The sequence below is a fragment of the Streptomyces sp. NPDC006687 genome, from assembly GCF_040636215.1.
GTDB lineage: Bacteria > Actinomycetota > Actinomycetes > Streptomycetales > Streptomycetaceae > Streptomyces.
In genome coordinates, this window is record NZ_JBEYJJ010000012.1 from 113,150 (window position 1) to 168,860 (window position 55,711).

53 protein-coding genes and 1 pseudogene (2 of these 54 cut by a window edge) are annotated in these 55,711 nt (G+C 72.9%); 14 read left to right on the top strand and 40 right to left on the bottom strand.

What is annotated here, in order from left to right; all coding sequences use genetic code 11:
• A protein-coding gene (locus tag ABZ716_RS17360) for a family 10 glycosylhydrolase (protein WP_358959789.1) crosses the window boundary here: on the bottom strand, window positions 1–145 show its 5' portion. It extends 1,124 nt beyond the left edge of the window; 145 of the gene's 1,269 nt are visible here — the first part of the coding sequence; it begins with the start codon at window positions 143–145; the stop codon falls past the left edge of the window.
• A 155-nt stretch (window positions 146–300) separates the two neighbouring features.
• Here ABZ716_RS17360 and ABZ716_RS17365 point away from each other — a divergent pair, with 155 nt between their 5' ends.
• Window positions 301–1,203: a 3-hydroxybutyryl-CoA dehydrogenase gene (locus tag ABZ716_RS17365; RefSeq protein WP_351885702.1), complete on the top strand. Its 903-nt coding sequence runs from the start codon at window positions 301–303 to the stop codon at window positions 1,201–1,203.
• 88 nt (window positions 1,204–1,291) lie between these two features.
• Here the strand turns inward: ABZ716_RS17365 and ABZ716_RS17370 are convergent, their stop codons facing one another.
• The 9 genes from ABZ716_RS17370 to infC all read right to left on the bottom strand — a co-directional run bounded on the left by ABZ716_RS17370 (window position 1,292) and on the right by infC (window position 11,240).
• On the bottom strand, window positions 1,292–1,822 hold the full coding sequence (locus tag ABZ716_RS17370; protein ID WP_358959792.1) for an NUDIX domain-containing protein: 531 nt from the start codon (window positions 1,820–1,822) through the stop codon (window positions 1,292–1,294).
• Window positions 1,823–1,874: 52 nt separating this feature from the next.
• Entirely contained in the window at window positions 1,875–3,212 is a 1,338-nt protein-coding gene (locus ABZ716_RS17375; RefSeq protein WP_358959795.1) for a transcriptional regulator, read from the bottom strand.
• Between the two features lie 506 nt (window positions 3,213–3,718).
• Window positions 3,719–6,247 carry a phenylalanine--tRNA ligase subunit beta gene (pheT, locus tag ABZ716_RS17380; protein ID WP_351885713.1) on the bottom strand — a complete coding sequence of 843 codons (2,529 nt, stop codon included), beginning with the start codon at window positions 6,245–6,247 and terminating at the stop codon, window positions 3,719–3,721.
• Entirely contained in the window at window positions 6,247–7,374 is a 1,128-nt protein-coding gene (pheS, locus tag ABZ716_RS17385; RefSeq protein WP_351885716.1) for a phenylalanine--tRNA ligase subunit alpha, read from the bottom strand. Before pheS ends, pheT begins: the two co-directional genes overlap by 1 nt.
• 160 nt (window positions 7,375–7,534) lie before the next feature.
• Window positions 7,535–8,671: a HAMP domain-containing sensor histidine kinase gene (locus ABZ716_RS17390; protein ID WP_358959798.1), complete on the bottom strand. Its 1,137-nt coding sequence runs from the start codon at window positions 8,669–8,671 to the stop codon at window positions 7,535–7,537.
• A gap of 55 nt (window positions 8,672–8,726) precedes the next feature.
• On the bottom strand, window positions 8,727–9,584 hold the full coding sequence (locus ABZ716_RS17395) for an RNA methyltransferase (protein ID WP_351885722.1): 858 nt from the start codon (window positions 9,582–9,584) through the stop codon (window positions 8,727–8,729).
• A 140-nt stretch (window positions 9,585–9,724) separates the two neighbouring features.
• Window positions 9,725–10,111, bottom strand: coding sequence for a 50S ribosomal protein L20 (gene rplT, locus ABZ716_RS17400; protein WP_007263143.1), 387 nt, complete (start codon window positions 10,109–10,111; stop codon window positions 9,725–9,727).
• 103 nt (window positions 10,112–10,214) lie between these two features.
• Window positions 10,215–10,409, bottom strand: a complete 195-nt coding sequence (gene rpmI, locus ABZ716_RS17405; protein ID WP_030387121.1) for a 50S ribosomal protein L35 — start codon at window positions 10,407–10,409, stop codon at window positions 10,215–10,217.
• A gap of 102 nt (window positions 10,410–10,511) precedes the next feature.
• Entirely contained in the window at window positions 10,512–11,240 is a 729-nt protein-coding gene (gene infC / locus ABZ716_RS17410; protein WP_358812413.1) for a translation initiation factor IF-3, read from the bottom strand.
• 325 nt (window positions 11,241–11,565) lie between these two features.
• Between infC and ABZ716_RS17415 the strand changes: the two genes are divergently transcribed.
• Window positions 11,566–11,931: a DUF1844 domain-containing protein gene (locus ABZ716_RS17415; protein ID WP_351885728.1), complete on the top strand. Its 366-nt coding sequence runs from the start codon at window positions 11,566–11,568 to the stop codon at window positions 11,929–11,931.
• 97 nt (window positions 11,932–12,028) lie between these two features.
• Here ABZ716_RS17415 and ABZ716_RS17420 read toward each other — a convergent pair whose 3' ends face one another.
• The 3 genes from ABZ716_RS17420 to ABZ716_RS17430 are packed head-to-tail and all read right to left on the bottom strand — an operon-like array spanning window position 12,029 to window position 14,819.
• A complete protein-coding gene (locus ABZ716_RS17420; protein WP_358959800.1) occupies window positions 12,029–12,769 on the bottom strand; it encodes an SseB family protein in 741 nt (246 codons plus the stop codon).
• Window positions 12,770–12,771: 2 nt separating this feature from the next.
• Window positions 12,772–14,007, bottom strand: a complete 1,236-nt coding sequence (mycP, locus tag ABZ716_RS17425; protein WP_358812415.1) for a type VII secretion-associated serine protease mycosin — start codon at window positions 14,005–14,007, stop codon at window positions 12,772–12,774.
• The gene (locus ABZ716_RS17430; RefSeq protein WP_358959803.1) at window positions 14,004–14,819 is read right to left on the bottom strand and encodes a hypothetical protein; all 816 of its coding nucleotides are present in this window, start codon (window positions 14,817–14,819) and stop codon (window positions 14,004–14,006) included. Before ABZ716_RS17430 ends, mycP begins: the two co-directional genes overlap by 4 nt.
• Window positions 14,820–14,960: 141 nt before the next feature.
• On the opposite strand from ABZ716_RS17430, the gene ABZ716_RS17435 reads away from it, so the two are divergent.
• The gene (locus ABZ716_RS17435; protein ID WP_358959806.1) at window positions 14,961–16,154 is read left to right on the top strand and encodes an amino acid deaminase/aldolase; all 1,194 of its coding nucleotides are present in this window, start codon (window positions 14,961–14,963) and stop codon (window positions 16,152–16,154) included.
• A 21-nt stretch (window positions 16,155–16,175) separates the two neighbouring features.
• Here the strand turns inward: ABZ716_RS17435 and ABZ716_RS17440 are convergent, their stop codons facing one another.
• The 3 genes from ABZ716_RS17440 to ABZ716_RS17450 are packed head-to-tail and all read right to left on the bottom strand — an operon-like array spanning window position 16,176 to window position 19,749.
• Window positions 16,176–16,964, bottom strand: a complete 789-nt coding sequence (locus tag ABZ716_RS17440; protein WP_358812418.1) for a 3-oxoacyl-ACP reductase — start codon at window positions 16,962–16,964, stop codon at window positions 16,176–16,178.
• Between the two features lie 7 nt (window positions 16,965–16,971).
• Window positions 16,972–18,351 (bottom strand): aldehyde dehydrogenase family protein, encoded by a 1,380-nt coding sequence (locus ABZ716_RS17445; protein ID WP_358959808.1) that lies wholly within the window; start codon window positions 18,349–18,351, stop codon window positions 16,972–16,974.
• A 33-nt stretch (window positions 18,352–18,384) separates the two neighbouring features.
• On the bottom strand, window positions 18,385–19,749 hold the full coding sequence (locus ABZ716_RS17450) for a glutamine synthetase family protein (protein WP_358959810.1): 1,365 nt from the start codon (window positions 19,747–19,749) through the stop codon (window positions 18,385–18,387).
• A 77-nt stretch (window positions 19,750–19,826) separates the two neighbouring features.
• On the opposite strand from ABZ716_RS17450, the gene ABZ716_RS17455 reads away from it, so the two are divergent.
• From ABZ716_RS17455 to ABZ716_RS17470, 4 genes are all read left to right on the top strand, one after another.
• Window positions 19,827–20,573 (top strand): FCD domain-containing protein, encoded by a 747-nt coding sequence (locus ABZ716_RS17455; RefSeq protein ID WP_358959812.1) that lies wholly within the window; start codon window positions 19,827–19,829, stop codon window positions 20,571–20,573.
• A 143-nt stretch (window positions 20,574–20,716) separates the two neighbouring features.
• Window positions 20,717–22,183 (top strand): ethanolamine permease, encoded by a 1,467-nt coding sequence (eat, locus tag ABZ716_RS17460; protein ID WP_358959814.1) that lies wholly within the window; start codon window positions 20,717–20,719, stop codon window positions 22,181–22,183.
• Between the two features lie 52 nt (window positions 22,184–22,235).
• A complete protein-coding gene (locus tag ABZ716_RS17465) occupies window positions 22,236–22,943 on the top strand; it encodes a gamma-glutamyl-gamma-aminobutyrate hydrolase family protein (RefSeq protein WP_358812422.1) in 708 nt (235 codons plus the stop codon).
• A gap of 86 nt (window positions 22,944–23,029) precedes the next feature.
• Window positions 23,030–23,803, top strand: coding sequence for a hypothetical protein (locus ABZ716_RS17470; RefSeq protein WP_358959817.1), 774 nt, complete (start codon window positions 23,030–23,032; stop codon window positions 23,801–23,803).
• 16 nt (window positions 23,804–23,819) lie between these two features.
• On the opposite strand, the gene ABZ716_RS17475 is transcribed toward ABZ716_RS17470, so the two are convergent.
• Window positions 23,820–24,740 carry a LysR family transcriptional regulator gene (locus ABZ716_RS17475; protein WP_358959820.1) on the bottom strand — a complete coding sequence of 307 codons (921 nt, stop codon included), beginning with the start codon at window positions 24,738–24,740 and terminating at the stop codon, window positions 23,820–23,822.
• A gap of 70 nt (window positions 24,741–24,810) precedes the next feature.
• Between ABZ716_RS17475 and ABZ716_RS17480 the strand changes: the two genes are divergently transcribed.
• Entirely contained in the window at window positions 24,811–25,959 is a 1,149-nt protein-coding gene (locus ABZ716_RS17480) for a TDT family transporter (RefSeq protein WP_358959823.1), read from the top strand.
• Here the strand turns inward: ABZ716_RS17480 and ABZ716_RS17485 are convergent.
• From ABZ716_RS17485 to ABZ716_RS17495, 3 genes are all read right to left on the bottom strand, one after another.
• On the bottom strand, window positions 25,956–26,678 hold the full coding sequence (locus tag ABZ716_RS17485) for a helical backbone metal receptor (protein WP_358959825.1): 723 nt from the start codon (window positions 26,676–26,678) through the stop codon (window positions 25,956–25,958). The two genes, ABZ716_RS17480 and ABZ716_RS17485, sit on opposite strands and share 4 nt — an antisense overlap.
• Before the next feature lie 4 nt (window positions 26,679–26,682).
• Window positions 26,683–27,378, bottom strand: coding sequence for an XRE family transcriptional regulator (locus tag ABZ716_RS17490; RefSeq protein WP_358959828.1), 696 nt, complete (start codon window positions 27,376–27,378; stop codon window positions 26,683–26,685).
• A 130-nt stretch (window positions 27,379–27,508) separates the two neighbouring features.
• Entirely contained in the window at window positions 27,509–29,524 is a 2,016-nt protein-coding gene (locus tag ABZ716_RS17495) for a Dyp-type peroxidase (RefSeq protein WP_358959830.1), read from the bottom strand.
• Window positions 29,525–29,717: 193 nt separating this feature from the next.
• Between ABZ716_RS17495 and ABZ716_RS17500 the strand changes: the two genes are divergently transcribed.
• From ABZ716_RS17500 to ABZ716_RS17515, 4 genes are all read left to right on the top strand, one after another.
• Window positions 29,718–30,623 carry a 5'-3' exonuclease gene (locus ABZ716_RS17500; protein WP_358959854.1) on the top strand — a complete coding sequence of 302 codons (906 nt, stop codon included), beginning with the start codon at window positions 29,718–29,720 and terminating at the stop codon, window positions 30,621–30,623.
• A gap of 49 nt (window positions 30,624–30,672) precedes the next feature.
• A complete protein-coding gene (locus tag ABZ716_RS17505) occupies window positions 30,673–31,518 on the top strand; it encodes a siderophore-interacting protein (protein ID WP_358959832.1) in 846 nt (281 codons plus the stop codon).
• Window positions 31,519–31,713: 195 nt separating this feature from the next.
• The gene (locus ABZ716_RS17510; protein WP_358959834.1) at window positions 31,714–33,291 is read left to right on the top strand and encodes a serine hydrolase; all 1,578 of its coding nucleotides are present in this window, start codon (window positions 31,714–31,716) and stop codon (window positions 33,289–33,291) included.
• 18 nt (window positions 33,292–33,309) lie between these two features.
• A complete protein-coding gene (locus tag ABZ716_RS17515; protein WP_358959837.1) occupies window positions 33,310–34,290 on the top strand; it encodes a pseudouridine synthase in 981 nt (326 codons plus the stop codon).
• Here the strand turns inward: ABZ716_RS17515 and ABZ716_RS17520 are convergent.
• The 12 genes and pseudogenes from ABZ716_RS17520 to ABZ716_RS17575 all read right to left on the bottom strand — a co-directional run bounded on the left by ABZ716_RS17520 (window position 34,287) and on the right by ABZ716_RS17575 (window position 46,264).
• Window positions 34,287–34,943: a helix-turn-helix domain-containing protein gene (locus ABZ716_RS17520; RefSeq protein WP_358812432.1), complete on the bottom strand. Its 657-nt coding sequence runs from the start codon at window positions 34,941–34,943 to the stop codon at window positions 34,287–34,289. The genes ABZ716_RS17515 and ABZ716_RS17520 overlap by 4 nt on opposite strands.
• A gap of 90 nt (window positions 34,944–35,033) precedes the next feature.
• Entirely contained in the window at window positions 35,034–37,874 is a 2,841-nt protein-coding gene (locus ABZ716_RS17525; protein ID WP_358959839.1) for a DEAD/DEAH box helicase, read from the bottom strand.
• 64 nt (window positions 37,875–37,938) lie between these two features.
• Window positions 37,939–38,904, bottom strand: coding sequence for a twin-arginine translocase subunit TatC (gene tatC / locus ABZ716_RS17530; protein WP_351892186.1), 966 nt, complete (start codon window positions 38,902–38,904; stop codon window positions 37,939–37,941).
• Window positions 38,905–38,963: 59 nt separating this feature from the next.
• Window positions 38,964–39,257, bottom strand: a complete 294-nt coding sequence (gene tatA, locus ABZ716_RS17535) for a Sec-independent protein translocase subunit TatA (protein ID WP_351892183.1) — start codon at window positions 39,255–39,257, stop codon at window positions 38,964–38,966.
• Window positions 39,258–39,454: 197 nt separating this feature from the next.
• Window positions 39,455–39,661, bottom strand: a complete 207-nt coding sequence (locus ABZ716_RS17540) for a hypothetical protein (protein WP_351892180.1) — start codon at window positions 39,659–39,661, stop codon at window positions 39,455–39,457.
• Window positions 39,662–39,685: 24 nt separating this feature from the next.
• A complete protein-coding gene (locus ABZ716_RS17545; protein ID WP_358812434.1) occupies window positions 39,686–39,919 on the bottom strand; it encodes a hypothetical protein in 234 nt (77 codons plus the stop codon).
• A 15-nt stretch (window positions 39,920–39,934) separates the two neighbouring features.
• Window positions 39,935–40,903 (bottom strand): WYL domain-containing protein, encoded by a 969-nt coding sequence (locus tag ABZ716_RS17550; protein WP_351892175.1) that lies wholly within the window; start codon window positions 40,901–40,903, stop codon window positions 39,935–39,937.
• A 61-nt stretch (window positions 40,904–40,964) separates the two neighbouring features.
• Window positions 40,965–41,921: a WYL domain-containing protein gene (locus ABZ716_RS17555; RefSeq protein WP_351892173.1), complete on the bottom strand. Its 957-nt coding sequence runs from the start codon at window positions 41,919–41,921 to the stop codon at window positions 40,965–40,967.
• Window positions 41,922–42,048: 127 nt separating this feature from the next.
• Complete coding sequence (locus tag ABZ716_RS17560) at window positions 42,049–42,441, bottom strand: FKBP-type peptidyl-prolyl cis-trans isomerase (RefSeq protein ID WP_358812435.1); 393 nt, start codon at window positions 42,439–42,441, stop codon at window positions 42,049–42,051.
• Window positions 42,442–42,469: 28 nt separating this feature from the next.
• Window positions 42,470–43,477, bottom strand: coding sequence for an FKBP-type peptidyl-prolyl cis-trans isomerase (locus ABZ716_RS17565; RefSeq protein ID WP_358812436.1), 1,008 nt, complete (start codon window positions 43,475–43,477; stop codon window positions 42,470–42,472).
• Between the two features lie 128 nt (window positions 43,478–43,605).
• Window positions 43,606–44,967, bottom strand: a complete 1,362-nt coding sequence (pafA, locus tag ABZ716_RS17570; protein WP_351892165.1) for a Pup--protein ligase — start codon at window positions 44,965–44,967, stop codon at window positions 43,606–43,608.
• A 9-nt stretch (window positions 44,968–44,976) separates the two neighbouring features.
• Window positions 44,977–46,264 (bottom strand): annotated as a pseudogene (locus ABZ716_RS17575) (MFS transporter).
• A gap of 137 nt (window positions 46,265–46,401) precedes the next feature.
• On the opposite strand from ABZ716_RS17575, the gene ABZ716_RS17580 reads away from it, so the two are divergent.
• Window positions 46,402–47,400, top strand: coding sequence for a LacI family DNA-binding transcriptional regulator (locus ABZ716_RS17580; RefSeq protein WP_358812437.1), 999 nt, complete (start codon window positions 46,402–46,404; stop codon window positions 47,398–47,400).
• A gap of 57 nt (window positions 47,401–47,457) precedes the next feature.
• On the opposite strand, the gene prcA is transcribed toward ABZ716_RS17580, so the two are convergent.
• The 5 genes from prcA to arc form a co-directional block, all read right to left on the bottom strand.
• Window positions 47,458–48,222 (bottom strand): proteasome subunit alpha, encoded by a 765-nt coding sequence (prcA, locus tag ABZ716_RS17585; RefSeq protein WP_351892162.1) that lies wholly within the window; start codon window positions 48,220–48,222, stop codon window positions 47,458–47,460.
• A gap of 40 nt (window positions 48,223–48,262) precedes the next feature.
• Entirely contained in the window at window positions 48,263–49,102 is an 840-nt protein-coding gene (gene prcB / locus ABZ716_RS17590; RefSeq protein WP_358812438.1) for a proteasome subunit beta, read from the bottom strand.
• Between the two features lie 209 nt (window positions 49,103–49,311).
• Window positions 49,312–49,524, bottom strand: coding sequence for a ubiquitin-like protein Pup (locus tag ABZ716_RS17595; protein ID WP_358959842.1), 213 nt, complete (start codon window positions 49,522–49,524; stop codon window positions 49,312–49,314).
• 155 nt (window positions 49,525–49,679) lie between these two features.
• Window positions 49,680–51,191: a depupylase/deamidase Dop gene (gene dop / locus ABZ716_RS17600; RefSeq protein ID WP_358812439.1), complete on the bottom strand. Its 1,512-nt coding sequence runs from the start codon at window positions 51,189–51,191 to the stop codon at window positions 49,680–49,682.
• Window positions 51,192–51,438: 247 nt separating this feature from the next.
• Window positions 51,439–53,205, bottom strand: coding sequence for a proteasome ATPase (gene arc, locus ABZ716_RS17605; protein WP_358812440.1), 1,767 nt, complete (start codon window positions 53,203–53,205; stop codon window positions 51,439–51,441).
• Window positions 53,206–53,469: 264 nt separating this feature from the next.
• Here arc and ABZ716_RS17610 point away from each other — a divergent pair, with 264 nt between their 5' ends.
• A complete protein-coding gene (locus tag ABZ716_RS17610) occupies window positions 53,470–53,790 on the top strand; it encodes a ferredoxin (RefSeq protein ID WP_351892155.1) in 321 nt (106 codons plus the stop codon).
• A 4-nt stretch (window positions 53,791–53,794) separates the two neighbouring features.
• Here the strand turns inward: ABZ716_RS17610 and ABZ716_RS17615 are convergent, their stop codons facing one another.
• From ABZ716_RS17615 to ABZ716_RS17625, 3 genes are all read right to left on the bottom strand, one after another.
• Complete coding sequence (locus tag ABZ716_RS17615) at window positions 53,795–54,316, bottom strand: hypothetical protein (RefSeq protein ID WP_358959857.1); 522 nt, start codon at window positions 54,314–54,316, stop codon at window positions 53,795–53,797.
• A gap of 228 nt (window positions 54,317–54,544) precedes the next feature.
• Window positions 54,545–55,441 carry a tRNA (adenine-N1)-methyltransferase gene (locus ABZ716_RS17620; RefSeq protein WP_042814566.1) on the bottom strand — a complete coding sequence of 299 codons (897 nt, stop codon included), beginning with the start codon at window positions 55,439–55,441 and terminating at the stop codon, window positions 54,545–54,547.
• 18 nt (window positions 55,442–55,459) lie between these two features.
• A protein-coding gene (locus ABZ716_RS17625; RefSeq protein ID WP_358812441.1) for a site-2 protease family protein crosses the window boundary here: on the bottom strand, window positions 55,460–55,711 show its end. It continues 948 nt past the right edge of the window; the window shows 252 of its 1,200 coding nt (coding positions 949–1,200); its start codon lies beyond the right edge, outside the window — the gene reads right to left on this strand; its stop codon occupies window positions 55,460–55,462.

The window sequence follows — 55,711 nt, forward strand, 5'->3', positions numbered from 1 at the left end:
CCGCCGCCCCGCCCCCTCCTCCGCCCGCGGGGCGCGCCGGCCCGCGTCCGCCGGCCGGGACCGCATGGGCGCCACCCGCGCCCGCCGCCACGGCCACCGCTCCGGCCGCTCCCGCCAGCAGCTCCCGCCGTCCGATGTACGTCATGTGATGATTCCGTTCCTGTGCGTGACAACGCTTCGCGAAGGCCCAGCATGCCCGCCCCGCCCGGTCACCGGCGGGAAGGACGGGAGTAACGTCGGGGGGCGTGGCGGGCGCCGGGGTGCAGTTACCACTGCCGAACAACGGGGGACCCGCGATGGATGAGCAGCGAAAGGCACGATGTGACGGACCTCTCTACCCTCCCGACCGACATCACCCGGGTCGGCGTGGTGGGCTGTGGCCAGATGGGCGCGGGCATCGCCGAGGTGTGCGCCCGCAGCGGTCTTGAGGTGAAGGTCGCCGAGACCACCGGGGAGGCCCTGGAGATCGGGCGTACCCGGCTGCACAACTCGCTGACCAAGGCCGCCGAACGCGGCAAGATCAGCGAGGAGGAGCGGGACGCCACCCTGGCCCGCCTCACCTTCACCACCGATCTCGGCGAGTTCGCCGACCGTGACCTCGTCATCGAGGCCGTCGTGGAGAACGAGCAGGTCAAGACGGAGATCTTCCAGGTCCTCGACCAGGTGATCACCCGCCCGGACGCGATCCTCGCCTCCAACACCTCCTCGATCCCGCTGGTCAAGCTGGCCGTCGCGACCTCGCGGCCCGACCAGGTCATCGGCATCCACTTCTTCAACCCGGCGCCCGTGCAGCGGCTCGTGGAGCTGATCCCGGCCCTGACGACGAGCGAGGAGACCGTCAAGCGGTCCGAGGCCCTGGTGCGGGAGGTGCTGGGCAAGCACGCCGTCCGCGCCCAGGACCGGTCCGGCTTCGTCGTCAACGCCCTCCTCGTCCCGTACCTGCTGTCGGCGATCCGGATGTTCGAGTCCGGTATCGCCAGCCGTGAGGACATCGACAACGGCATGGAGCTGGGCTGCGCCCACCCCATGGGCCCGCTGAAGCTGTCCGACCTGATCGGCCTCGACACCATCGCCTCGATCGCCGACTCGATGTACACGGAGTACAAGGAGCCGCTGTACGCCGCTCCCCCGCTGCTCCAGCGCATGGTCGACGCCGGCCGCCTGGGCCGCAAGACGGGCTCGGGCTTCTACCCGTACGGCTGAGCCGCCGGCCGCGCGTGCGGGAAGGACCCCGGCCGCCCGCACGGCGGCCGGGGTGCGGCCGAGGGCCGGGGTGCCTCCGCGAGGGCGGCTAGCCCAGCCTGAGGTGGTGGAGCAGGAGGAGGCCGGCGGCCATGTTGGCGGCCGGGATCTCGCCGCGGGCGATCATGTCCGGGACCAGTTTGAGCGGGACCCACGCGCGGCGTGAGGACTCGAAGGCGTCCTGCGGTTCGCCGGTGCAGGTGGCCTCCTCCGTCCAGTAGAGGTGGTGGCGGGCGTCCGTCAGCCCGTTGGAGGGCTCGACGGTCATCAGGTGGCGCAGCGGGCCCGGCCGCCAGCCCGACTCCTCCTCCATCTCCCGCGCGGCGGCCGCCTCGACGGACTCCCCGTCCTCGACCACCCCGGCGGGCAGCTCCCAGCCCCAGCTGTCGGTGATGAACCGGTGCCGCCACAGGAGCAGCACCTCGTCGGCCTCGTTGACGGCCGTGGCCACGGCCACCGGCCGCAGCCGGATGACGAAGTGGTCCAGGTGTCGGCCGTCGGGGAGTTCCACGTCCGCCAGGTTCACGTCGAACCAGCGGTTCTTGTACACGGTCTGTTCGCTCCGGTTCGTCCACTGCACGGTATTGCCGCCTTCCGGTTCGTAGGTGGCAACATGGCAGCAGCTGGGGCCGTCACAGGGGAACGCGCAGCGCCCCGTCGATGAGGCCGGCGGTCTCCTCCGCCCCGGCGCAGCCGCTGCTCAGCAGCGCTTCGCGGACCGCCCGCAGCCGGTCGCGCAGCCGCAGCGACTCCATCCCCTGGGCGCGTTCGGCCATTTCGGCCGCCGAGGCCACCGCCCGGTCCGCCTCCCCCTGGCGCAGCTGGATCTCGCAGAGCATCGCCAGGCGGTGCACCCTGCCCCGGTCGTGCGCCGGGGTTCCCGCGGCCTCGGCCGCCTGCGCGTGCGCGGCGTCCAGGTCGCCCAGGCTCAGCAGCGCCTCCGCCACCTGTACGTTGACCAGCCCGGGCTGGACGTAGCCCGTCTCGGCGGGCTCGGCGCCCGGCCGGATCCGCTCGGCGGCGGCCTCGGCGCGCCGGATGCAGGCCAGCGCGGCCGCGGCGTCCCCGAGCTGGGCGTACGCCTTGGCCTGCATCGCGTGCAGGTCGGCGGCCAGCGCCGGGGTGATCCGGCCGCCGGCCGTCCGCAGCGCGGCCTCCGCGAAGGCCACGGCCTGGCGGAAGTCCCTCAGGTGCAGGGACTGGTTGACCAGCAGGGCGATCACGTACGCCCCCAGTCCCCGGTCCCCGCTGGCCTTGGCCAGGCGCAGCGCCTGGTGGAAGTAGCGCTGGGCCAGGCCGTGGGCGTCGGAGTCGTAGGCGCAGATGCCCGCGACCGCCACCAGGGAGCCGGTGGCGCGGTGCAGCCGCCGGCCGAGGTCGTCGGGGTAACTGCCGCGCAGCATGGGGGCGGTCTCGCTGCCGAGGAAGCGGACGATCCGGGCCCGGGTGGCCATGCCGCCGGCCCGGCGGTACATCAGTTCGTAGTGGGCGCGGGCGGCCCGGAGGATCTCGATGTGCTCGGGGCCGATGCGGTGCGGGCCCGTACGGGAGACGTCGGCGTCCTCGGGCGGGTTCTCCCACTCCCAGACGGGGATGACGGCGGGGGTGCCGGTGAGGGCCTCCGCGGTGAGCTGCGCGGGCCGGCCCAGCTCGTCGGAGCGCCACAGGGCGGTGGCCCGGTCCACGAAGCCGCTGAGCGGCGTGGTGTGCGCGGTCGCCCGGCCGGGGACGCCGAGCCCGATGTCGTCCAGGCCGACGGGGCGTCGCAGGCGTCCGCCCAGCACCTCGCAGATGAGGTCGGGCACCTGGCCGCGCGGGCGCTGCCCCTTCAACCAGCGGGAGACCGCGGTGTGTTCGTAGCGCAGCGCGAGTCCGCGGGAGCGTCCCGCCTGGTTGACGTGCGCGGCGAGTCCGGCGTGGGAGATGCCCGCCTCGGCGAGGAGGGCGTCGAGCAGGGCATTGGGCTGCATGGGCCCCTCCAAGGGCTCGTCCGCTTCAGGCTAGTGGCTGAGCGGTGCGCGCGGGGCGCGGTGCGGACAAATCACACGGGGTGTGAACCGAGAACGCGCATAAATGCGATGCGCACCCTGCCGCGGAGGGGCCGCGCCGCGCTTCACTTAAGGGCCTCACCAAGAGGCCGCCCGGTCGTCGGCTCCCCCTCGTACAGTGCGACGACCCGGCACCGCGCCGCCCGCCTTGCTGTCTGCCCGACACTCCATGGCAGGCGGGCGGCGCACCACGGCTCCGCGGGGGCCGCCCGGTTGGTCGCCGGGCCGCCCGCCCGGAGCCGGGCCGGTTCCGCACCGGGCTCTTCCACCGGCCCGGTGCGGCAGCGGCGCCGCCGGTCGCGCCGGACCGGCCCGGGTCGTTCCACTCCCCCCAGCCCGGGCCGGTCCGGCCGCACCGGCCCCGCCATGACCGAGGGGCCCGTCCGGTGATCCGGACGGGCCCCTCAACGCTGGGTGCTGACGACGGCTCAGGCGCCTCGCAGCACCGCCCCGGTGCGTTCGCCCGCGAGGGCCACCGCCGCGTCGCGCGCGGCCGTGGACTCCTCGGCGGTCAGGGTGCGGTCGGGCGCGCGGAAGCGCAGCGCGTAGGCGAGGGACTTCTTGCCCGCGCCGACCTGCTCACCGGTGAACACGTCGAACAGCCGCAGCGATTCGAGCAGTTCGCCGGCGCCCTCGCGCAGCGCGGCCTCCACGGCCGAGGCCGGGACGGAGGCGTCGACGATCAGCGCGACATCCTGGGTCGCCACCGGGAAGGTGGAGATCCGGGGCGCCTGGAGGGCCTCGCCGCCCGCCGCCGCGAGGCGGTCGAGGTCGAGCTCCATGGCGCTGGTGCGCGCCGGCAGGCCGAGGGCCTTGACCACGCGCGGGTGCAGCTCGCCGGCGTGGCCGATGACCGTCTCGGCGCCGTCGAGGGTGACGACCAGCTCGGCGCAGCGGCCGGGGTGCCACGGACCGTACTGGCCCTGGCGGACGGTCAGCTCGGCACCGGCCTCGACGGCCAGCGCGCGGGCGGCCTGGACCGCGTCGGCCCAGTCCGCCGGACGGCCCTTCCCCCACCAGCCGGCCTGCTCGCGGGCACCGGCCAGCACGACCGCGGCGTGGCGCGGCTGCGCGGGCAGGGCCGCGTCCAGGGTGGCGATCTCCTCGTCCGTGGGACGGCGGTCGACGGGCAGCCGTACGGCGGTGCCCGGCCGGTCGCCGCCCAGGAAGACCGAGCCGGTCTCGAAGAGCGCCAGGTCGTGGCTGCCGCGGCTGTCGTTGCGGCGCAGCGCGCCGAGGAGGCCCGGAAGCAGCGTGGTGCGCAGCGCCGGCTCCTCGTCGGAGAGCGGGTTGACCAGCTTGACGACCCGGCGGCACGCGTCGTCCGCGGGCAGCTGGAGCTGGTCGAGGACGCCCTCGCCGATGAACGGGTAGCTGAGCGCCTCGACGTAGCCGGCGCCGGCCAGGGCGCGGCCGACACGGCGGTGCAGCTGCTGGCGCGGGGTCAGACCGCGGCCGGAGGGCACCTGCGGGAGGGTGGAGGGGAGGTTCCCGTAGCCCTCCAGGCGGATGACCTCCTCGGCGAGGTCGTTGGGCGCGGCGAGGTCGGGCCGCCACGAGGGGACGGTGACGACGAGCTCGTCCTGGCCGTAGACGTCGCAGCCGATCTCCTGGAGGCGGCGTACGACGGTCTCGCGGCCGTACTCCATGCCCGCGACCCGGTCCGGGTGGTCGGCGCGCATCGCGATGGTGCGCGGGGCCCCCGGGGCGATGAGCTCGGTGACCCCGGCCTCGGCGGTGCCGCCGGCGAGCAGCACGAGGAGGTCGACGGTGCGCTGCGCGGCCGCGGCGGCGGCCATCGGGTCGACGCCCCGCTCGAAGCGCTTGGACGCCTCCGAGGACAGCTTCAGGCGGCGGGCGGTGCGCGAGATCGACACGGAGTCGAAGTGCGCGGCCTCGATGACCACGTCCGTGGTGCCGGTGACGGCGCCGGTCTCCGGGTCGGTGACGGAGTCGGCGATCTCGGTGTTGGCGCCGCCCATGACACCGGCGAGCCCGATGGGGCCGCTGTTGTCGGTGATCACCAGGTCCTCGGCGTCGAGGGTGCGCTTGACCCCGTCGAGGGTGGTGAACTTCTCGCCCTGCTCGGCACGGCGGACACCGAGGGCGCCGTCGAGGCGCGAGCGGTCGTACGCGTGGAGCGGCTGGCCGAGTTCGAGCATCACGTAGTTGGTGATGTCCACGGCGAGCGAGATCGGGCGCATGCCGGCCTTCTGGAGGCGGCGGGTGAGCCAGATCGGGGAGCGCGCCTCGGGGTCGAGGCCGGTCACCGTGCGGGCGGTGAAGCGGTCGCAGCCCTGCGGGTCGGAGATCGTCACCGCGTAGCCGTACGAGTTCGGCGCGGGCACGTCCAGCAGCGCCGGGTCGCGCAGCGGCAGGCCGTAGGCGGTGGCGGCCTCGCGGGCCACACCGCGCATCGACATGCAGTAGCCGCGGTCCGGGGTGATGTCGATGTCCAGGACCTCGTCGACGAGCTGGAGCAGCTCGATCGCGTCGGTGCCCGGTTCGTACTCCGGCGGCAGCACGATGATGCCGTGCGTGCCGTCGTCGCCCATGCCGAGCTCGTCGCCGGAGCAGATCATGCCGTGCGAGGTCCGGCCGTAGGTCTTGCGCGAGGCGATCGCGAAGTCGCCGGGCAGGACGGCGCCGGGCAGGACCACGACGACCTTGTCGCCGACGGAGAAGTTCCGGGCGCCGCAGACGATCTCCTGCGGCTCGCCGGTGCCGTTGGCCTGGCCGACGTCGACCGTGCAGAAGCGGATGGGCTTGCGGAAGCCCTCCAGCTCCTCGATGGTCAGCACCTGGCCGACGACGAGGGGGCCCTTGAGCCCGGCGCCGAGCTGCTCGACGGTCTCGACCTCGAGGCCGGCGTCGACGAGCCTGGCGGCGACGTCGCGGCCGGTTTCACCCGCGGGGAGGTCGACGTACTCCCGCAGCCAAGAAAGCGGGACCCGCATCAGATCTCCATCCCGAACGGCCGGGTGAAACGGACGTCACCCTCGACCATGTCTCGCATGTCTTCAACGTTGTGGCGGAACATCAGCATCCGCTCGATGCCGAACCCGAAGGCGAACCCGCTGTACTTCTCGGGGTCCACCCCGCAGGCGACGAGCACCTTGGGGTTGACCATGCCGCAGCCGCCGAGCTCGATCCAGCCCTCGCTGGAGCAGGTACGGCAGGGGCGGTCGGGGTTGCCCACCGAGGCGCCGCGGCAGACGTAGCACTGCATGTCCATCTCGGCGGACGGCTCGGTGAACGGGAAGAAGTGCGGGCGCAGGCGCGTGGTGGTCTGCTCGCCGAAGAGCTCCTTGACCATGTGGTCGATGGTGCCCTTGAGGTCGGCCATGGTCAGGCCCTCGTCGACGGCGAGGAGCTCGACCTGGTGGAAGACCGGGGTGTGCGTCGCGTCGAGCTCGTCGGTGCGGTACACCCGGCCCGGGCAGACGATGTAGACGGGGGGCTTGCGCTCCAGCAGCGAGCGCGCCTGCACCGGGGAGGTGTGGGTGCGCAGCACGACGCCGGACTCGTCGCCCTGGGTGCCCTCGGGCCCCTGGACGAAGAAGGTGTCCTGCATCTGGCGGGCGGGGTGGTCGGGCGTGAAGTTGAGGGCGTCGAAGTTGAACCACTCCGCTTCGGCCTCGGGGCCTTCCGCGACCTCGTAGCCCATGCCGACGAAGATGTCCGCGATGCGGTCCATCAGCGTGGTCAGGGGGTGGCGGGCGCCGGCGGGCACGCGGTCGTAGGGCAGCGTGACGTCCACCGCCTCCTCGACCAGCACCCGCTCGTCGCGCTCGGCCTCCAGGGCGGCCATCCGGGCGCCGAACGCCTTGTTCACGGCGCCGCGGGCCTGTCCGACGCGCTTGCCCGCCTCGGCCTTGGCCTGGGGCGGCAGGGCGCCGATCTCGCGGTTGGCGAGCGCGAGGGGCGAGCGGTCGCCCATGTGCGCGGTCTTCGCCTCGCGGAGCTCGTCGAGGTCGCCGGCGGACGCGAAGGCGGCGAGCGCCTCGTCCCGCATGCGCTCGATCTCTTCCGGTTTCAGTGCCTCGACCTCGACAGGGTCGTACGACTTGTTCGGTGCCGACATCTCTTCCCGTACTTCCGATGGCTGGCTGGTGGGTCCCCGCACGACGCGCGCGACTCGATTCGGCGTGATCGGCACAAGGACACAAAGGTGCCAAAGGACGAGTCTAAGGGCCGCCGGGGGTGAGGAAGCCCGTGGGCCGCCTGGCGAGACTCCCGCAGGGTTACTGGGTGAGGTAGGCCGGCGCGCTCACGGGCAGCATAAATCGGAACTCCGCGCCGCCGCCGGGCCCGCGCCCGACGGTGATCGTCCCGCCGTGGGCCTCCACGATGCCCTTGACGATGTACAGGCCCAGGCCGGTGCCGCCGCGCTTGCTCCCCCGCCAGAAGCGGGTGAAGACGCGGCCCATCGACTCCTCGGGGATCCCGGGGCCTTCGTCGGTCACGGTGACGGCTGTTCCCTTCTCGTACGGCGATACGTCGATGGTGACCGTTCCGTCGCCGTGCCGCACCGCATTTTCGAGGAGGTTGCCGAGAATCTGGTCGATCTTGTCCGGATCGGCCCACAGGTCGGGCAGCGGGTGGCTGACGCGGACGAGGAACCGTTCGGGGGCCTGGCCGTTCGCGGTGAGGGCCTGGACGTGCCGGCCGACGGCCGCGGCGATGTCCACGGGCTGCCGGCGCACCTCCAGGCGGCCGGAGTCGATCCGGGAGATGTCGAGGAGCTCGGCGATGAGGCGGGTGATGCGGTTGGCGTCGGCGTCGACGGTCTCCAGCATCAGCCGCTTCTGGTCGTCGGTGAACCGCTCCCATTTGGCGAGCAGGGTCGCCGTGAAGCCCTTGACGGAGGTCAGCGGAGAGCGCAGCTCGTGCGCGACGGTGGCGATCAGCTCGGCGTGGCTGCGCTCGGTGCGCCGGCGGGCCTCGGTACCGCGCAGGGTGACGACCAGGCGGCTGAGCGGGCCGGTGGGGTGGGTCCGTACGTACGCGGCGGAGACCAGCACCTCGCGGCCGCCGGGGAGCAGCAGGTTCCGCTCCGGCTGGCCGCGCCGGGTGGCGAGGCCGCCGTAGGGGTCGGTCAGCGTCCACCAGCGGCGGCCTTCGAGGTCCTCCAGCGGCAGCGCGCTCTCGATGCGCGCGCCGAGGGCCCGGCCGGCGGCGATGGCGGTGATCCGGGAGGCGGCCCGGTTGAAGCAGACGACCCGCCCGGTGTGGTCGGCGACGACGAGCCCGTCCGGGAGTTCGTCGGGGTCCAGGGCGAAACCGGGGGGACGCCGCGCCTCCGGGGGCGCGGGGACGTTCCCGGACCGCTGCTCTGCCGCGCCGGCGGCCCCCGGCGAGCTGTTCGTGCCGACGGTCATGTCCCCGTACCCCACATCTCCGGGCCGCGCAGTGGGCACCCGGACGGCCACATTACTAGCTGGGGGTCACGGAGCGGCACCCTCCGGGCGCCCGCTGTGCACGCGCCGACGCGTAGAGGCACACGGCGGCGGCGGTGGCCAGGTTCAGGCTCTCGGCCTTGCCGTGGATCGGCACCCGTACGACGGCGTCCGCCAGCGCCCGGGTCTCCTCGGGCAGGCCCCACGCCTCGTTGCCGAAGACCCAGGCCGAGGGGGAGCCCATGGTGCCGGCGTCCAGTTCGGCGTCGAGGTCGTCCTGCCCGGCCCCGTCCGCCGCGAGGATCCGTACCCCCGCCGCCCGCAGCCCCGCCACGGCCTGCTCGACGGGGACGCCGACGGCCACCGGGAGGTGGAAGAGGGAGCCCACGGAGGCGCGGACGGACTTGGGGTTGTAGAGGTCGACGGAGGCGTCGGTCAGCACCACCGCGTCGGCTCCGGCGGCGTCGGCGCAGCGCAGCACGGTGCCGGCGTTCCCGGGGTCGCGGACGTGGGCGAGGACGGCGACCAGCTTGGGCCCGGCCGCCAGGATCTCCTCGAAGGGGGAGTCCAGGAAGTGGCAGACGCCGACGAGCCCCTGCGGGGTGACGGTCTGCGAGACCTCCGCGAGCACCTCGTCGCAGGCGTAGTGCACCCGTGCCCCGCCCAGCAGGGCGGCCTCGACGATGTCGGCGTAGCGCTCGGCGGCCTCGACGGTGGCGAACAGCTCGATCAGGGTCGCGCCCTGGGGCCCGCGGTGGGCGACCGCCTCGCGGACGGCCTGGGGGCCCTCGGCGAGGAAGCGGCGCTCCTTGGTGCGGAAGTTGCGCCGCGCCAGCCGCCGGGCGGCGGCCACCCGCGGGGATCGGGGGGAGATCAGCTCGGCGGGGGTGGGCATCGTCTCGGGGTTCTCTCTCGGGGGGTCGCGGGGAGTGGGCGGCGCGGCCGCGCGGGGCGGGGCGAACGCACACGGACCCGCAGGCGATCGCCTGCGGGTCCGTGGGTGCCGGCCACTGTCCAACGGGGCCGGCGAATGCCTTACGCGGCGGCCTTGGGCGCGTTCACGTCGGCCGGGAGGGCCTTCTGCGCGACCTCGACCAGCGCGGCGAACGCGTTGGCGTCGTTGACGGCCAGCTCGGCCAGGATCTTGCGGTCCACCTCGATGTTGGCGGCCTTCAGACCCTGGATGAGGCGGTTGTACGTCATGCCGTTCTGGCGGGCAGCGGCGTTGATGCGCTGGATCCACAGCTGACGGAAGTCGCCCTTGCGCTTCTTGCGGTCGTTGAAGTTGTAGACCAGCGAGTGGGTGACCTGCTCCTTGGCCTTGCGGTACAGGCGCGAACGCTGACCGCGGTAGCCGGAGGCCGCCTCGAGGATCGCCCGGCGCTTCTTGTGGGCGTTTACTGCCCGCTTGACGCGTGCCACTTTTTACTCCTTGTAGCGGGGCCGTGGTTGTCTTCACACGGCCCGAATTCGATGGGGTCCCGGTCTTGACGTCCCGCTCCCGGTCGCCGGGAGCGGAGGGACGTCACTTGCCGAGAAGCTTCTTGATCTTCGCGGCGTCGCCGGGGGCCATCTCCGCGGTGCCGGTCAGGCGGCGGGTGACACGGGACGACTTGTGCTCGAGCAGGTGGCGCTTGCCGGCGCGCTCACGGAGCACCTTGCCGGAGCCGGTGATCTTGAAGCGCTTCTTGGAACCGCTGTGCGTCTTGTTCTTCGGCATAGCGCCGTTATCTCCTCGTCGGTGGCGCTCCCACCGGTCCGTACGGACCGGCTGGCGGGAGCGTCATGTTGTGTGGGTGATCCGAGACGGAGTGCCTCGGGATCAGTCCTCGGTGTTCGCCTCGGCAGAGCCGTCGGCGGCCACCTCGGTGGACTCGGCCTCGGTGGCCTCGACCTCGGCGGACTCCGCCTCGGTGGACTCCACGTCGGCCGGAGCGGCCTCGGCGGCGGCACCACCCTGGCGCTCGGCCTTGCGGGCGGCCTGCGCCTCGCGGGCTTCGGCCATCGCCTCGGTCTTCTTCTTGTGCGGACCGAGGACCATGATCATGTTTCGGCCGTCCTGCTTCGGATTCGACTCGATGAAGCCGAGGTCCTGGACGTCTTCCGCGAGACGCTGCAGCAGTCGGTAGCCGAGCTCCGGCCGGGACTGCTCGCGACCACGGAACATGATCGTGATCTTGACCTTGTCGCCCTGCTTGAGGAACCGAACGACGTGACCCTTCTTGGTGTCATAGTCGTGCGGGTCGATCTTCGGCCGGAGCTTCATCTCCTTGATGACCGTGTGCGCCTGGTTCTTGCGCGCCTCACGGGCCTTCATGGCCGACTCGTACTTGAACTTGCCGTAGTCCATGAGCTTGCAGACCGGCGGGCGAGCGGAGGCCGCGACCTCGACCAGGTCCAGGTCGTATTCCTGTGCGAGCTCAAGCGCCTTCGCAAGCGGGACGATGCCCACCTGTTCGCCGCTGGGACCGACGAGTCGCACCTCAGGGACTCGAATCCGATCGTTGATGCGGGGCTCGGTGCTGATGGATCCTCCTCGGTAGCACCACACGGCTGCCTGGCAGACAGCCGCTGACGTCTTTGTGTCGTCAGACCGACCGCGGCGGAGAAATGAAAAATGCCCCGCCGGGCACAGGCAGGGGCTCCAAAACAACCGGAGCACCGCCGCGTGCGAACCGCGGGGCGCAGATCGGCGGCTTTCCATCGTCCGTACGGAACGATGGATACCGCCTGACCGGATGACCCGCCGCCCCGGAGGGTGGTCGGGTGGGAGATCGGAGCCTCCACTTGTGGGCCGGGCACATACGTGTCCGGCCGGTCGCTGTCCATACTACCCCACGCGGGGCAGGGCCGCCGCACGACCTATCGTGGTGGGCATGACTGACGCGACGCCCTCCGATTCCACCGTTCCCGACTACGACGAGATGACCCGCGACATCGCGGACGTCCCGGCCGTCGAGGTCATCACCACGGTGGCCGTCCACCTGCTGAGCGCCGCGGCGGTCAACCTGGGCCTGGACAAGCCCGACTCCGAGCACAAGGACCTCGACGAGGCCCGCAAGCTCATCAACGCCCTGGCCGGCCTGGTCACGGCCAGCGCCACCGAGATCAGCTCCTTCCACGCCGCCCCGCTGCGCGACGGCCTCAAGTCGCTCCAGCTGGCCTTCCGCGAGGCGTCCCTCGTACCGGACGAGCCGGGCCAGGGCCCGGGCGAGAAGTTCACGGGCCCGGTCTACGCCTGACCTTCCACCGCAGGATTCCGCTTGTAGCCCGGAGGGCCGCCCGCCAGATGGCGCGGGCGGCCCTCCGGCGTACCCGGGGCCCGTACGGGCCCCCGCCTCAGCGCGTGAAGAGGGGTTCGCCCGGCGGGACCGGGGCGTCCGCCGGCAGCAGGGCCAGGTCCAGGCCGCGGACGAGGCGCCCGCGCAGGGTCTCGTCCGCCGCGAGGGCCTCGGCGACGCGGCGGACCGCCGGAGCGGCCGGCGCCCCTTCGGCCAGCACGACGGCGAGGATGCCGTCGGCGGAGTCCCCGCCGGGGCCGAGGTGGGCGCGGAGCACGGCCGACTCGGCGGCCACCGCGGCCCGTACCGCCGCGCGGACGGCCGGGTCGGCCAGCGGGCCGGCGTCGGTGCGGCCCTCGGCCAGCGCGAGCAGCGCCGGGCCGGTCAGCTGGTACGGGACGGGACCCGCCAGGTCGAGGACGAGCGTGTCGGCCTTCTCGTGCGCGGCGGCGGCCAGCGCCTGGTGCAGCGGGACCGCCACCGGGCGGGCCGCCGGGTCCCACAGGGCCAGCGAGGCCAGCGAGGTGAAGGCGGGCAGCGCCCGGCGGCTGCCGGCCGTCAGGGTGGGCACGGCCATGTCGCTGGTCTTCTCGCGCTTCAGCCCGGTCTCCGGGTCGGTCTCGACCTCGCCGAGCACCGCCACGACGGGCACCAGCAGCCGGGCGTCCTTCAGCGCCGCCAGCAGCTCGGGCTCGCGCGAGCGGTCCTCGGCCCAGGCGGCCAGGGCCGCGCTCAGCCGGGGATCGGCGGTGCCGTCGTCGTCGGAGAAACCGGGGTTCGGGATGTTCTTGGTGGCCACAATCAACCGACCCTATCCCGCCGTGCGGCGCGCGGGCGCCGGGCCAGCAGGGCCGCCAGCACCAGCAGCGCCGCTCCCCCGGCGACGGCCGCCGGGGCGGCCCCGCCGGAGCCCCGCCCGGCCGCGCGGACCGGGTCGGGGCCGGGGCCGAAGAAACGCCGCCCGGCCGGGACGGCGACGGGCAGCGGGCCCTCGGGCCGCAGCGCGCCGGCGGACTGGAGGGCCGCGACCGGGTCCACCGTGCCGTGGCCCCGGGCGTCGTCGCGGCCGCCGGCCGGGCGGGCGGTGGCGGTGTCCTCCAGCAGCTTCTTGACCTGCGCCGGTGACAGGCCCGGGTGGGCGGCCTTGACGAGGGCCACGGCGCCGGAGACGAAGGCGGCGGCGGCGCTGGTCCCCCAGCCCTCGTAGTAGGCCCGGTCCGGGTCGGCGATGACCACGTCCACACCCGGGGCGCTGACGGTGGCGTACCAGTGGCTGGTGGAGAAGGGGGCCTTGTGGCCCTGGCGGTCGACGGCGGCCACCGCGATGACACCGGGGTAGGCGGCCGGGTAGGAGGTGTGGTCGCCGCGTTCGCCGCCGTTGCCCGCGGAGGCGACGACGACCACGCCCTTGCCGAGGGCGTACTGGACGGCCTCGTCCTCGGCGGGCTCGTGGTGGGCGGAGTCGCTGTCGTCGCCGAGCGAGAGGTTGATCACGTCGGCGCCGTGGTCGGCGGCCCAGCGGATGCCCTCGGCGAGGGCGCCGGACTTGGAGTCGCGGGCCTTGGCGCGGCCCGGGTCGCCCTCCTCCAGGATCACCCGGACGGGGAGGATCTTCGCGTGGGGTGCGATCCCGAGGACGCCCTGCGAGCGGTCGGGGCCGTGTCCGTGGCCCGCGATGATGCCGGCCATCGCCGTGCCGTGGCGGGCCCAGGCGCGGTCGCCCCGGCCGGCGCCCATGCCGACCAGGTCGGTGCCGGCCAGGACCTGGCCGTCGAGGTCGGGGTGGGTGGCGTCCACGCCGGTGTCGAGGACGGCGACGGTGATCCCGTCGCCCTGGGTGATGCCCCAGGCTTCCTCGGCGCGCAGGGCCAGCAGGCCCCACTGGCGGTCGCGGATGGTGTCGGCGGCCGCGGGCGGGGCGACGGCGACGGCGAGGAGCGCGGCCAGCGCGGCGACGGCCCCGCCGGCCCGCAGGGCGGTCCTGCGCGGCGGCGCGGCCGGGTGTACGGCCGGGGCCGGCGGGGTGGTGCGGGTCATCGGAGGGTCTCCTGGCGGGGCTGCCGGGCCGCGGCGGCCTGCGCCGGGGGCGGGGGTGCGGCGAGGGCGCCGAGGGTGCGTTCGACGCGGACGGCGAGGGCCTTGGCCTCATGGCCCAGCCCCGCTTCGGCGACCGTTCCGGTGGCGCCCGGCCGGGCGGCCTCCTCGGCCGGGACGGGGGCGTCCATGGCGCGGCCGTCGGCGAAGGCGGAGACGGCGTAGACGACGGCGGGGGCCTCGGCGACGATCCCGGCCGTCCAGGCGGCCCGGCGGGAGTCGGCGTACTCGTAGGCGGGCGGGGCGGGGAGGCGGCCGCGCAGGCCGTCCATGGTGCGGGCGTCGGCCGGGGTGAAGACCAGGCCGACGGTGATCAGGCTGCTGCGGGTGGAGTCGGTGTAGGTGGCGCGGAGCACCCGGGTGCAGCCGGTGGCCGTCAGCGCCGCGCGCCAGTCGGCGGGCAGGGCGGCCGCGCAGTCCGCGTCGGGCGCGAGGGCGATCCGGGTCCAGGTGCGGCTCGCGCCGCCGGGGCCGGCCTCCCGGTCCTCCAGTACGGGCGGCAGGAGCCCGTCCGCGGGGGCGGTGTGCCAGAGCGAGGCGGCCGTGCGGTAGGCGGCGTCGGGGGGCAGCGGGCGGTGGCCGGCGCGGTACTGGCTCCACGTCGTGGCGGCGCCCCCGGCGAGGAGGGCGGAGCCGAGCAGGGCGCAGAGGGCGGCGGTGGTGACGCGGGCCGGGTGGCGGCGGGGCCCGGGGGGCGGGGGCGGCGGCTGGCCGGGGTCGTCCAGGACCTCGGTCCGCGGTGTCGTCGTGGTCATGCGGCGGCTCCGCCCCCCGTTCCGTACGGCTGCCTGCCCGTACTCTACGGGGCCCCGGAGGCGGCGGGTCCGGGGCGGTGGCCCCCTGGAGACCCCCTGGACCCCTACCCGGCGGTACGGCGGTCTGGCAAGCTGCCGCCCATGACTTCGGACCGGGCCCGGTACGACCGGGCGACCGCGCATCTCGACGCGCCCCTGGCCATCGTGGACCTGGACGCCTTCGACGCCAACGCCGATGACCTGGTGCGCAGGGCGGGCGGGAAGCCGGTCCGGGTGGCCAGCAAGTCCGTGCGGTGCCGGGCGCTCCTCGAACGGGTGCTGGCCCGGCCCGGGTTCGCGGGGGTCATGTCGTACACCCTCGCGGAGTCGCTGTGGCTGGCGCGGTCGGGGTTCGAGGACGTGCTGCTCGCGTATCCGTCCGCGGACCGGGCCGGGTTCGGGGAGCTGGCGGGGGACGCGAAGCTCGCCTCGGCCGTCACCGTGGTGGTCGACGACCCCGCGCAGCTGGACCTCATCGACCGTGCGCGCGCCGGAGGGGCCGAGGAGATACGGGTCTGCCTGGAGCTGGACACCTCGCTGCGGCTGCTCGGCGGGCGGGTACGGGTGGGGGCGCGGCGCTCGCCGCTGCGTGAGCCGGCCCAACTGGCGGAGCTGGCGCGCGCGGTGGCCTCCCGGCCGGGGTTCCGGGTGGTGGGGCTGATGGCGTACGAGGGGCACGTGGCCGGGGTCGGGGACGCGGTGGCGGGGCGGCCGGTGCGGTCGCGGATGATCCGGCTGATGCAGGGCGCGGCCCGCAGGGAGCTGGCCGCGCGGCGGGCCGAGGTGGTGCGGGCCGTGCGGTCGGTGGTGCCTGGGCTGGAGTTCGTCAACGGCGGTGGTACGGGGAGTGTGGCCGAGACGGCCGCCGAGGCCGCGGTGACGGAGATCGCGGCCGGTTCGGGGCTGTACGTGCCGCGGCTGTTCGACAACTACACCTCCTTCCGGGGGCGTCCGGCCGCGCTGTTCGCGCAGCCGGTGGTGCGCCGGCCGGGGGTGGGCGTGGTGACGGTGCTGGGCGGCGGGTATCCGGCGTCGGGGGCGGCGGGGCCGGACCGGCTTCCGGTGCCGTACCTGCCCGCGGGGCTGCGTTACGACCCGCAGGAGGGGGCGGGCGAGGTGCAGACCCCGCTGCTGGGCAGCCCGGCCGACGATCTGCTGATCGGCGACCGGGTCTGGTTCCGGCACGCGAAGGCCGGGGAGCTGTGCGAGCGGTTCGACACCCTCCATCTGGTGGCGGGTGACCGGGTCCGCGCGTCCGTCCCGACCTATCGCGGCGAGGGCCTGACGTTCCTTTAGGGGGTCCGCCGGCGGGTCCGCCTAGAGCGGGGTGACGTAGGCGCCGGAGATGCCGCCGTCGACCAGGAAGTCGGTGGCGTTGATGAAGGAGGAGTCGTCGCTGGCGAGGAAGGCCACGGCGGCGGCGATCTCGGTCGGCTCGGCGAAGCGGCCGAGCGGGATGTGCACCAGGCGGCGGGCGGCCCGCTCGGGGTCCTTGGCGAACAGCTCCTGGAGCAGCGGGGTGTTGACGGGACCGGGGCACAGGGCGTTGACGCGGATGCCCTCGCGGGCGAACTGGACGCCGAGTTCGCGGGACATGGCGAGGACGCCGCCCTTGGAGGCGGTGTAGGAGATCTGCGAGGTGGCGGCGCCCATGATCGCGACGAAGGAGGCGGTGTTGATGATGGAGCCGCGGCCCTGGCGCCGCATGTAGGGGAGGGCGGCCTTGCAGCAGAGGTAGACGGAGGTGAGGTTGACGTCCTGGACGCGGCGCCAGGCGTCGAGTTCGGTGGTGAGGATGGAGTCGTCGTCGGGGGGCGAGATGCCCGCGTTGTTGAAGGCGATGTCGACGGATCCGTAGGTGTCGAAGGCCGTCTGGAACAGGGCGTCGACCTGCTCCTTGTCGGTGACGTCGACCTGGACGAAGGTACCGCCCACCTCTTCGGCGGCGGCCTTGCCGGCGGCGGGGTCGATGTCGGCGCAGACGACGTTGGCGCCCTCGGAGGCCAGGCGGCGGGCGGTGGCGAGGCCGATGCCGCTGCCGGCTCCGGTGATGACGGCGGTACGGCCGACGAGGCGGCGGCAGACGATCTCGGTGTCAGTGGTCATGATGGGCTCAGTCCTCCGTGCTGATGAAGACGTTCTTGGTCTCGGTGAATGCGGTGAGGGCGTCGGGTCCGAGCTCGCGGCCGAGTCCGGACTGCTTGTATCCGCCGAAGGGGGTCCAGTAGCGGACGCTGCTGTGGGAGTTGACGGAGAGGTTGCCGGCCTGGACGGCGCGGGACACGCGCAGGGCGCGGCCGATGTCGCGGGTCCACAGGGAGCCGGAGAGGCCGTACTCGGTCGCGTTGGCCAGGCGTACGGCGTCCTCCTCGTCCTCGAAGGGGATCACGACGGCGACGGGTCCGAAGACCTCCTCGGTGGCCACCGGCGCGGCGGGGTCGACGTCGGTGACGAGCGTCGGCGGGTACCAGAAGCCGGGGCCCTCGGGGGCGGCGGCGCGGATGGTCTTCAGGTCGTCGGTGACGTAGCCGCGTACGCGCTCCCGCTGGGCGGCGGAGATGAGCGGGCCCACCTGTGTCCTCTCGTCGAGCGGGTCGCCGACGACCACCGAGGTGAGGGCGGGGGCGACCAGGTCGAGGAAGCGGTCGTACACGGAGCGCTGGACGAGGATGCGGGTGCGGGCGCAGCAGTCCTGGCCGGTGTTGTCGAGGTAGGCCATGGGGGCGGCGGCGGCCGCGGTGTCGAGGTCGGCGTCGGCGAAGACGATGTTGGGGCTCTTTCCGCCGAGTTCGAGGGTGACCCGCTTCACCCGGCCGGCGCACTTGGCCATGATCTGCTTGCCGACGCGGGTCGAGCCGGTGAAGACGATCTTCGCGACTCCGGGGTGTTCGACGAGGGCGTCGCCGGTGACGCCGCCGTGGCCGGGGAGCACCTGGAAGAGGTGTTCGGGGATCCCGGCTTCGAGGGCGAGTTCGGCGAGGCGCAGGGCGGTGAGCGGGGTGGTCTCGGCGGGCTTGAGGAGGACGGCGTTCCCGGCGGCGAGGGCGGGGGCCAGGGCCCAGGCGGCGATCGGCATCGGGAAGTTCCAGGGGGCGATCACCCCGATGACGCCGAGGGGTTCGAGGAAGGTGACGTCGATGCCCCCGGCGACGGGGATCTGGCGTCCGGAGAGGCGTTCCACTCCCCCGGCGGCGAAGTCCAGCAGGTCGCGGACGTTGCCGGCCTCCCAGCGGGCGTTGCCGAGGGTGTGGCCGGCTTCGCGGACCTCCAGGCGGGCCAGCTCCTCCAGGTGTCCGTCGACGACGGCGGCGAAGCGGCGCAGGATCCGGGCCCGGTCGGCGGGGGCGGCGGCGGCCCAGCCGCGCTGGGCGGCGGTGGCGCGTGCGACGGCGGCGTCGACGTCGTCCCGTGTGGCGGCCGGGACGGTGGCGACGAGTTCCTCGGTGGCCGGGTTGAGCACCCTCAGGTGGGAGGGGTCCAGCGCTTCGGACACGGGGTGCCTTTCTGAGGTGGGGGCGGGGGCCGGTTACAGGCGTTCGAAGGAGCGGCGGCGTTCCCAGTCGGTCACCGCGGAGTCGTAGGCGTCGAGTTCGACGCGGGCCATGTTGCGGTAGTGGGCGACGACCTCGGGGCCGAAGGCGGCCTTGGCGATCTCGCTGTTCTCCCACAGTTCGGCGGCCTCGCGCAGGGTGGCGGGGACGTGGGCGAAGTCGGCGGTGTAGGCGTTGCCGGTGCACGCCTCGGGCAGTTCGAGGCGGTTCTCGACGCCGTAGAGGCCGGCCGCGACCAGGCCGGCGACGGCGAGGTAGGGGTTGACGTCGCCGCCGGGGAGGCGGTTCTCGAAGCGCATGGAGCGCCCGTGCCCGACCACGCGCAGGGCACAGGTCCGGTTGTCCACGCCCCAGGCGACGGCGGTCGGGGCGAAGGATCCCGGGCGGAAACGCTTGTACGAGTTGATGTTCGGGGCGTAGAGAAGGGAGAAGTCGCGCAGCGCGGCCAGCTGGCCGGCCAGGAAGTGCCGCATCAGGGGGGACATACCGCCCGGGCCGTCGCCGGCCATGGCGTTGCGTCCGTCGGAGTCGTTGAGCGAGAGGTGGATGTGGCAGGAGTTGCCCTCGCGCTCGTCGAACTTGGCCATGAAGGTGAGCGAGACGCCTTCCTGGGAGGCGATCTCCTTGGCTCCGGTCTTGTAGACGGAGTGCTGGTCGCAGGTGGTGAGCGCCTCGTCGTAGCGGAAGGCGATCTCGTGCTGGCCGAGGTTGCACTCGCCCTTGGCGGACTCCACGACCAGGCCGGCGGTCTGCATCTCGGTGCGGATGCGGCGCAGCAGGGGTTCGATGCGGCCGGTGCCGAGGACGGAGTAGTCGATGTTGTACTGGTTGGCGGGGGTCAGGCCGCGGTAGTCGGCGTTCCACGCCTGTTCGTAGGTGTCCTGGAAGACCAGGAACTCCAGCTCGGTGCCGACCATGGCGGTGTAGCCGAGTCCGGCGAGGCGGTCGAGCTGGTGGCGCAGGATCTGGCGGGGCGCGGCGACGACGGGGGTGCCGTCGTGCCAGGCGAGGTCGGCGAGGACGAAGGCGCTGCCGGGGTTCCAGGGGATGCGGCGCAGGGTGGCGAGGTCGGGGTGCATGGCGAAGTCGCCGTAGCCGCGGTCCCAGGAGGACATCTCGTATCCGTCGACGGTGTTCATGTCGGTGTCGACGGCGAGGAGGTAGTTGCAGCCCTCGGTGCCGTGGTCGAGGACCTCGTCCAGGAAGAACGGGGCGGCGAACCGCTTGCCCTGGAGGCGTCCCTGCATGTCGGGGAAGGCCAGGACGACGGTGTCGATCTCACCGCTGGCGACGAGGGCGCGAAGCTCCTCGGGCGCGAGCGGCGGCTTGCGGTCTACCACGGGGATCTCTCCTTCGGTGAGCCGAGGGGGCCTAAGGTATTGAACAGAACCATTGCTTGGGAAGGGGAGGAGTCAAGATGACCGACACGGCGGACGACGGGGGCGCGGTCGCACGGCTGAATCCCGTGCTGCGGCAGGTGCGGGCGGGCAACGGTTTCGAGGAGGCGCTCGAACAGATCCTCCAGGTGGTCCGGCTGGGTCTGGTGCCGGGCGGCGAACGGCTCCCGCCCGAGCGGGAGCTGGCCGAGCGGATGGGAATCAGCCGGGTCACCCTGCGCGAGGTGCTGAAGGTGCTCCAGGACCAGGGCCTGGTCGAGGCGCGGCGCGGCCGGTACGGGGGGACGTTCGTGCGGGCCCGCCCCGGCACCCCGGCCGGCGCGGCCGAGGAGGAGCTGCGGCGGCGGGTGGCGGGGGTGGACATCGAGGACGTGCTGCGCTTCCGCGAGGTGCTGGAGGTGGGGGCGGCCGGGCTGTGCGCGGCGCAGGGGCTCTCCGAGGAGGGGGCCGAGCGGCTGCTGGGCGCGCTGGCCGCCACCCACGACGCCCCGCTGTCCGAGTACCGCCGCCAGGACACCCTGTTCCACCTGGCGCTGTGCGAACTGGCCGGCTCCGCGAGCCTGACGGCCCAGTACGCGGCCGTCCGGGCCCGGGTGAACGACCTGCTGGACTGCATCCCGCTGCTGGTGCGCAACCTGGAGCACTCCCAGCAGCAGCACAGCGCCCTGGTGGAGGCGGTGCTGGAGCGGGACGCGGAGGCGGCGCGGGCGGTGATGCGCGAGCACTGCTGCGGTACGGCGGCCCTGCTGCGCGGATTCCTGACCTGAGGGGCACGGGGGGCGGGAGAGGTTTTCGTAACCCCTGTTTAACGCAGGGGTCTTGCGCGCCCCCCGCTCTTGACGCAAAGGTACGCCTCACAACCATTGCACGCCTCACCCCCGTTGCCCCGAGGCCCCAGGCAGGAGCGCACATGGCCGAAGACACCGCATCCGCGCCGCCCGAACACCCGCCGGCCGCCGTATCCGGCGCCGACGCCGAGTACCTCGAACGCCGGACCCTGCGCCGCGGCAGCGCCGGCTGGCTGCTGCTGACCGGGCTCGGCGTGGCCTACGTGGTCTCCGGGGACTTCTCCGGCTGGAACGTGGGCCTGTCCAAGGGCGGCTTCGGCGGCCTGGCCCTGGCCACCGTGCTCATGGGCACGATGTACGCCTGCCTGGTCTTCTCCCTCGCCGAGCTGTCCACCGTCCTGCCCACGGCGGGCGGCGGCTACGGCTTCGCCCGCCGTGCGCTGGGCCCCTGGGGCGGCTTCCTCACCGGTACCGCGATCCTCATCGAGTACGTCCTGGCCCCGGCGGCGATCGTCATCTTCATCGGCGACTACGTCGAATCACTGGGCCTGTTCGGCCTGACCTCCAGCTGGCCGGTCTACCTCGGGTGCTTCGTCGTCTTCATCGGCGTCCACCTGTGGGGCGTGGGCGAGGCCCTGCGCTTCAGCCTGGTCGTCACCGCCGTCGCCGTCGCCGCCCTGCTCGTCTTCGCCGTCGGGGCGCTCACCGATTTCGACCCGGGCTCCCTCGACGACATCGCCGTCGACCCCGGCGCGTTCGGCTCCGGATCGTGGCTGCCCTTCGGCGTCCTCGGCATCTGGGCCGCGTTCCCCTTCGGCATGTGGTTCTTCCTCGGCGTCGAGGGCGTGCCGCTGGCCGCCGAGGAGGCCAAGGACCCGGTCCGTTCCATGCCGAAGGCCCTGGCCATCTCCCTGGGCATCCTGACCCTCCTGGCCCTGGTCACCTTCCTCGCCGCCACCGGCGCCCACGGCGCCGACGCCGTGAAGAGCGCCGGGAACCCGCTGGTCGTGGCCCTGGAGGGGGACGGCGGCCCCACCGCCCTGAGCCGTTTCGTCAACTACGCGGGCCTCGCCGGCCTGGTCGCCTCCTTCTTCTCCCTCATCTACGCCGGCTCGCGCCAGCTGTTCGCCCTCTCCAGGGCCGGGTACCTGCCGCGCTTCCTGTCGCTCACCTCCCGGCGCAAGGCCCCGTACCTCGGACTGGTGATCCCCGGTGCGATCGGTTTCGCCCTCGCGGCGGCCACCGGCAACGGGGCGCGGATGCTGAACGTCGCCGTGTTCGGGGCGACCATCTCCTACGCCCTGATGGCCCTCTCGCACATCGTGCTGCGCCGCCGCGAGCCCGGCCTGGAGCGCCCGTACCGCACGCCCGGAGGGGTCCTGACCTCGTCCGTCGCCTTCGTGCTCGCCCTTTCGGCGCTGGTCGCCACCTTCCTGGTGGACATCGACGCGGCCCTGATCGCCCTGGCCGTGTACGCCGTCGCCCTCCTGTACTTCGCCTGCTACAGCCGCCACCGCCTGGTGGCCTCGGCGCCCGAGGAGGAGTTCGCGGCGCTGGCGCGAGCCGAGGCGGAGTTGACCCGCGACTGAAATCCTGCTCCCGCACCCCGTTCCGCTGTCCGGCACCCCTGGAGGTAACACCGTGCCCAGGCCCCTCATCGGCATTACCACCTATGTGGAGCAATCCACCCGCTACGGGGTGTGGGACCTTCCCACCTCCCTCGTCCCGACCGGCTACTACGAGCTGGTCCAGGCGGCGGGCGGCTCGGCCGTCCTGCTGCCGCCGGACGAACCGGAGCGGGCGGCGGAGGTGCTGGCACGGGTGGACGGGCTCGTCGTCGCCGGCGGCCCGGACCTCGACCCGGTCCGGTACGGGGCCCCGCGCGACCCCCGTACGGGCGCCCCCGCGACGGTCCGGGACGAGTGGGAACTGGCCCTGCTGCGGGCCGCCCTGGAGGACGGCCTGCCGCTGCTGGGCATCTGCCGGGGGATGCAGGCGCTGAACGTGGCGCTGGGCGGCACGCTGGTCCAGCACATCGACGGCCACTTCGACACCCCCGGCGTCAGCTCCTGGCACCCCGTCACCCCGGTGGCGGGCACCCGGTACGCGGAGCTGGTGCCGGAGGTCGCGGAGGTCCCGACGTACCACCACCAGGCGGTGGAGCGGCTGGGCCGGGGGCTGGTGGTCTCGGCGTACGCGGAGGACGGCACGGTGGAGGCGGTCGAACTCCCCGAGCGGGACCGGTGGGTGCTGGGCGTGCAGTGGCACCCCGAACGGGACAAGGACACCCGGGTGATGGCCGCCCTCATCGAGGCGGCCGTCGCCCGTACGGCGGTACCGGTGGCCTGACGGCGCGGGCGGGCCGCGCGGGGTTCCCCTCCGGGCGGTCCGCGGCACGAATGGCCCCGCGGGTGGTCGGGGCGCACCCTGGAAGGGTGCGGACGGAAGCCAGCGCAGAGCGCACCGGCAGGGTGTCCAGGTTCCTGGAGAGCCCGGTCGTCGGGATGGCCCCGTGGATCATCTTCTCCCTGCTGGTGGGCCCGGGACGGTTCGAGATCGCGGTCGGGATCGCCCTGGGCGCCTCCCTCGTCCTGATCGGCCTCGGCCGGTGGGTGCACCGCGGGACCTCCTGGAAGCTGCTGGAGCTGGCGGACGTGGTCTTCTTCGCCGCGATGGCCGTCGTCGGAGTCCTGGCGGACGCGGGCACGCTGCGCTGGCTGGAGACCTACGCGGGCGAGGTGTCGAACCTCGCCCTCACTGTCATCGCCTTCGGCTCGATGGCGCTACGCATGCCGTTCACCCTCCAGTACGCCCGCGAACAGACCGACCCCGCGCTGTGGCACACGCGCGCCTTCCTGCGCACCAACTACGCGATCACCGGGGCGTGGGGGCTGGCCTTCCTGGTGGCGGCCCTGGCGGGCGGCTTCGGGGACCTGTTGCTGCACGACCCGGACAACCTCTGGACCGGCTGGATCATCCAGATCCTGGCGATCGTCGCCGCCCTGCGGTTCACCGCCTGGTACCCGGAGGTCGTCCGCGCCCGCGCCCGGGGCGAGGCCGGACCGGGGTGGGCCTCCCTGCTGCTGCCGCTGGCGGGGCTGCTGGTGCCGCTCGGCATCGCGGTGCTGGTCTTCGACGGCGGGGTGTGGTGGCTGGGCGTGGCCCTGATCGCGGCGGGCGCCGTCCTGACGAAGGCGCTCCGCGGCTAGGTCCGTCTCTTCCGCCCTACCGGCGCCGGGTCAGGGACAGCAGGTCGCGCGCCGGTCCCGCCGGGCGGGATCCGGTGGGCCAGACGGCCCGCAGGTCGCGGGCCAGGGCGGCCCCGGACACCGGCACGGGGACCAGACGGCGGGCGGCGAGTTCCTCCACCAGCGCGAGCTCCGACAGCACGCACGGCCCCGCCCCGCCCAGCGCCGCCGCCTTGACGGCGGTCGTGGACGCCAGCTCCAGCAGCGGCTGGGCCAGCCCCCCGACCGGGGCCAGCGCCGCGTCCAGGACCTGCCGCGTCCCCGACCCCCGCTCCCGCAGGATCAGCGGGGTCGCCGCCAGCTCGGCCGGCTCCACCCCGCGCGAGCGCCGCGCCCAGGGGTGCGCCGGGGCCACCGCCACCACCAGGCGGTCCTGGGCGATGACGGCCGAGTCCAGGCCGTCCGGGACGCTCAGCCCCTCCACGAACCCCAGGTCGGCCTCGTGCGCGAGGACCCGCTGGGCCACGTCCGCCGAGTTCCCGGCGTGCAGCGAGACCGCCGTGCCCGGCCGCTCCCCGCGCAGCGCGATCAGCCACCCGGGCAGCAGGTACTCGGCGATGGTCATACTGGCCGCCACCCGCAGGCGCGAGTCCCGCCGCCCGCGCAGCGCCTGCGCGCCCGCGTCGAACGCCTCGGCCGCCTCCACCACCCGCCGGGCCCAGTCCGTGACCAGCGCGCCCTCGGCCGTCAGCGTCGAGCCGCGCGGCGAACGGTCCACGAGGGCGACCCCCAGCCGGGTCTCCATCGCGCGGATCCGGCTGCTGGCCGCCGGCTGGGTGATGCCCAGGCGGCGTGCCGCCCCGCTCAGACTGCCGAGCCGCGCCACCGCGAGCAGCAGCTCCAGCGCGCCCAGGTCCGGCACTCGATGTGCGAGCGGAACCGTCTCCTCGTTACCCATAACCCCAGTTTATGACCTGATAGACATATGACCTCTGCCGTACGGCCCTGCCCGACGGGACGCTGGACGCATGGTCACCACCGCCCCCCTCCCCTTCCGGACCGCCGCCCCCGCCGCTCCCCGGGCCCACAAGGCCCCGCGGCTGCGCGATCTCGGCCCGAACTGGTACGCCTCGGTCATGGGCACGGCGATCATCGCCAACGCCGGAGCGGCCCTTCCCTACCAGCTGCCGGGCCAGCGCGCCCTCTGCACACTCCTGTGGGCACTGGCCGCCGTGGCCCTGGCCGTCCTGCTCACCGCCCGCGCCGGGCACTGGCTCCACCACCGTGACCAGGCCCGCGCCCACCTCCTCGACCCCGCCGTGGCCCCCTTCTACGGCTGCCTGTCGATGGCCCTGCTGGCCGTCGGCGCCGGGACGCTCCTCGTCGGCAAGGACCTGATCGGCACCGGCGCCGCCGTCGCCGCCGACACCGTGCTGTTCACCGCCGGCACCGCCGTGGGGCTGGTCATGGCCGTCGTGGTGCCCTACCTGATGGTGGTCCGCCACAAGGCCGAGGTCGCGCAGGCCAGCCCCGTCTGGCTGCTGCCCGTGGTGGCACCCATGGTCTCCGCCGCCGTCGGCCCCCTGCTCGTCCCCCACCTGCCCGTCGGACAGCCCCGCGAGGCCCTGCTGCTGGCCTGCTACGCGATGTTCGGCTGCAGCCTGCTCGCCGTCCTGCTGCTGCTCCCCCTGGTCCTGGGCCGGCTGATCACCCAGGGCCCCCTGCCCCTGGCGCTGACCCCGGCCCTGTTCCTGGTCCTCGGCCCCCTCGGCCAGTCGACCACCGCCGTCAACCAGCTCGCCGACGTCGCCCCCGGCGCCATCGACGCCCCCTACGCCCGGGCGCTGGGCGCCTTCGCGGTGGTCTACGGGGTCCCGGTCATGGGCTTCGCCCTGCTGTGGCTGGCCCTGGCGGCCGCGATGCTGGTCCGGGCCGCCCGGCGGGGCATGGGCTTCGCGATGACCTGGTGGGCGCTGACCTTCCCCGTCGGCACCTGTGTGACCGGCGCGGCCGGGCTGGCCCGGCACACCGGGCTGGACGCCTTCGCCTGGCTGGCCGCGGCCCTGTTCGCGGGCCTGGTCACCGCCTGGGTGCTCGCCGCCGGGCACACCCTGCGCGGTCTGTTCACCGGCCGCCTGCTGCCCGCGACCCGGCAGCCGCTCGCCGCTAGTCGCTAGCCGCGCAACGCCGTCCGCAGGGCCGCCGCCAGCACCCTGGGCGCTTCCACCAGCGAAGGCCCGTACCAGGTGAGGTGGCGGCCGCTGACCAGCGCGGCGGGCAGCCCGGGGAAGGCTTCCGGGCCGTCGTCCGCGGTGAAGCGGTACGGCTCGTCGGGGAGCACCACCAGATCGCAGCCGCTGCCCGCGAGCTCCGGGGCCGGCACCCTCGGATACCGCTCGGGGTGGCCGGCGTAGGCGTTGCGCACCCCGAGCCGGGCGAGGAGATCGCCCGCGAAGGTGTCCCGGCCCAGCACCATCCACGGCCGCCGCCACACCGGTACGCAGGCGGTGAAGGAGCCGAGGGGCTCCACGGCCTCCCACGCCTCCTCCGCCCGGTCCAGCCACCCGGGCCGCTCCAGCGCCAGCGCCCCCACCAGCAGCCGGTCCAGCTCCCGGAACGCCTGCGGCAGGTCGCGGATCTCGGTGACCAGCACCTCCAGCCCGGCCGCGCGCAGCGCCTCCAGGTCGGCGGGCCGGTTCTCCTCCTCGTTGGCGATCACCAGGTCCGGGCGCAGCTCCGCCACGGCCCGCACGTCGGGGTTCTTGGTCCCCCCGATCCGACGCACCCGCCCCAGGTCCGCCGGGTGGGAGCACCAGTCGGTCGCCCCGGCCAGCAGGCCCGGGGCGCTCCGCGCGACCGCCTCGGTCAGGGAGGGCACCAGCGAGACGACGCGCACCGGCTCAGCGCCCTGGCGAGGGGGGCTCGGAGGTGGCGTGGATGTGCTCGCCGACGGCCACGACCAGCAGCCGGGTGTCGTCGCTGACCGCCCTCCAGCGGTGGCGCACCCCGCCGGAGAGGAACAGCGCGTCCCCGCTCTCCAGCCGGTAGGCGCGGCCCTCGGCCTCCACCTGGCAGGCGCCGGAGACCACGTACATCAGCTCGTCGTTGCGGTGCTGGTACTCGCGGCCGGCGTCCTGGTCGCCGTTGAACTCCAGCGCGTGCAGCTGGTGGTGGCCGCGCACCAGGGGGCGTACGCCGTGGACGGGCGCGAGCCCGGACTCGTCGCCGGCCCGTACCAGGTCCACCGTGCGGGCGGTGTCGGAGGCGGCGAGCAGGTCGACCGCCGTGGTCTCCAGGGCGTCCGCGACCCGCTCCAGCGAGCGCATGCTGGGGCGGGCGCGTTCGTTCTCTATCTGGCTGAGGAAGGGCACGGAGAGCCCGCTGCGCGCGGACACCGCGGCCAGCGTGAGGTGGAGCGCACGCCGCCGTTTGCGTACGGCGACACCCACCCGCAGCGGCTGGTCCTTGGCGTCCTTCTCCTTGTCGTGCCTGTCCGGGTCGTCGGCGCCGGGCGCGCCCGCCCGGGCGCCGCCGAATTCCGGGCCGTCCGTGGCGTCCGTGGCGTCCGCGATGCTTCCGTCTTCCTTGCCGTTCATGTCGGGGCTGCCCTCCCCTACCCGTGGTCGCACATCGGTGTGCTGTAAGCACCTTACGCAGCAACCGCCCCCGGAATCCCGCGCAAGGGGGCTCCGGGCCGTTCCCCGGCCGGTTTCCGTACCCGTCCCGTCACCGAGCGTGACCCTGGCCGGCCCGCCAGAGCACACGGTCGCCGTCGAGGATCACCGCGTCACCGCCCGGGCGGACCAGCAGCCGGGCCCCGGGGTGGCCGGCGGTGCCGCTGCTCCAGACGGCCTCACCGTCCGCGGTGCGCACGGTGAGCTCCCCGTCGCGGGAGAAGACGGCGTCGGCTCCCTTGCCGGCGGTCGCGGCGCTCCACTGGCGGGCGCCGGAGGGGTCGAGGAGGACGAGGTCCCCGTCGGCGGTGAGGGACAGCCGGGCGGCGCCGGCGTCGAGGACGTCGCCGGGGCGCAGGACGGTGCCGGGGTGGACCTCCACGCGGACGTCGAGCCGGCCTTCGGCGAGCTCGCGCAGCATGGACACGGAGGGGGTGAAGGCGTAGAGGGCGCCCTCGGTGCGGACGAACCGGCCGAAGCGCAGGGTGGTGGCACGGCTGCCGCCCTCGGACTCGCGCTCGAAGGCGACCGGGGAACCCGGGCCGAGGACGGGGTCGGCGCCGGTGCGCGGGGTGCGTCCGGCCGGGAAGTCGGCCTCGTTGATCCACTTCTTGGCCACGAACTCGAACTGCTGGACGAGGTCGGCCTGGTAGCCGATGAAGACCAGCCCGCGCGAGGCCCCGTTCGTCCCGCGGCCCGGCTCCTGCTTCGGGTCGTACGCCGGTCCGTACGGGATGCCGCGGCGAATGATGCGGCGGTTGTCGAGTGCGGCGGGGTCCAGCGGGGGCCGGCCCGGGACGGCGACGAGGCCGTCGCGCGGGTTGCCCTTGCGGATGTGGGCGAACAGCGGGGTGCGCCAGCCCTGCGGGTCGTCGTGGTACGAGAGGAGGGCGTCCGGGTCGGCGCCGACGGGGCAGGGCTGTTCGGCGAGCGGGCAGCCCGCGACGGGGGCGCCGCCGGGCCAGCGGCCCACCAGCCGGGCGGCGAGCCAGGTGTCGGTGGCGTCGTCGGGGGCGACGCCGGCCCGCTTGAGGTCGGCCAGCCGCTCCCGGGCCTGCGCCCACCAGCCGGGCACGTCCTGGGCGAGCCGGCGGACCACCTGGAAGGAGCCCCCGGTGGCCCAGGCGGGCAGCCCGGCGGGCCGTCGGCCGGCCCGTTCGTGTCCGACGACGAACTCCCCGGCCGGGACCAGCCGCGCGCCGGGCTTGCCCAGGACGGTGCTGCCGGTCGCCGGGTCGGGGGCGTGGAAGCCGAGGACGCCGGGCTGGCTGATGCCGTCGGTGAACCCGAAGTGCTCGTGGCCGCGCAGCGCCCCGGGCAGGGTGCCGCCGTCCTGCCGGAAGACCAGCACGCCCTGCGCGGGCCCCAGGGAACGCTGGTGGCGGTCGACGGCCTCGGAGAGCTTGCGCGGGTCGTCCGCGGCGAGGTTGAGGATCGCGTGCACGGCGCGGTGCGGCCCCTCGCCGCCGAACACCCAGGAGTCGGGGGCGCTGTCGCCGGTGTCCCCGAGGGCTTCGGCCCGCTGGGCGGGGCCCTGGGCGAAGGCTTCGGCGGTGCTGCCGGGCGGCAGCGCGGGGAAGGGGTCGCGGCCGGCGAGGAAGCGCAGCCCGGCGTGGGTGAGGGAGAGCCCGGTCCACTGGGCCGACAGGGAGGCGGGGTCGGTGCCGCCCGCCTTGACGCGGGCGGCGCTGAAGGCGGCGTTGAACTGCGCCATCTCCGCGGTGGTGGAGATCTCCGGCAGCAGCCGGCGCAGCCAGCGGCGGGCCAGGACCGGCTCGCGGAAGCGCAGCATCAGCAGGCAGGCGTGGTCCTTGCGGGAGCCCGCCAGGATGTCGCCCTGGATGTCGCGGTCCAAGCGCAGCGGGAGCACCGCGGGGTCCGCGGCGGCGGGCGACGGCGCTTCGTCGGCCGGCGGGGCGGCGGGCGGCGGGGACGGCTGCGGGGCCCGGGCCGGGGCGGCCGCGGCGGCGGTGCGCGGGCACACGGCGAGCGCGGCGGCGGCCACCGCCCCGGCCCGGATGACGGTCCTGCGGGCGGGGACGGCGGGGGGCGGGACGGCGGCATCCATCGGGGCTCCTGGGTGTGGCTCGCACGGGAACCGGGCGGGGCCGAGCGCCCGTCCGGTGATCAAACCCTCCGCGAGGGAGCACGGGCGCGCGCGCCGGAGGCACTGTTCGAGTGAGGGGGACCCCCCGTCCGAGGTCACGGGCGGCAGCCCGGCGGGTTACGGCATCATCGCCTCCATGACGACACGACGGCTGATGCTGCTGGACACCGCATCCCTCTACTTCCGCGCCTACTTCGGCGTCCCGGAATCGGTGAAGGCGCCGGACGGCACCCCGGTCAACGCCGTGCGCGGGCTCCTGGACTTCATCGGCCGGCTGGTGCAGGACCACCGCCCCGACGACCTGGTGGCCTGCATGGACGCCGACTGGCGGCCGCACTGGCGGGTGGAGCTGATCCCCTCGTACAAGGCGCACCGGGTGGCGCGGCTCTCCGAGTCGGGCCCGGACGTGGAGGAGACCCCGGACACCCTCGCCCCGCAGGTCCCGATCATCGAGGCGGCGCTGGACGCGTTCGGCATCGCCCGGGTGGGTGTCGCCGGGTACGAGGCGGACGACGTGATCGGCACCCTCACGGCCCGGGCCACCGGCCCGGTGGACATCGTCACCGGCGACCGGGACCTCTACCAGCTGGTGGACGACGCCCGCGAGCGCCGCGTCCTGTACCCGCTCAAGGGCGTGGGCACCCTCCAGATCACCGACGAGGCATGGCTGCGCGAGAAGTACGGGGTGGACGGCCCCGGCTACGCGGACCTGGCGCTGCTGCGCGGGGACCCGAGCGACGGCCTGCCGGGCGTCCCGGGCGTCGGGGAGAAGACCGCCGCGAAGCTGCTGGAGGCGTACGGGTCCCTGGCCGGAATCATCGCGGCCGTCGACGACCCGAAGTCGAAGCTGACCCCCACGCAGCGCAAGCGGCTGGACGAGGCCCGCTCCTACCTTGCGGTGGCACCGAAGGTCGTCCAGGTGGCCTCGGACGTCCCGCTGCCCGCGTTCGACCCGGCCCTCCCCCGGACCCCCGCTCGACCCGAGATGGTCGAGGCCCTCGCCCATCGGTGGGGTCTGGGAGGAGCAGTGACACGCCTGAGCAGCGCGCTGCGCCCTTGAGGTGCTAACTTAGGTAATCCTAAGCTTCGTGAGCGTCAGGGGAGACACCGTGGCAGAAGGACGCGCCCGCACCGTCGGCACCGCAGTCGTCGTACGCACCGAACGGCTGACACCGCACATGGTGCGCCTCGTGCTGGGCGGCGACGGGCTGGCCGGATTCGGCGCGGGCGCGTACACCGACCACTACGTCAAGCTGCTCTTCGCGCCGGAGGGCGTGAGCTACGCCGAGCCGTGGGACCTGGAGGCGATCCGGGCGACGCACCACCGCGAGTCGTGGCCGCGCCAGCGCGCGTACACCGTCCGCGCCTGGGACCCGGCGCGGCGGGAGCTGACCCTGGACTTCGTCGTCCACGGCGACGAGGGCCTCGCGGGCCCCTGGGCCGCCCGCGTCCAGCCCGGCGAGCGGGTCCACTTCCTCGGGCCGGGCGGCTGCTACGCCCCCGACCCCACCGCCGGCTGGCACCTGCTCGCGGGCGACGAGAGCGCGCTGCCGGCGATCGCCGCCTCGATGGAGCGGATGCCGCCGGGCGCCCAGGTGTACGCCTTCGTGGAGGTCGACGGTCCGGCGGACGAGCAGGACATCGCCACCCCGGACGGCATCACCCCGCTCTGGCTCCACCGGGGGGACCGCCCGGTGGGCGAGGCCCTGCTGGAAGCGGTCACCGGCCTGCACTTCCCGTCGGCGGACGTCCACGCCTTCGTCCACGGCGAGGCGGGCTTCGTCAAGGAGCTCCGCCGCCATCTCCGCCTGGACCGGGGCGTCGCACGCGAACGCCTGTCCATCTCCGGCTACTGGCGCCTCGGCGAGACGGACGAGGGCTGGCGGGCGATCAAGCGGGACTGGAACGCCACGGTGGAAGCCGAACAGGACACCCGCACCCCGGCCGCCGCCTAGCCGGGGCTCCGCCCCGGACCCCGTTCGCTGGCGCGGCCCCAAACACGGCGCTACCGCGCCCGCGGCGGAGCCCCTGGGGGCACCTCCCGGCGGTAGCTGGGGGAGGAACGGTGGAAGGGCGGGTAGGGGACCTCGCCCCGCGCAGCGGCAGCCGGCCCGCGCGCCGAAACCACCCGAACGGCACACAATGGCGACATGCGTACGCACCGCGCCGCCGCGTTCGCCGGGGCGGCCCTCCTCCTGACGGCCGCCACGGCCGGCACCGCGGCGCGCTCCGCCGCGGCGGAGCCCACCCCGGCTCCACCGCCAGAGCCCCGCATCAGCGACTCCGCCGTCGCCACGGCGCTGACCCGCCTCGACGCCACCGTCGCAGACGTCATGCGCCGTACCGGCATCCCCGGTGTAGCGGTGGCCGTCGTCCACCACGACAAGGTGCTCTACCTCAAGGGCTTCGGCGTCCGCCGCACCGGCGAGCCCGCCCGCGTCGACCCCGACACCGTCTTCCAGCTGGCCTCCGTCTCGAAGCCGCTCTCCTCCACCGTCGTGGCCGGTGCCCTCCCCGACCCCGCCGCCTGGGACAAGCCCCTCGGCTCCGCCCTGCCCGGCTTCGCGCTCAAGGACCCCTGGGTGACCTCCCACGTCACCCCCGCCGACCTGTTCTCCCACCGCACCGGCCTGCCCGACCACGCCGGCGACCTCCTGGAGGACCTCGGCTATGACCAGGCGTACATCCTCGGCCACCTCCGCGAGGAGCCCCTCACCCCCTTCCGCGCGAGCTACGCCTACACCAACTTCGGCCTCACCGCCGCCGCCGAGGCCGTCGCCCGCGACCACGGCACCACCTGGCAGAAGCTCAGCGCGGACACCCTCTTCAAGCCCGCCGGCATGACGCGCACCAGCACCGAGTTCTCCGCCTTCGCGACCGCCTCCGACCGCGCCTACGGCCATGTGAAGACCGGCACCGCGAAGAACGGCGCCGCCACCTGGAGCCCCCGCTTCGTCCGCGACGCCGACGCCCAGGCCCCGGCCGGCGGGGCCAGTTCCACCGCCCGGGACATGGCCCGCTGGCTGCGCCTCCAGCTCGGCGACGGCGTCCTCGACGGGAAGCGGATCATCCCCGCCGACGGCCTGAACCGCACCCGCCTGCCCGAGATCGTCTCGCAGGCCCAGACCTTCCGCGGGGTCCCGCAGTTCTACGGGCTCGGCTGGAACGTCAGCTACGACGAGGCCGGCCGGCTGCGCCTGGGCCACTCCGGCGGCTTCGAACTCGGCGCCAACACCAACGTCACCCTGCTCCCGCTCGAACAGCTCGGCATCGTCGTCCTGACCAACGCGGCCCCGGTCGGCCAGGCCGACGCGATCGCCCTGGACTTCTTCGACACCGCCGAGCACGGCAAGCCGACCGCCGACTGGCTGGCCCTGACCGGCGCGCTGTACGCGCAGGAGCTGAACGAGGGCCACCGCTCCGCCACCGACTACGCCCACCCCCCGGCCGGCGCCCGCCCCGCCCGCGCGGCGACCACCTACACCGGCACCTACGGCAACGCCTTCTACGGCCCCCTCACCGTCACCGCCGACGCCAAGGGCGCTCTCACCCTCTCCCTCGGCCCCAAGCCCCTGCGCTTCCCCCTCACCCACTACGACGGCGACACCTTCAGCTTCGTGACCACCGGCGAGAACGCCGTCGGCCGCACGGGGGTGATCTTCTCCGACGGCAAGGTCCGCATCGAGTACCTGGACGCCGAGCACCTGGGCACCTTCACCCGGCAGTAGCCGCCTACCCTGGTCCCGGTGAGCCGCAGATCCCACATCCCGCCCGCGCCCCTCCCCCAGCAGGAGGGCATCGACCCGGTCCGGATGCGCCTTCCCCCCGACCCCGAGGGCCGCTGGCCACGGCTGGGCGACTACCTGACCGAGCGCTACGCCGGCACGCGCGGCGCCGAGTCCATGGCCCGGCTCCTCGCCGGCGGCCGGGTCCTGGGCGAGGGGGGCAGGGTGCTGCGGCCGCAGGACCCCTACGAGCCCGGCGGCTGGCTCTGGTTCCACCGGGACATGCCGGCCGAGCCGCCCGTGCCCTTCCGGATCCGCGTCGTCCACCGCGACCGGCACCTCCTGGTGGTGGACAAACCGCACTTCCTGGCGACCACCCCGCGCGGCAGCCACGTCACGCAGACCGCCCTGGCCCGGCTGCGCCGGGAACTGGACCTGCCCGCGCTCAGCCCGGCGCACCGCCTGGACCGGATGACGGCCGGGCTGGTCATGTTCAGCATCCGCCCCGAGGACCGCGGCGCCTACCAGCTGCTGTTCCAGCAGCGGCGGGTCCACAAGGAGTACGAGGCCCTCGCGCCCCACGACCCGTCCGTGGAACTGCCCCGCACGGTGCGCAGCCATATCGAGAAGGTCCGCGGGGTGATGGCGGCGGTGGAGGTCCCGGACGCCGAGCCCAACGCCGAGAGCCTGGTCGAACTCCTGGAGGTCAGGGGCACGGTGGGCCGCTACCGGCTGACCCCGCGCACCGGCCGCACCCACCAGCTGCGCGTGCACATGAACAGCCTGGGCCTGCCCCTCCTCGGCGACCCGGTCTACCCGGTGGTCGCCGCACCGGCCGACCCGGCGGACTACCGCCGCCCCCTCCAGCTGCTGGCCAGGACCCTGTCCTTCACCGATCCGGTCACGGGCCTCGCCCACCATCTGGAATCGGGCCTGGCCCTCCAGGCATGGGACGACCCCGAGGGCTGGGAAGCCGGGCCCGGGCCGCGGGAGACGCCCTAGCGCGCCGGGGCCACGCCCGCGATCCGCAGCGCCGCGTCCGCGGCGGCCTCCGCGAAGGCGGCCACCGGGCGGCCCGGATCGGAGCGGCGGACCAGCATCACGCCCTCGACCAGGCCGAACACCAGGTCGTTCCGCAGGCCCAGCGCGGCCGCGTCCCCGGCCAGTTCGGCCCCCAGGGGGGTGGCGTCGAGCAACGCCCGGTAGTTGTCACGCAGTTCGTCGCGCATCCGGCGGAACGGCTCCAGCCGTGGCCGGTCCAGCTCGGGCAGCAGGTAGAGGGCGCCCAGGTCGTACGGACCCCCGCACAGCAGCAGCACGTCCGAGCGGCACAGCTCCCACAGCCGGCGCGCGGCGGGCCGGCCGGTGTCGGCCAGCAGACGGCGGGAGAGCGCCAGCGAGGGGGCGACGGTGGACTCCAGGAGCTCGGCGAGGAGTTCCTCCTTGCCGCCGAAGTAGTGGTACATCGTGGCCTGGCGCATCCCGGCCCGTTCGGCCACCGCCCGGGTGGTGGTGGCCGCGTACCCCCGGGCGGTGAACAACTCGGCCGCCGCGCGGAGGAGTTCCTCGCGCGGCGGCCGGCTGCTCGGTGCCCTGCGCTGATCGGCCCGCGGCCGCCCGACCCGTCTCGGCCCTCCGTCCGTTCCCCCACTCATACGCCGATCGTCGCACAGGACACCGTGAATCGATCATGGCAGGAGATGAGATCCGGCCGCCCCCGGCCTCGGAGGAAGCACCGAATCCGGCTACTGGACCGAGCTGTAGGCCACGACACCCCGAAGCAGCGCGTCGACGGCCTTGCGGGCGTTCTTCGCCACCGTGCTCCCGCTGGCGGAGGTGGAGGCGGGGGCCGCCGCCGCGATCTGCCCCAGGACGTCGATGACCTGCTTGCACCAGCGCACGAAGTCACCGGCCGGCATCTCCGCCTCGCGCAGCACCTCGTCCAGGCTCTTGTCGGAGGCCCACTGGTAGGCCGCCCACGCGAAGCCGAGGTCCGGCTCGCGCTGGCCCACGCCCTCCGCCTGGTTGATGCGGTGCTCCTCCTCCAGGGCGTCGAGCCGGCCCCAGATACGGACCATCTCGCCGAGCGCCGCCTTCGCGGCGCCGCCCGGCACCTTCGGCGGGGCCGCGTCGTCGGACTGACGGGCCTCGAAGACCAGCGCCGAGACGCAGGCGGCCAGTTCGGCCGGGTTCAGCCCCTCCCAGACGCCCTCGCGCAGGCACTCCGAGGCCAGCAGGTCCAGCTCGCCGTAGAGCCGGGCCAGCCGCTTGCCGTGCACGGTGACCTCGTCCTCGCGCAGGTAGTCCAGCTCGGTGAGCAGCGCGTGGATGCGGTCGAAGGTGCGGGCGATGGTGTTGGTGCGGCCCTCGATCCGGCGCTCCAGCTGGAGGGTGTCGCGGCGCAGCCGGTGGTAGCGCTCGGCCCAGCGGGCGTGGTCCTCGCGCTCGTCGCAGCCGTGGCAGGGGTGCGCCCGCAGCTCGGCGCGCAGCCGGGCGATCTCGCGGTCGTCGGCGGCCGCCGCCCGGCCGCGGCGCTGGCGCTCGGGCTGGACGTGCCCGGCCTTGTTGCGCAGGGCGGTCGCCAGGTCCCGGCGGGACTGCGGGGAGCGGGCGTTGAAGGTCTTCGGGATCCGCATCCGGTCGATGGCCTCGACCGGCACGGGGAAGTCGATCGCGGCGAGCCGCTTGACCTGCCGCTCGGCGGTGAGCACCAGCGGGCGGGGGCCCTCGGCGTACTCGTAGCCGCGGTGGCCGTTGCTGCGCCCGGCGGGCACGCCCGGGTCGAGGACCAGGGCGAGACCGGCGAACTTGCCGGTGGGGACGTGGATGACGTCGCCCGGCTTGAGCCGCTCCAGCGAACTCACCGCCTGGGCGCGGCGCTGGGCCGCCCCCTGCTTGGCGAGTTCGGTCTCGCGGTCCTTGAGCTCGCGGCGCAGCCGCGCGTACTCCTCGAAGTCGCCGAGGTGGCAGGTCATGCCCTCGCGGTAGCCGGTCAGGCCCTCCTCGTTGCGCTGGACCTGACGGGAGATCCCCACGACCGAGCGGTCGGCCTGGAACTGCGCGAAGGAGGTCTCCAGCAGTTCGCGGGAGCGGTGGCGCCCGAACTGCTGGACCAGGTTGACGGCCATGTTGTACGAGGGCTTGAAGCTGGAGCGCAGCGGATAGGTGCGGGTGCCGGCGAGCCCGGCGAGCTGCACCGGGTCCATGCCGCGCTGCCACAGCACCACGGCGTGGCCCTCGACGTCGATTCCGCGACGGCCGGCCCGGCCGGTGAGCTGGGTGTACTCGCCGGGGGTGATGTCGGCGTGCTGTTCGCCGTTCCACTTGACGAGCTTCTCCAGGATGACCGTGCGCGCGGGCATGTTGATGCCCAGCGCCAGGGTCTCGGTGGCGAAGACGGCCTTGACGAGGCCGCGGACGAACAGCTCCTCGACGACCTCCTTGAAGGTGGGGAGCATGCCCGCGTGGTGGGCGGCGATGCCGCGCTCCAGCCCTTCGAGCCACTCGTAGTAGCCGAGGACGTGGAGGTCCTCGGCGGGGATGGAGGCGGTGCGCTGTTCGACGATCTCGCGGACCCTCAGGCGGGCGGTGTCGTCGTTGAGGCGCAGGCCCGCGTAGAGGCACTGCTGGACGGCGGCCTCGCAGCCGGCCCGGCTGAAGATGAAGTTGATGGCCGGGAGCAGGTCGTCGTTGTCCAGGCGGGCGATGACCTCGGGGCGGCCGGGGGTCCAGATCCGGCTGCGGGAGCGGCGCTCGCGCTCGCGGTCGGCCTCGCGGACCATCTTGCCGCGCCGGCGGTCCTTGGGACTGTAGGTGCGGGTGTTCTCCTCGCGGGCCATCCGCAGCAGGTCGGGGTTGACCTCGCGGCGGGCGGAGCCGCGGCCTCCGTGGTCGGACTCCTCCTCGAAGAGGTCGTAGATCCGGCGGCCGGCCATGACGTGCTGCCACAGCGGTACGGGCCGCTCCTCGGAGACGATCACCTCGGTGTCACCGCGGACGGTGTCGAGCCAGTCGCCGAACTCCTCGGCGTTGGAGACGGTCGCGGAGAGCGACACCAGCGTCACCGACTCGGGGAGGTGGATGATCACCTCTTCCCAGACGGCGCCGCGGAAGCGGTCGGAGAGGTAGTGCACCTCGTCCATCACGACGTACCCGAGGCCGCTGAGCGCCTGGGAGCCCGCGTAGAGCATGTTGCGGAGCACCTCGGTGGTCATCACGACCACGGGCGCGTCCCCGTTGACGCTGTTGTCGCCGGTCAGCAGGCCGACCTTGTCGGCGCCGTAGCGCTTGACGAGGTCGGCGTACTTCTGGTTCGACAGGGCCTTGATGGGCGTCGTGTAGAAGCACTTGCGGCCCTGCTGGAGGGCCAGGTGCACGGCGAACTCGCCCACGATGGTCTTGCCCGAGCCGGTCGGGGCAGCCACCAGGACGCCCTTGCCGGCCTCGAGTGCCTTGCATGCCTCGACCTGGTAGGGGTCCAGGTCGAATTCGTACATCTCCCGGAAGGGGGCCAGGGCGGACGCCTCTTCGGCGGCGCGGATCCGGGCAGCGGCGTACCGCTCGGCGGGTGAGAGTTCTTCGGTCATCTTGCTGTCGAGCCTACCCGCCGCCCCTGACAACAGTCCCGGCCATTTATCCGATCAGCGGGCGTCAGGTGGCGTCGTCGTAGCCGTTGATCTGGCGGCGCCCGCCGTCGGCCTGCTCGGGCAGCACGGAGGGTGCCGGGGGCGGGGCCACCGCGCCGATGGGCTCGGGGGTCAGGTCCAGGTCGGAGGCTTCGTCGTCGTCGAGTCCGGCGTCCGGGTCGGCGCGCCGGCGGCGGCGGTCGTTGAGGAGGCAGACCCCGAGGGCGAGGAAGTACAGGGCCACGATCGGGGAGGCGAGGGTCAGCATGGTGACCGGGTCGCCGGTGGGGGTGGCGAAGGCCGCGAAGATCGTGATGCCGAGGACCATCCCCCGCCACCAGCCGGCCAGCCGCTTGGCCGTGAGGATCCCGGTGAAGTTCAGCAGCACCAGGATCAGCGGGAGCTCGAAGGCCAGGCCGAAGACCACGACCATGCGCGTGACCAGGTCGAGGTAGTCGTCGACCGGCAGCAGGTTCTTGACGTGGTCGGGGGTGAAGCCGAGGAGGATCTCCGCGGTCTGCGGAAGGATCTTGTACGCGAGGATCGCGCCGGCCAGGAACAGCGGAGCGCCGACGGCCACGAAGCTCAGCGTGTACCGCTTCTCGTTCTTGTGCAGGCCGGGGGCGGCGAACGCCCACAGCTGGTAGAGCCAGACCGGGGCGGACAGCACCATGCCGGCGGAGAGGCCGACCTTCAGCGCGATGGAGAACGGCCCCGTCAGACCGTTGGCCGTCATCTCGGCGCAGGGCGCGCCGTTGCTCTGGTGGGTGGCTCCGCCCACGCAGCCGACGGAGGACAGCATCGGCTCCAGCAGGAAGTCGATGATCGGCCGGAAGTAGTAGGCGCAGACGATCGTGACCACGGCGATCGCCAGGACCGACTTCAGCAGGCGGTTTCTCAGCTCACGCAGGTGCTCTACGAGCGGCATCCGCCCTTCGGCGTCCTTCGGAAGCCGATCTCGCTTCCCCTGCTTGCGGGCAGACTTGAGCAACCCACGTCCCTTGTCTCGTTGCAAATGACCGGCGTGCTGGGGGGTCGGCCCCCCGGATGTCAGCCCTGGGCGGCGCGGCCCGGCTCGGTGACCGGACGGGAGCTGGTGACGTCACCGGGCGCGGCCTTGATGGTGCGCGGGGCGACGGGCTGCTGCGTGTCGGCGGCCGGAGCGGCGGCGGGCGCGTCCTCGGCGACCTCGCCGTCCCTCTTCATGGCCTTGGCCTCGCTCTTGAGGATCCGGGCCGACTTGCCGAGCGAGCGGGCCATCTCGGGGAGCTTCTTGGCGCCGAACAGCAGGACGATGACGGCGATGATCAGAAGGATCTCAAGGGGCTTCAGATTGCCGATCATGTGTGTCTTCCTTACTCACCGAAACGGCTGGTTTGGGGTGGCCTCGCGATACCGGACAGACCTCCGGCACCTCTCTGACATGGATCGTAACCCCCGGGGGTAAACGCCCGGCAATCCCCAGGGGTCTGCGCGCTTGCCGGCGGCTCCGACGGTACGGGTCCGGCCGCGCGGTTTCCATAAGGCGGACGGGTCCGGCCCTAGGGCCGCAGCGCCCCCTCGCGTGCCGCTCCGGCCAGGTCGGCCGCCGCCCGTTCCAGGTCCCCGGAGGCTTCGGTGATCCGGCGGCTGGCCAGGTCCACCTGGCCGGCCAGTCGCCGGACCTCCAGGAAGACCCGTACGGCCAGCACGGACAGGACGGCGACCCCGAGGAAGCCCAGGGCAATCGCAAGCATCGGCCACAGCATGGGACGAGCCTAGCGCCCGGCCCGTCACACCCTGCGCAGGGTGCTCACTCCCCCGCCGGTCAGCAGCTCCACGATCCGCTCCCCGGCCGGTTTGCGGACCGGGGCGGCGCACTCGGGGCAGGTGAAGGAGTAGAAGGTGGTCCGCCGGCTGCCGCCGATCGCCAGTCTCAGGGCGTCCGCCCCGAGCTCGAAACACGCCCGGCACTCGGGGCAGGCGGCCTTGAAGGTGACCGGTCGCGGACCGGAAGACGGCGCCATCTCTCCGCTCCCCCTCTAGACCTGTTCCCCGTACCCCGCGAGTGCTTCTGCGGCGGCCTGACGGGCGCTGCGCGCCAGCTCCGGCGGCGAGACGATCCGCCCGTCGCGCCCCAGGCGCAGGGCGAGCCGGCGCAGCGAGGCCGGGTCGGGGCTGCGCAGCGTGATCCGCAGCCCTCCGTCGGGCAGCTCCTCGGCGCTGTCGTGGGGGTAGTACTCGGCGACCCAGCGTCCGCCGGGGCCGACCTCGACCACCACCTCCGGGTCCTCGGCGGCCGGCTGGACCAGGCCCTCGGAAAGGTCGCGGGGCTCGATGGCGGGCGGTTCGGAGCGCTCGTCGAGGAGGCGGATCTCGGCGACCCGGTCCAGCCGGAAGGTGCGCCGGGCCTCCGAGCTGTGGCACCAGCCCTCCAGGTAGGTGTGGCCCACCGCGAAGAGCCGGATCGGGTCGACGGTGCGCTCGGTGAGCTCGTCGCGGGCCGGCGAGTAGTAGCGCAGCCACAGCCGGCGCCGCTCGGAGATGGCCCGGTCGACGTCGGCGAAGACCCCGCCCTCGGACTCGAAGGTCACCGACAGCCGGGAGCTGGCCCCGGCCGCCTCACCGGCGGCCGCCTCCAGCTTGGCGGTGGCCCGCAGCAGCGCGTCCCGGTCGCTCTCGCGCAGCCCGGGCAGCGTGGCCACCGCGCGGGCGGCCACGAGCAGCGAGGTCGCCTCGTCGGCGGCCAGGCGCAGCGGCTCGGCGGTGGACTCCCCCGAGGCGTCGGCGTTGTGCCACCAGATGCGGTCGCCGTCGGTGTCGATGTCGAGCAGGTCCCCGCCGCGGAAGCTGGTGCCGCACATGGGCAGCACGTCGAGGTCCGAGATCAGCTCGTCCTCGCTGATCCCGAAGGCCCGGGCGACGTCCGCGACGTGCGCCCCGGGGCGCTCGCGCAGGTAGGTCACCAAGGACAGCATCCGGCGGGTCTGGTCGATGGCGTTCGCGGCCATGCTGGTACGTCTCCCCCTCAGGGCGTTACGGGCGTGGGTGGTGCGGTTCCGGCGGTTCCGGTCAGCCCCGGGCGACGGCGCGCAGCCGGTCCATCACGTCGGCCCGCAGGTCCGCGGGCTCCATCACCACGACGTCCGGGCCGAACTCCACGAGCCAGGCGTCCAGCCCGTGCCCGTAGGGGATCTCCAGCTCGTCCCAGCCGTCGGCGCCCTCGCGCACCTTCGTGGCCTTGGCCCGCAGCGGGTACCCGGCCCCGGCGCGCAGCCGGATCAGCGCCGAACGCTCGGCGCCCTCGCCGGCCCAGGCCGCGACGGTCTCCCGTACGGTCACCACGTCCGGCACCTCGGCGGTGTACTTCCCGGCCCGCGAGCGGACCTTGCCGGTGATCCGGGAGAGCCGGAACACCCGCTCCGCCCCCCGGTCGCGGTCGTAGCCCGCCAGGTACCAGTGGCCGCGCCAGCACTCCAGGGCCCACGGCTCGACCTGGCGCGGCTCGGGCCGGGCGGCGTTGGACTTGCGGTAGTCGAAGACCACGGGCCGGCGGTCACGGCAGGCCAGCATCAGCGGCTCGAAGGCCGCCTCGTGGACGGGGATCCGCGGCTCGATGGCGCTGTGCTGCCCCGCGTAGGGGTCGCCGGCCTCCGGCATCCCGCCGGCGCGCAGCTTCTGCAGGGCGCCGTTGGCCGCTCCCGCGAGGCGGGCCTGCTGCCAGACCTTGGCGGCCAGTCCGAGGGCGGCGGCCTCCTCGGCGTCCAGGGAGACGGGCGGCAGCCGGTTGCTGTCACGGCGGGCCAGGTAGCCGGTCTCGCCCTCCAGGTTCTCCACCGTCTCGATCACCAGGCCGAGTTCGCGCAGGTCGTCCTTGTCGCGCTCGAACATCCGGTTGAAGGAGTCGTCGTTGCCGGCTTCCAGGTACGCCTCGATCGAACCGCGCAGCTCGCGCTTACTGAGGGGACGTCGGGTCCCCAGCAGACACAGCGCCAGATTCATCAGCCGCTCGGCCTTGGCAATCGCCATCGACGCCCTTCCCCCACATGCTCGGCACACACACTCGTGACCGTTGACCGTACCGCCAAGGCGGTCCCGGGCAAAAGCGAGGGCCCCCGCCTCATGGCGGGGGCCCTGCGCGGTGACTGCCCGTGGATCAGGCGGCCATCAGGTCACAGACGAAGATCAGCGTCTCGCCCGGCTTGATGGCGCCGCCGGCGCCCTGGTCGCCGTAGGCGAGGTGGGGCGGGATGACCAGCTTGCGGCGGCCACCGACCTTCATGCCCTGGATGCCCTTGTCCCAGCCGGGGATGACACGGCCGGCACCCAGCGGGAACTGGAGCGCGGAGCCACGGTTCCAGGAGGCGTCGAACTCCTCACCGGTGGAGTAGGCCACGCCCACGTAGTGGACCGAGACCGTGGAGCCGGCCTTGGCCTCGGCGCCGTCGCCCTCCCAGATGTCCTCGATGACCAGGTCGGCCGGGACGGGGAAATCGGGGAAGTCGATCTCGGGCTTTTCGAGCTTGTCGCTCACGGAACTGCTCCTCATACGTACGAACCGGTCAACCGGAACAGTTTTACACTGCTCCGAGGATGTCCACGACGAAGACCAGCGTGGAGTTGGCCGGCAGGTCCTCGCCCTTGGCCTGGTCCTTGTACGCCTGCTCCGGCGGGATCACCAGCAGCACGCGGCTGCCGACCTTCTTGCCCACCAGGCCCTTGTCCCAGCCCTCGATGACCTGGCCCTGGCCGATCTTCGTCGAGAACGGCTGCCCGGTCTTCCAGGAGGTGTCGAAGAGCTTCGCCGCGTCCTTGCCCTGGTTCGGGGCCCAGGCCGCACCGCTGTACTGCATGTAGACGGTCTGGCCGCTCTTGACCTCCGGGCCCTTGCCCTCGATCAGGACCTTGTCGACCAGTTCCTTCGGCGGGTCGTTCTTCGGGATCGTGATCGTGGCCTCCTTCTCCTCGTCGGCCTTGACCTGCGGCAGGTCCGACGGGATGGGGGCCTGGGTGCCCTCGGCCTTCTTCGGCATGACGGAGTCGACGTCCACCACGAACACCAGGTTGTCCTTGGCGCCCACGCCCAGCTGCGGCTGGCCCTGGTCACCGAAGGCCGCGGCCGGCGGGGCGACGACCAGCACCCGGCTGCCGACCTTCTTGCCGAGCACGGACTCGCTGAAGAGCGGCAGCATCTGCTGCGAGCCGGCCGGGACCACGAGCGGCTCGCCGTCCGGGTCGTAGGAGCCCTTGATGTCCTTGCCGCTCTTCCAGATCTTGCCCGTGTACCGGGTGACCACGAGGTCGTCCTTCTTGACCTCCGGGCCGGTGCCCTCCTTGAGGACGTTCACCACGAACTTGCCGCTCGGCTCACCCTTGGGGACGGTGATCTCGGCCTTCTTCCCCGCCTCGCCGGCCACCGTCGGCATCGGGTTCGCCGACGCGACCGGCTTCGGGACGTCGGCCGCGGGCTTGGAGGCGTCGGCCGACGGAGAGGAGTCCTTCTTCCCGGAGTCGTCGCCCCCTCCGCAGGCTGCGGTGAGCATCAGAGCCGGCACGATGAGCGCGGCAGCAAGTCGGCGTCGCACAGTGGTCCTCAGGGTCGCTGGAATGGTCCGTCGTAGCGGCCCACTCTACGGGCTGGCCCCTGCGCCACAAGGCTCTGGCATGCGAGGACCCCGCACGCCGAGGCGTACGGGGTCCTGGGCCGCACCGGTCACATACCGGCGATGAGCTTCTCCACCCGGTCGTCCACCGACCGGAACGGGTCCTTGCACAGCACGGTGCGCTGCGCCTGGTCGTTCAGCTTGAGGTGCACCCAGTCGACGGTGAAGTCCCGCCGCTGCTCCTGCGCCCGGCGGATGAAGTCCCCGCGCAGCCGTGCCCTGGTGGTCTGCGGGGGCACCGACTTGCCCTCGAAGATCTTCAGGTCGTTGCAGACCCGTTCGGCCTGCCCCTTGCGCTCCAGCAGGTAGTACAGGCCCCGCCGGCGGTGGATGTCGTGGTAGGCGAGGTCTATCTGGGCGACCCGCGGGTTGGACATGGTCATGTTGTGCTTGCCGCGGTACCGCTCGATCAGCTGGTACTTCATGACCCAGTCGATCTCACGGCCGATCCGGTCCAGGTCCTCGGCCTCGATGGCGTCCAGGGTGCGGCCCCACAGCTCCAGCACCTGCTCGACCACCCCGGTACGGATGCCCCGCCGCTCGGCGAAGTCCAGGGCCTTGTCGTAGTACTCGCGCTGGATCTCCAGGGCGGACGCCTCGCGGCCGCTGGCCAGGCGCACCTTGCGCTGGCCGGTGATGTCGTGGCTGACCTCGCGGATGGCCCGGATCGGGTTCTCCAGGGTCAGGTCCCGCATCACCGTGCCCGCCTCGATCATGCGCAGCACGAGGTCGGTGGCGCCGACCTTCAGCAGCATGGTCGTCTCGGACATGTTGGAGTCCCCGACGATCACGTGGAGGCGGCGGTAGCGCTCCGCGTCCGCGTGCGGCTCGTCGCGGGTGTTGATGATCGGCCGGGAACGGGTGGTGGCGGAGCTGACGCCCTCCCAGATGTGCTCGGCCCGCTGGCTGACGCAGTACACCGCGCCCCGGGGGGTCTGCAGCACCTTGCCCGCGCCGCAGATCAGCTGGCGGGTGACGAGGAAGGGAATGAGGATGTCCGCCAGACGGGAGAATTCACCGTGCCGGGCCACGAGGTAGTTCTCGTGACAGCCGTACGAATTGCCCGCCGAGTCGGTGTTGTTCTTGAACAGGTAGACGTCGCCGGCGATTCCCTCCTCATGCAGGCGGCGTTCGGCGTCGACGAGCAGGCCCTCCAGAATGCGCTCGCCCGCCTTGTCGTGGGTGACCAGTTCGGTCAGGTTGTCGCATTCGGGCGTTGCATATTCCGGATGCGATCCCACGTCGAGGTACAGGCGGGCGCCGTTCCGCAGGAACACATTGCTGCTGCGGCCCCATGACACGACACGGCGGAAGAGGTAGCGCGCCACTTCGTCAGGAGACAGTCGGCGCTGTCCCCTGAACGTGCACGTGACGCCGTACTCGTTCTCCAGCCCGAAAATGCGGCGGTCCATGACTGAACATTACGCCTTCTGCCCTCTTCTGAAACCGGGTTCGCGGGCGGCGTTCCTATCAGTTTTTGATCAACTGCTCCGAAGGCACCCCCGCGGAGCCCGCGACGGCCCGGCTGCGGGCGCCCGCGGCGAGGATCCCCTGAGTGGCCGTCAGGACCAGCAGGGCCGCCACCCCGGCGCCGCCCGCCACGGCGAAACCGGCCGTGGTCCCGCCCAGTTCCACCGCCGGACCGGCCGCCGCCGTACCGATGGCCGCGCCCACGCCGAAGAAGGTCACCAGCCAGGAGAACGCCTCGGTCACCGTGCCCGCCGGGGCGTGCCGGTCCACCACGATGAACGCACAGGCCAGCGAGGGCGCCAGGAACACGCCGGACAGCGCGGCCAGCGCCGTCATCGCCACCGGCCCCACGCTCAGCATCAGCGGCAGGTAGCCCACCGCCAGCAGGCCCACCAGCAGCCGCAGCCGCCGCTCCGGGGCCCCCGCCCACTGCCGGGCGCCGTAGACCACGCCTCCGGCCAGCGCGCCCAGGCCCAGCGCCGCCATCAGCCAGCCGTACACCGCCTGGCCGCCGTGCCCGTCGGAGTACGCCACCGCCGCCACCGCGATCGAGCCGAGCGCCATACCGACGAAGAAGAACGCGCCCAGCAGCGCCAGCAGCCCCCGCGAGCGCAGCGCGCCCAGCCAGTGGGCCTCGCGCGGCGCGGAGCGCCAGGCACGGGAGGGCTCCGAGAGCACGACCATCAGCACGCCCACCAGCCCCACGCCGCTCAGCACCACCAGCGCGGCGGCCGGGGACCACAGCGCCACGCACAGGGTCACGAGCAGCGGCCCGACCGTGTACATGATCTCCTGGGCCACCGCGTCCATCGCGTACGCGGCGTGCACCCGCTCCTCGCGCCCGCCGAGCACCGAGGGCCACAGGGCGCGCAGCCCGCCCTCCAGGGGCGGGGTGAACAGGCCGGAGACCAGCACCGCCGCGTAGGCGGCGGCCATCGAACCCGTGCCGGCGGCGGCCAGCCACACCATCCCCAGCGCCGAGACCACCGCGGCGGGCAGCTGCACCCGCGGCTGCCCGTACAGGTCCACCGCCCGGCCCAGCAGCGGCTGCCCCACGGCGTTGGCCAGCCCGTACGCGGCGGCCAGCGCGCCCGCGAGGCTGTAGCTGCCGCCCTCGGAGCGGATGAACAGGACGATCGCGATGGCGGCGGTGGCGTTGGGCAGCCGGCCCAGCAGCGTGCCCGCCAGGAGCCGCGCCGCGTACCGGGTCCTGAGCAGCTCCGCGTATCCCGCGGCCATGAGCGCCCCCTTCTGCCCGGACTCACCGCCGGGGTAATACGTATAACTTGACCGGTCATACGTACCATGACCGCAGACCCGGGGTCCACCCCGCCGACCGCCCCCACCCGCCCCACCTGGCACTTCAGGAGTTTCCTGTGACGAGACCCACCAGCCGCGACGTCGCCACCGCCGCCGGGGTCTCCCAGGCCACCGTCTCCCTCGTCCTCGGCGACAAATGGCGCGGCCGCGTCTCCGAGCGCACCGCCGCCCTCGTCCGCGAAGCCGCCACCGCCCTGGGCTACCGGCCCAACCTCGCCGCCCGCAACCTCCGCCTCGGCAGCACCCGCACCGCGCTCCTCGTCGTCCCCGCCCTCACCAACGAGTTCTTCGCCCGCGTCTACACCGGCGCCGCCCGCGTCGCCGCCGCCCACGGCTTCGGCGTCGTCCTCTACCCCTCCCCCGACGGCACCGGCCCCGCCCGCGACCCCTTCGCCTCCGCCCGCGCCGCCCTCGACGGGGTCATCGCCTCCTCCATGGCCGCCGCGGCCCTCGACGCCATCGGCGGCGACGACCTCCCCCTCGTCATGCTCGACAGCGACCCCGGCTCCGGCCGCGCCGCCGCCCACGTCAACCTCGCCATGACCGACGGCGTCCGCCAGGCCGCCGCGCACCTCCTCGGCCACGGCCACCGCCGCTTCCTCCACCTCGCCGCCGACGTCGACACCTGGACCTTCCGCATCCGCGCCCAGGCCCTCGCCGCCCTCCTGGGCCCCGCCGCCGAACTGCGCACCGTCCGGGCCGGCCTCAGCGTCGACGCCGCCCGCACGGCCATGGAGGCCGCCCTCGCGGCCCCCGGGGACCGGCCCACCGCCATCCTCTGCGACGACGACGTCCTGGCCGCCGGCGCCTGCAAGGCCGCCCGGCGCCTGGGCCTGCGCGTCCCCGAGGACCTCTCCGTCACCGGCATCGACGACCTGGGCCTGGCCACCGCCGTCGAGCCCGAGCTCACCACCGTCCGGCTGCCCGCCGAGCAGGTCGGCGAGCAGGGCATGAACGCCCTCCTCGCCGTCCTGGACGGCCGCCCCTGGACCGCCCCCGACATCCCCGTCGAACTCGTCGTCCGCGACTCCACCGGCCCCGCCCCGGCCCCCTGACGCACGAAGGCCCCGGTCCGCCCCCGCAGGGGCGGACCGGGGCCTTGCGGAGCCCGGTTACTCGGCGTCGTCCTCCGCCGCCTCGTCGTTCGACACGGCGTCCACCTGGGCGGCGGCCGGAACCTCCGCCTCCAGCAGCCGTGCCAGCTGACGGCCCCGGATCCGCTTGAACTTGCGCTGCTGCGCCCGCGTACGGTCCAGCACCGCCACCTCCAGCCGCTCCGCCGGAATCGCCTTGTCGGCCCCGTTGGCCTGGCTGGAGAGCGCCTGCACCGCCAGCTTCAGCGCCTCCGAGAGGGTCATCCCGTCCCGGTGGCGCTGGTCGAGGTAGCCGCTGATCTGCTCGGCGTTGCCGCCGACCGCGACCGAGCCGTGCTCGTCCACGATCGAGCCGTCATGCGGCAGCCGGTAGATCTGGTCCCCCGCGGCCGTGGCACCGACCTCCGCCACCACCAGCTCCACCTCGTACGGCTTCTCGCCGGCCGAGGAGAAGATGGTGCCGAGGGTCTGCGCGTAGACGTTGGCCAGCCCACGGGCCGTCACGTCGTCGCGGTCATAGGTGTATCCGCGCAGATCGGCGTAGCGGACGCCGCCGATGCGCAGGTTCTCGTACTCGTTGTACTTGCCGGCGGCCGCGAAGCCGATCCGGTCGTAGATCTCGCTGAACTTGTGCAGCGCGCGGGACGGGTTCTCGCCGACGAACACGATGCCGTCGGCGTACTGCAGCACGACGAGGCTGCGACCGCGGGCGATGCCCTTGCGGGCGTATTCCGCCCGGTCGGCCATGGCCTGCTGGGGTGACACATAGAACGGAGTCGACACCGGTGGTCCGTCCCTTTCTACTGGGCGACGAGAGGACTGGTCAGAGCAGGGCGGCGCGCGGGCCGTCGGGCTGCTCCAGCCGCCGGTCCGTCACCTTGCGGGCGAGCTCCTGCGACTCGTCCTCGTCCAGCCTGCGGAAACCCTCGTCGGTGATGACGGTGACGATGGGGTAGATCTTGCGGTACAGGTCCGGACCGCCGGTCGCCGAGTCGTCGTCGGCGGCGTCGTAGAGGGCCTGCACGACCAGGGTGGTGGCCTGCTCCTCCGTCAGGTCGGGGCGGTAGAGCTTCTTCATGGAGCCCCGGGCGAAGATGGAACCGGAACCGGTGGCGGCGTAGCCGTGCTCCTCGGAGCGGCCGCCGGTCACGTCGTAGGAGAAGATCCGGCCCTTCTCCCTGACCTCGTCGTACCCGGCGAACAGCGGCACCACGGCGAGGCCCTGCATGGCCATGCCGAGGTTGCTCCGGATCATGGTCGAGAGCCGGTTCGCCTTGCCCTCCAGGGAGAGCGTCGTGCCCTCCACCTTCTCGAAGTGCTCCAGCTCCAGCTGGAACAGCTTGACCATCTCGACGGCGAGGCCGGCCGTGCCGGCGATACCCACCGCGGAGTACTCGTCGGCCGGGAACACCTTCTCGATGTCCCGCTGCGCGATCATGTTCCCCATGGTCGCCCGCCGGTCACCGGCCAGCACGACCCCGCCGGGGAAGGTGGCCGCGACGATGGTCGTCCCGTGCGGCGCCTCGACGATCCCCTCCGGGAGCTTCCGGTTCCCCGGCAGCATCTCGGGCGCGTGCGCCCCCAGGAAGTCCATGAAGGACGACGACCCCGGCGTCAGGAAGGCTGCCGGCAGACGCCCTGTGCCACGAGTGTTGGGTTCCACAGGTTTCCTTCCACATAAGCGGCTGCACGCCCGATGACGTCCGGCCGATCTTGAACTACGCCCCGGACCCTACCCGTCCGACGACGGCGGCCGACCCGGCCGCCCGGCGGCGCGGGCGGCCCTCGCCGCCGTACGCCGCCACACGGTCACGGCCTCCGGACCGGGACCCACTCCCCGCAAACGACCTCGGATTCGAAGGTCGGAATGCCTTACTGGCCACCCTTTTGCACGAAGGACCGTACGAAGTCCTCGGCGTTCTCCTCAAGGACGTCGTCGATCTCGTCCAGGACGGAGTCGACGTCGTCCGAGAGCTTCTCCTGGCGCTCCTTGAGGTCGGTCGATTCCTCGATCGCCGCCTCCTCGACCTCCTCGGTCGAGCGAGTGGCCTTCTGCTGTCCGCCGCCGGTGTCCTTGGTCGCCATGTCTACCTCACCCCGCTCGGTTCGCGCGCTCACACGGAGAGACCCCGGGATTCGGGACCTCCCAAGATCAGACCCTACGCCGGACCCTACAAGGAGGGTCCGGCATTCGTCCCCGTACTTTCATGATTCCCAGACCGGAGGTCTTTCAGCCCCGGTCACTGCCCCGAAAGCACCCGCACCAGGTCCTCCGCCGTGCGGCAGCGGTCCAGGAGCTCCTTGACGTGCTTGCGGGTCCCCCTCAGGGGTTCCAGGGTCGGGACCCGCTGGAGGGAGTCGCGGCCCGGGAGGTCGAAGATCACCGAGTCCCAGGAGGCCGCCGCCACGTCGTCCGCGTACTGCTCCAGGCAGCGCCCGCGGAAGTACGCCCGGGTGTCCTCCGGCGGCTTGCTCTCGGCCCGCTCGACGGCCGGCTCGTCCAGGAGCCGCTTCATCTTGCCCCGGGCCGCCAGACGGTTGTACAGGCCCTTCTCGGGCCGTACGTCCGCGTACTGGAGGTCCACCAGGTGCAGCCGGGCGGCGTCCCAGCCGAGTCCGTCGCGCCTGCGGTAGCCCTCCAGGATCTCCCGCTTGGCGATCCAGTCCAGCTCCCCGGCCAGGCTCATCGGATCGGTCTCCAGCCGGCCCAGCACGTCCTCCCAGCGGCTCAGGACGTCCTTGGTCTGCTCGTCGGCGTCCGTGCCGAACCGCTCGTCCACGTACTTCCTGGCCAGCTCGAAGTACTCCATCTGGAGCTGTACGGCGGTCAGCGTGCGCCCGCTGCGGAGCGTGATCAGGTGCCGGAGGTCCGGGTCGTGGGAGACCTGGTGCAGGGTCCGCACGGGCTGGTCCACGGCCAGGTCCACGTTGATGAACCCGTCCTCGATCATGGACAGGACCAGCGCGGTCGTCCCCAGCTTGAGGTAGGTGGAGATCTCCGAGAGGTTCGCGTCCCCGATGATCACATGGAGCCGGCGGTACTTCTCGGCGTCCGAGTGGGGCTCGTCGCGGGTGTTGATGATCGGCCGCTTGAGGGTGGTCTCCAGCCCCACCTCGACCTCGAAGTAGTCCGCGCGCTGGCTGATCTGGAAGCCGTGCTCGCGCCCGTCCTGCCCGATCCCGACCCGGCCGGCGCCGGTGACCACCTGGCGGGAGACGAAGAAGGGCGTCAGGTGGCGCACGATGTCCGAGAAGGGGGTCTCCCGCTTCATCAGGTAGTTCTCGTGCGTGCCGTAGGAGGCGCCCTTGTTGTCCGTGTTGTTCTTGTAGAGGTGGATCGGCTGGGCGCCGGGCAGCTGCGCGGCCCGTTCGGCGGCCTCGGCCATGATCCGTTCGCCGGCCTTGTCCCAGAGCACCGCGTCGAGCGGGTTGGTGATCTCCGGCGAGCTGTACTCGGGGTGCGCGTGGTCGACGTAGAGCCGCGCCCCGTTGGTCAGGATGACGTTGGCCAGGCCGATGTCCTCGTCGGTCAGCTGGCTGTTGTCGGCGGCCTCGCGGGCGAGGTCGAAGCCGCGGGCGTCCCGCAGCGGGTTCTCCTCCTCGAAGTCCCAGCGGGCGCGTCGCGCCCGGTGCATCGCCGCCGCGTAGGCGTTGACGATCTGGGACGAGGTGAGCATGGCATTGGCGTTCGGGTGCCCGGGGACGGAGATCCCGTACTCCGTCTCGATCCCCATTACTCGCCGTACGGTCATGCGGCCCTCCTTGCCCGGCGCCGCTCCCGTTCGGGGCGGCGCTCAAGTACCGCTGGTGCTCCGGTGCGTCGTGTGCGGTGCCCGTCCCGCACTGCGCGACCGGCGGTACGGAAGAGCCTAGAACCACTCCGCGCTGGTGGGGAGATCATTTCAGTCATTGACTTCGCCTTGTCACGGCCGGAAAAGGCGGGCGGTAAAGCAGGCGGCTGCGGGTGCCGTGTGAGGCACCCGCAGCCGCCTCGCACCGTCAGAGGTACTGACCGGTATTCGCCACCGTGTCGATGGAGCGTCCGGTGTCCGCGCCTTGCTTTCCGGTGACGAGGGTGCGGATGAATACGATCCGCTCGCCCTTCTTTCCGGAGATGCGGGCCCAGTCGTCCGGGTTGGTGGTGTTCGGCAGGTCCTCGTTCTCCTTGAACTCGTCCACGCATGCCTGGAGGAGGTGGGAGACCCGGAGGCCCTTCTGGTTGTGTTCGAGGAATGCCTTGATGGCCATCTTCTTCGCCCGGTCGACGATGTTCTGGATCATCGCTCCGGAGTTGAAGTCCTTGAAGTACAGGACTTCCTTGTCGCCGTTGGCGTACGTGACCTCGAGGAAGCGGTTTTCCTCGCTTTCCGCGTACATCTGCTCGACGACGGTCTGGATCATGCTGTGGACGGCCGCCTCGGGGGAGCCGGAGTGCTCGCTGAGGTCGTCCGTGTGCAGCGGCAGGGACGCCTTGAGGTACTTCGCGAAGATGTCCTTCGCGGCCTCCGCGTCCGGACGCTCGATCTTGATCTTCACGTCGAGGCGGCCGGGCCGCAGGATCGCCGGGTCAATCATGTCCTCGCGGTTGGAGGCGCCGATGACGATGACGTTCTCCAGGCCCTCCACGCCGTCGATCTCGGCGAGCAGCTGCGGGACGATGGTGTTCTCCACGTCCGAGCTGACACCGGATCCGCGGGTGCGGAAGAGGGACTCCATCTCGTCGAAGAAGACGATGACGGGGGTGCCCTCGCTGGCCTTCTCCCGGGCGCGCTGGAAGACGAGGCGGATGTGCCGCTCGGTCTCGCCGACGTACTTGTTGAGGAGCTCGGGGCCCTTGATGTTCAGGAAGTAGGACTTGCCCGCTGCCTGTCCGGTGACCTCGGCGACCTTCTTGGCAAGGGAGTTGGCGACGGCCTTGGCGATGAGCGTCTTGCCGCATCCGGGCGGGCCGTAGAGCAGGATGCCCTTCGGGGGCCGCAGTTCGTGTTCCTTGAAGAGGTCCGGGTAGAGGTAGGGGAGCTCGACCGCGTCGCGGATCAGCTCGATCTGGTCGCCCAGGCCGCCGATCTTGTCGTAGTCGATGTCCGGGACCTCTTCGAGGACGAGGTCCTCGACCTCGCTCTTGGGGACCACCTCGTAGACGTAGCCGGAGCGGGGTTCGAGCAGCAGGGCGTCGCCGGCGCGCAGGGTGATGTCCAGCAGCGGCTCGGCGAGCCTGACCACCCTCTCCTCGTCGGTGTGCCCGATGACCAGGGCGCGCTCGCCGTCCTCCAGGACCTCCTTGAGGGTGACGATGTCCCCGGCGCGCTCGAACTCCATGGCCTCGACCACGTTGAGCGCCTCGTTGAGCATGACCTCCTGGCCGCGCCGGAGGTCTTCCGGCTCGACGCTGGGGCTCACGTTCACGCGGAGCTTGCGGCCGCCGGTGAAGATGTCGACGGTGCCGTCCTCGTTCGCCTGGAGGAAGACACCGAAGCCGGCCGGCGGCTGTGCGAGCCGGTCGACTTCCTCCTTGAGGGCCACGATCTGGTCCCGGGCCTCACGGAGGGTATTCGCCAGTCGTTCGTTCTGCGCGGAGACGCCTGCCAGATTCGTCTGGAGCTCGACGATCCGCTCTTCGAGAATCCTCGTGTGACGCGGAGAGTCGGCGAGCTTGCGTCGCAGGACGGCGATTTCCTGCTCGAGATAGGCAACCTGGCCAGCGGGGTCCTCAGACCCTCGCCCGGGCCGGATGCCGCGGTTGATGTCGTCGTCGTGGGCTGCCACGGTCCTCACCTCCTCCAAGGGGAGCTGGACGCTTCCTGACCCTACCTGGGCTGGTGGTGATTGAAACCCCTAGATCACAAAGACGGTAGGGGTGTGTCCGATCTTCACCCTTGCGTACTCCCTCACGCCAGGGAAATACCCACCCTTCAACATCGGAAAGCAGCCGGTTGTAAGGTCGAACTGTTCAACACCCTTCCGGGTCCGCGCGACTTGCCGAGAGCCGCTTCCGGAACGGATCAGTCAGAGCAGGGAACGGCAGGAGATATGACCGTGCAGCAGGAGGCCCCGGCGGGGGGCGCAGGCGGAGCCGGAGAGCCCCTGGAGGTCTGGATCGACCAGGATCTCTGCACCGGGGACGGGATCTGCGTCCAGTACGCCCCGGAGGTGTTCGAGCTGGACATCGACGGTCTGGCGTACGTCAAGAGTGCCGCGGACGAGCTGCTGGTGGAGCCGGGGGCGACGACTCCGGTTCCGCTGCCGCTGCTCCAGGACGTGGTGGATTCGGCGAAGGAATGCCCCGGCGACTGCATCCACGTGCGGCGGGTTTCGGACCGGGTCGAGGTGTTCGGGCCGGACGCGGAGTGACGGTTCAAACACGCCCGGCGGTCGAATCCGTAAGCTCCTGGCGGAATTTCCCGCCGGTCCAGCGCCACTTGGCGAGCTGCTTGACGTCGGGGCTGTAGCGGGGCACCGAGGGCGAGGAGTAGCCGAGCAGGCCGGCGGTGACGGTCCGGTCGCGGACGGTCAGATCGGTGGCGGTGCGGCGCTGGGCGGGATCGAGCAGGGTGGCGACGATCCGGGGCCGGGCCCCGGGGGCGGCCTCCTGGGCGAGGACGTAGAGGGCGTGGGGCGGGGTGCCGGAGCCGGCGTCGCAGCGTACGGCGGCCACGGTCTCGGGGCGGCCGTCGCCGTCGAGGTCGCCCTGGGCGGTGGCGGTGACGAGGTGCGGGGCGCCCTTGCAGTCGAGGGGGTAGCCGACCGCCTGGGCGTCGGGGGCGGCGGCCCGGGGGCTGTTCCCGGGTCCGGGGCCGGGGGTGGCGCCGGTGGCGCGGCCGGGCTGGAGGAGGCCCGCGCCGGCTATGACGGCGGCCATGGCGGTGGCGGTGGCCATCCAGTGGACGGGCTTGGTCCGGTGGCCAATGAGGTGGTCGGGCGACGTCACGCTGGGTGTCTCCTGTACGAAGGGTGACGGTGAGCCAGCATCGTGCCATACCTCACACCGGGGTGGAACGGCCGGGTCCGCACCGGTCCGCACGGACAACGAAAAGGCGCTGTGGCGCAGTTCCGGGACGTGGTCCCGGAACTGCGCCACAGCGCTTCGGCGTTGGCGGGGCGGCGGCTACGCGGAGCGGTCGCTGCCGGGGCCCTCGTAGTCCTCGCCGTAGGCGCCCTTGGCGGGGCGGCGGCGGCGCATGGGCGGCTCGACGCCGTCGGCGAGGCGGCGGGCGGTGACGAGGAAGCCGGTGTGGCCGATCATCCGGTGGTCGGGGCGGACGGCGAGGCCCTCCACGTGCCAGTTGCGGATCATCGATTCCCACGGCTGGGGCTCGGCGAAGCAGCCGATCTCGCGGATGGACTCGACGGTCTTGGACAGCTGGGTGGTGGTGGCCACGTAGCAGCAGAGGATGCCGCCGGGCACGAGGGCCTTCTTGACCGCTTCCAGGCACTCCCAGGGGGCGAGCATGTCGAGGATCACGCGGTCGACGTCGGTCTCGTCCAGGTTGTCCTGGAGGTCGCCCACGGTCAGCTTCCACGCGGGGTGGGGGCCGCCGAAGTAGCGCTCGACGTTGGCGGTGGCGATCTCGGCGAAGTCCGCGCGGCGCTCGTAGCTGTGGAGCATGCCCTGGTCGCCGATGGCGCGCAGCAGGAAGCTGCTCAGGGAGCCGGAGCCCACCCCCGCTTCCACGACGCGGGCGCCGGGGAAGATGTCGGCGAAGGCCAGGATCTGGCCGGCGTCCTTGGGGTAGACCACGGCGGCGCCGCGGGGCATGGACAGGACATAGTCGGGGAGCAGGGGGCGCAGCGCGAGGTAGGCGACGTTGCCGGTGGTGCGGACAACGCTGCCCTCGGGAGCGCCGATCAGCTCGTCGTGCGGGAAGGAACCCTTGTGGGTGTGGAAGTTCTTCCCAGCTTCGAGCGTGAACGTGTAGTGGCGGCCCTTGGGGTCGGTCAGCTGTACCTGGTCCCCGACCTCGAAGGGCCCGCGTCGGCGGGCGGCACCGGTCGGTTCGGACATGTGACCAGTGTATTGGCTTCAGGAGTGGGGCCGCGCCATGGCCTTCACGAAGGCTTTCTCGACGTCGAGGGCGGAGAGGACGCCGTAGATGGCGCCGGTGTCCTCGATGACGAGGTATTCGGAGGCGGGGGTGGTGCGGAGGCGGTCGAGGAGTGCTTCGCCGGTGAGTTCGGCTGAAACCTTCATGCCGTCGGTGAGGTCCTGGGCGAGGGTGCTGACGGCGACCCAGGGGCGTCGGTGCGCGGGGACGGAGGCGATGGCGGTCTCGCG

What these genes read in the sequence shown, in the direction of transcription:
- ABZ716_RS17560 (WP_358812435.1), bottom strand. Translation starts at nt 42,441, where the DNA reads ATGAGGAGCAGTTCCGTGAGCGACAAGCTCGAAAAGCCCGAGATCGAC.
- pheT (WP_351885713.1), bottom strand. Translation starts at nt 6,247, where the DNA reads ATGCGGGTCCCGCTTTCTTGGCTGCGGGAGTACGTCGACCTCCCCGCG.
- ABZ716_RS17595 (WP_358959842.1), bottom strand. Translation starts at nt 49,524, where the DNA reads ATGGCGACCAAGGACACCGGCGGCGGACAGCAGAAGGCCACTCGCTCG.
- ABZ716_RS17495 (WP_358959830.1), bottom strand. Translation starts at nt 29,524, where the DNA reads ATGGATGCCGCCGTCCCGCCCCCCGCCGTCCCCGCCCGCAGGACCGTC.
- ABZ716_RS17475 (WP_358959820.1), bottom strand. Translation starts at nt 24,740, where the DNA reads ATGGGTAACGAGGAGACGGTTCCGCTCGCACATCGAGTGCCGGACCTG.
- ABZ716_RS17435 (WP_358959806.1), top strand. Translation starts at nt 14,961, where the DNA reads ATGACTTCGGACCGGGCCCGGTACGACCGGGCGACCGCGCATCTCGAC.
- pheS (WP_351885716.1), bottom strand. Translation starts at nt 7,374, where the DNA reads ATGTCGGCACCGAACAAGTCGTACGACCCTGTCGAGGTCGAGGCACTG.
- ABZ716_RS17545 (WP_358812434.1), bottom strand. Translation starts at nt 39,919, where the DNA reads ATGGCGCCGTCTTCCGGTCCGCGACCGGTCACCTTCAAGGCCGCCTGC.
- tatA (WP_351892183.1), bottom strand. Translation starts at nt 39,257, where the DNA reads ATGATCGGCAATCTGAAGCCCCTTGAGATCCTTCTGATCATCGCCGTC.
- ABZ716_RS17415 (WP_351885728.1), top strand. Translation starts at nt 11,566, where the DNA reads ATGACTGACGCGACGCCCTCCGATTCCACCGTTCCCGACTACGACGAG.
- rpmI (WP_030387121.1), bottom strand. Translation starts at nt 10,409, where the DNA reads ATGCCGAAGAACAAGACGCACAGCGGTTCCAAGAAGCGCTTCAAGATC.
- eat (WP_358959814.1), top strand. Translation starts at nt 20,717, where the DNA reads ATGGCCGAAGACACCGCATCCGCGCCGCCCGAACACCCGCCGGCCGCC.
- ABZ716_RS17375 (WP_358959795.1), bottom strand. Translation starts at nt 3,212, where the DNA reads ATGCAGCCCAATGCCCTGCTCGACGCCCTCCTCGCCGAGGCGGGCATC.
- dop (WP_358812439.1), bottom strand. Translation starts at nt 51,191, where the DNA reads ATGACCGTACGGCGAGTAATGGGGATCGAGACGGAGTACGGGATCTCC.
- ABZ716_RS17455 (WP_358959812.1), top strand. Translation starts at nt 19,827, where the DNA reads ATGACCGACACGGCGGACGACGGGGGCGCGGTCGCACGGCTGAATCCC.
- pafA (WP_351892165.1), bottom strand. Translation starts at nt 44,967, where the DNA reads ATGGACCGCCGCATTTTCGGGCTGGAGAACGAGTACGGCGTCACGTGC.
- ABZ716_RS17500 (WP_358959854.1), top strand. Translation starts at nt 29,718, where the DNA reads ATGCTGCTGGACACCGCATCCCTCTACTTCCGCGCCTACTTCGGCGTC.
- ABZ716_RS17490 (WP_358959828.1), bottom strand. Translation starts at nt 27,378, where the DNA reads ATGAACGGCAAGGAAGACGGAAGCATCGCGGACGCCACGGACGCCACG.
- ABZ716_RS17510 (WP_358959834.1), top strand. Translation starts at nt 31,714, where the DNA reads ATGCGTACGCACCGCGCCGCCGCGTTCGCCGGGGCGGCCCTCCTCCTG.
- ABZ716_RS17615 (WP_358959857.1), bottom strand. Translation starts at nt 54,316, where the DNA reads ATGGCCACCGCCACCGCCATGGCCGCCGTCATAGCCGGCGCGGGCCTC.
- ABZ716_RS17395 (WP_351885722.1), bottom strand. Translation starts at nt 9,584, where the DNA reads ATGCCCACCCCCGCCGAGCTGATCTCCCCCCGATCCCCGCGGGTGGCC.
- ABZ716_RS17555 (WP_351892173.1), bottom strand. Translation starts at nt 41,921, where the DNA reads ATGGCGATTGCCAAGGCCGAGCGGCTGATGAATCTGGCGCTGTGTCTG.
- ABZ716_RS17540 (WP_351892180.1), bottom strand. Translation starts at nt 39,661, where the DNA reads ATGCTGTGGCCGATGCTTGCGATTGCCCTGGGCTTCCTCGGGGTCGCC.
- ABZ716_RS17525 (WP_358959839.1), bottom strand. Translation starts at nt 37,874, where the DNA reads ATGACCGAAGAACTCTCACCCGCCGAGCGGTACGCCGCTGCCCGGATC.
- ABZ716_RS17520 (WP_358812432.1), bottom strand. Translation starts at nt 34,943, where the DNA reads ATGAGTGGGGGAACGGACGGAGGGCCGAGACGGGTCGGGCGGCCGCGG.
- ABZ716_RS17365 (WP_351885702.1), top strand. Translation starts at nt 301, where the DNA reads ATGAGCAGCGAAAGGCACGATGTGACGGACCTCTCTACCCTCCCGACC.
- ABZ716_RS17550 (WP_351892175.1), bottom strand. Translation starts at nt 40,903, where the DNA reads ATGGCCGCGAACGCCATCGACCAGACCCGCCGGATGCTGTCCTTGGTG.
- ABZ716_RS17430 (WP_358959803.1), bottom strand. Translation starts at nt 14,819, where the DNA reads ATGACCACGACGACACCGCGGACCGAGGTCCTGGACGACCCCGGCCAG.
- ABZ716_RS17390 (WP_358959798.1), bottom strand. Translation starts at nt 8,671, where the DNA reads ATGACCGTCGGCACGAACAGCTCGCCGGGGGCCGCCGGCGCGGCAGAG.
- ABZ716_RS17440 (WP_358812418.1), bottom strand. Translation starts at nt 16,964, where the DNA reads ATGACCACTGACACCGAGATCGTCTGCCGCCGCCTCGTCGGCCGTACC.
- ABZ716_RS17610 (WP_351892155.1), top strand. Translation starts at nt 53,470, where the DNA reads ATGACCGTGCAGCAGGAGGCCCCGGCGGGGGGCGCAGGCGGAGCCGGA.
- mycP (WP_358812415.1), bottom strand. Translation starts at nt 14,007, where the DNA reads ATGACCCGCACCACCCCGCCGGCCCCGGCCGTACACCCGGCCGCGCCG.
- ABZ716_RS17620 (WP_042814566.1), bottom strand. Translation starts at nt 55,441, where the DNA reads ATGTCCGAACCGACCGGTGCCGCCCGCCGACGCGGGCCCTTCGAGGTC.
- ABZ716_RS17480 (WP_358959823.1), top strand. Translation starts at nt 24,811, where the DNA reads ATGGTCACCACCGCCCCCCTCCCCTTCCGGACCGCCGCCCCCGCCGCT.